The sequence below is a fragment of the Cyclobacterium xiamenense genome, assembly GCF_009467825.1.
Lineage (GTDB): Bacteria > Bacteroidota > Bacteroidia > Cytophagales > Cyclobacteriaceae > Cyclobacterium > Cyclobacterium xiamenense.
Genome location: NZ_WIOK01000016.1, coordinates 1 through 57,671, shown reverse-complemented (window position 1 = coordinate 57,671; position 57,671 = coordinate 1). Strand labels below are relative to the sequence as shown.

Sequence of the window (57,671 nt, the reverse complement as noted above, 5' to 3'; positions counted from 1 at the left end):
AATACGGTAGCGTGGGGCTGTACGCTCAAGCCGATTCCAGTCTGGTCTCCGGAACTGTCAGCGAACCCGACGGAAGCTTTGAACTTGCCGGCATTAAGCCCGGTACCTATTACCTGGCCATCCAATTTATGGGATATGAGCGGGTTAGCATTGGAGATATGGTACTCGTCCGAGGACAGGTACTGGACCTCGAAACGATCCAACTCAGCCCCAATGAACAATTATTGGATATGGTCGAAGTCTCCGGATCCCAGTTTACGACCATGCATCGGATCGACCGGCAGGTATTCGAAGCCTCCGAATTCTTATCGGGGCAGGGAGGAACCGCCATCGACTTGATGCGAAATCTCCCCTCGGTAAGCATCAATGCCGAAGGGGAACTATCGGTGAGAGGGGCTACCGGATTTGTAGTCATGCTTAACGGCAAACCGATACAATCCGACCCGGCCATACTACTCGGACAATTGCCGGCCAACGCCATCAAAAACATCGAAGTAGTGACCGCTCCCTCTGCACGATACGACCCGGAAGGTAAAGCAGGTATTATCAATATTACCACAGAAAAAGGTGCCACCGATGGGACATTTATCCAATTTAATACCCGAATAGGCGCCCCGAGCATACAGGATTACGCCAATAAGAAAAAGCCGCAACGGTATGGAGCCGATTTTACGCTGAACCACCGGCAAGGGGATTGGGATTTTTCCCTGGGGGCCAGCTATTTGAGAAATGATGTGAATGGCCGGAGAATAGGTGATGTGTACACAATGGATGGAGACACGACCACCCGCTTTCCGTCGGAGGGTGAGCGGGGTTTCGACGAGGAAGCCTACTCCGGACGCTTTACGGTAGCCTATACCCCCGACGCCAACAATGAATTCAGTCTGGGTTTTTACGGAGGAATACGCAGCAAGGACCGCACCGCGGATATTGTGTACTACGATAACCACGCGATCGTGGAAGGACAGCGCCTTTATACCTTGCAGTATTATAACGAAAACTTGCGGATCCGGAAAAGTGATTTTGCGATGGGAAGCATTGACTACGCCCACACATTTACCAACCAAGGCCGCCTCTCCAGTTCTTTCCTGTACGAATACACCATGCTGGGAGGTCCCACCACCAATCGCAACCTGGGTTTTCCGAATACCGATCTGATCTATCAGGACGAATACAATACCAATGACAATCCATTGCATGGGCTGCGCTGGCAGGTAGATTACCAATCCAAGCCGACTCCCTGGGGAATCGTAGAAACCGGCTATCAGTTTCGTAACCTGAATCATCAGGGGGATTTTGTTTACGAACGAAAAAATAACGAAACGGGCGCATTTGAATTGGTACCCGAGTTTTCCTCCAATGTGGAATTGACCCGGGTCATTCATTCCGGATACGGACAGCTAACCGGACAAAAAAACAACTGGGATTATGCGGTAGGTTTACGGATGGAGTACATGGATCGGGAGCTGCTGCTCCAGGACAAATCCAATACGGTAGACAGCCTCTATACCTATGATTTTTTTCTACCCTATCCTACTGCCAGCGTACAATACAAACTGGGAGAGCAGACATCGATAAAAGGGGCCTACAGCCGAAGGGTAGAACGAACCACCACGTTTAAAATGAATCCTTTTCCTGAACGCGAGCATTCCGAGACACTGGAACAAGGAGATCCCACCCTGCTCCCTGAATTTATAGACCTGGTGGAGACCGGGTTGATAAAAGACTTCGGAGAAAACAGCCTCTTTGCCACGGCCTATTACCGGCATGTAAAAAATCTGGTCAACCGGGTGAACACGGTGTATAACGATACCATACTGAATCGAATCTATTCCAACGTTGGAAACGGGAGGTCCATTGGAATGGAACTGGGGCTGGAACTTAATCCGGGCAGCAACTGGAAGGTATTTGCAGGTGGGAACCTGTACCGGTACCGGATCAGCGGAAGTTTTGATGAGCGCCCCATCAATAACGCCGCCTGGGTGTATTCGATCAATGCCAATACCAGTTTTGACTTCTCCCCTACTTTTACCGCCCAATGGTCGATCAACTACCTTTCAGACCGCATTACGGCACAGGGAGAAGATTCCCGGTTTTTATCCCCCAACCTGGTACTCCGAAAGACATTTATGAACGACCGGCTACAGGCCAGCCTGCAATGGCTCAACATGGACATGGGTCTTTTGCGTACCAATGAGCAACGGATCAGCACCTGGAGGGAAAACGAATTCTACACCGCGACGAATTACGTGCTGGAAGTGGATATGGTGCTGTTGAACCTTAGCTATACGCTTAATCCTTCCCGTGATAAATCCCGTTTTATCAAAAGTGAATTTGGAGAGAAAGAATTCTGAACAAAAAAGTCAACCTTTCAATAGCCTGCCCAGTACCATCAGCTGCTGTTCCAATTTTTCAGACCAGGGCAGGCCATAATTTAAACGCAGGCAGTGGTGAAATTGGCTTTGAAGGGTAAACATTCGGCCAGGTGCGAAACTTATTCCCTGTGAAAGGACCAGATCGAATAATTTCCCCGTGTCCAGCTGTTTGGCCAACTCCACCCATAATACGAATCCACCCTGTGGCCGGCTTACCTTTGTTTCGGCTGGAAAGTGATCGGCGATGGTCCGAATAAAACGGAGAGAATTGGCATGCAGGGTTTTTCGAAGTTGCCGCAAGTGCCGCTCGTAGCGATCATTTTCCAAAAACAAGCCAATGGCTTCCTGGGTGAGTGCTGTTCCCGACACCGAATGGAAAAGTTTTAACTTCAAGATGTCTTTCATGTATTTTCCCGGAGCCATCCATCCTACCCGGTATCCTGGAGCCAGGGTTTTGGAAACCGATCCGCACCACAACACCAAGCCTTCTTGATCAAAGGCCTTGCAGGGCTTGGGTCGGTTAGCCCCAAAGTACACGTCCCCATACAAATCGTCTTCGATCAGGGGAATGCCGTGCCTGGCCAGGATTTCAACCACCGCACGTTTGTTTTCTTCCGGCATGCAACTGCCCAATGGGTTGTTGAAATTGCTTACCAACAGGCAGATATCAATCTTTCCCACCACTGCTTTCAGGTCATCGGGACTCACGCCAAATACCGGATGCGTGGGTAATTCGACCACATGCAGCCCCATATTTTTCGCCAATTGGAGAATACCAAAATACACCGGACTTTCCACGGCAATGCGGGTCCCCGGTCGGGTCAATGCCATAAATGCCAACGAGATGGCATGCATGGCCCCCGAAGTACTGACCAAATCCTGAATTCCCAGATTACCCGACCAGGTAAAGGACCATTTGGCAATGTTTTTTCGTAAGCGCAGGTTGCCCTGAATATCGTCGTATCCGGTGCCTCCGGAGGAAAGCGTCTTGGTGGCTTGCTGCAGGCATTTGTTGAGTCGAGCCACGGGGAAAAAACGCTCGTCGGGTACACTGAGCGACAACTGGGTAATTTCTTTGTTGACAAAATTACGGAATACCTTCCCGATCAACCCGTCATCGGCTGAATTGGCCGGATGATTCTGAGGCATACTGGCGTCGGGCACAGGCAAACGTTGGTCGGCCTTTTCGCAAACAAAAAAACCCGCCTGTGGCCGGGATACAATGCAGGACCTGCTTTCCAAAACCAAATACGCCTGTATCACGGTATTTTTACTCACCCCGTACTCTTTGCTCACCGTTCGAATGGAGGGCATCTTATCTCCCACTTTCAAACTTCCCTTTTGTATAAGTTGCTCAAAATTGCGGGCTAGTTCCTGATACAAGGTCATCTACAAGGCGGTTTAACTGTACCCTTCAAAATTAAATAAATTGTATCTGTAACCAATACCAATTTTGTTGTTTATTTGCAGAAAGGAAGCGTATACCAAAATCCTGGTCGCCGGGTGCGGCCTTTTTTCTACAAGCCATGCAAAACGAACGCCTCATGTATCCCATTGGTCGATTCCAACAACCGAAATCGATCTCACTGGAAGCCCTCAGCAGCGCCATCCTGGGTATACAGCGTTTTCCGGAGGCAGTAGCGGATTTGCTTACCGATTTGCCTGAAGAGAGGCTCGATTCGAGGTACCGACCCGGGGGATGGACCATCCGCCAACTGGTGCACCACCTGGCAGATAGCCACATGAACGCGTACATGCGATTCAAGCTGGCCCTGACAGAGGAAACACCAGTCATCAAGCCGTACAAAGAAAATCATTGGGCAGCGCTTGCCGATTCAAAACTTGGGATCGACGTATCCGTTCAACTACTCGCTGGCATTCACGAGCGATGGTGTTTCCTGATGCAAAACATGGACGAATCCCAGTGGATCCGTCGCTTTTTCCATCCGGAACAAAAGCAATCCATCGCGTTAAATGTAAGTGCTTTGGCATACGATTGGCACGGGAGGCACCATTTGGCCCACATCCGGCTCGCTAAATAAGTAAATAAGTAATGTATTAGTCGTACAAACCTCATGAACCAAACCGAAACGCAACGACCCGATTTTGACTTTGAAAACTTCACCTTTGGCGTTCAATCCACCGATCGAATGCTGGTGGCCGCTTACCAAAAGGGGGAATGGTCTGCCTACCGCATTTCTCCGGTACAAGCCATTTCTTTATCGCCACTGGCCATGTGCTTTCATTACGGTCAGACGGTATTCGAGGGACTCAAAGCCTTTCGGATGGCCAATGGTAAAATCAATGTTTTCCGAATGGAAAGTCACTGGAAGCGAATGAACCGTTCCCTGGAGCGAATGGCCATGCCGCCTTTGCCGCAGGATCTTTTCATGGAGGGCATTGAGGAGCTATTAAAACAAGAATCGGATTGGGTGATCGACGATCCAGAGTACTCCCTGTACATCCGTCCCTTTGTGATCGCGACTGAAAAAAAATTGGGCGTAGATGCTTCCCAAGAATACCTGTTTATGGTCGTACTTTCTCCCATGCGGGCCTACTACAACAAGCCCCTGAAGGTAAAGGTGGAAACCGATTACATTCGCGCAGCTCGTGGGGGTGCCGGAGCAGCAAAAAACGGTGGGAACTATGGTGCATCCCTGCTCCCGCAAATTAATGCCAAAAAAGCAGGTTTCGACCAAATCATCTGGCTGGATGCCAAAGAGAAGCAATTCATTGAAGAGTCGGGAACCATGAACATCCTGTTTGTTTTGGATGGAAACAGGCTGGTCACTCCTGCGCTTAGCGATAGTATTTTGGATGGGATTACCCGTGATTCTCTATTGAAATTGGCCGAAGAGGAAGGTTTTTCGGTGGAAGAAAGACCCATAGCCATTGAAGAGATATGCCAACGCATTGAAAACGGAGAGCGGGTGGAAGCGTTTGGCGCAGGCACAGCCGCGGTGATCTCTCCCATCGAAACGATCAGTTACAACGGGAAATCGTACGGCACCTACCTGGCAGCAGATGCCGGCATGTACCGGCTGAAAAACCAGCTATCGTCCGTCAGAGTAGGCAAGCATCCGGACAAGTACGGGTGGAACCACCTCTTGGATACCTGATGAGAGGGGCCGCGTTGCGACCGTTAGTCGTATGAAACTATTTTCAAAATCTCGAAAATCCAAAATAGTTGGATGGTGCTACGCAAGATCCAGGAATAGCTGCGGCGCACCGCTCAGAAATCAATGAAAACCCTTTCAGGCCAATCCGGAAAAAATTTACTCGTAGATCCATTGATAGGCAGAAAAGCACGTAGTTGAACAAAAGCTTGGGTTATTGACCCAGAGTTAACTTATCTGACCTGCTACCAGTCTTTTCCTCGGTATTGTTTCTTTTCGGCTTGCATACGCTTAGTTTTTAGGCGTTTTTCAACGGCCCGTTTGCTGGGTCGCGTGGCCTTTCTTACCTTTTTTTTCTGAAACGCAGCTTCCAACATATGATAGAATTTTCGGAGGGCAATGGCTTTGTTTTGTAGCTGCGACCTACTTTCCTGGGATTGGATGATTAGATTGCCTTCGTTATCCAATTTGTTTGCCCACTTTTTCATCAAGAAATCCCTTTCCATTTCTTCCAAAATACGGGATTCGGGGATATTGAACTTCAACAGTATTTTTGAATTCACCTTGTTGACGTTTTGCCCTCCCGGCCCACTGCTTCTGCTGGCCTGAAAGGTTAACTCCTGGTTTAAAAACTGCGCATTTATTTTTTGAAAAATGGACATTTCACCCGATCGATTAGCTTTGTTGACGCTTGTTCAATTGATCTACCGCAAAAGAAGTTCCCTTCCCGGCCGCAAAACTTGAGGAAACACCGGTTCGTTCTATCTATAAGCAATTACCTGGGAGACAGCGTCTGCTTCGTGGGTCACCATGCCTTGCCCCGCCATCGTTTCTAGGATCAGCGTCTTGATGGAGAGGACGTCCTGCATGTGATCCGTTAATGGCGGTATTTACTCGAAATATACCGAACACCTCAGCTATCCTTCCATTCGGTATGAAACGATTCTCCGGAATCTGTGTCCGTCCGCTGGTAGGTATGGGCACCAAAATAATCGCGTTGGGCCTGAATCAGGTTGGCCGGTGAATTTGCTGTCACTGCCCCCAGGAAACAATTAATGGCGCTGGATAGTAACGGAACGGGGAATCCATGCTGCAGGGCCTGACCTACCACGTACGACAAGTCCGACTGGTAACTTTTTAAGGCAGCTACCGCTTCCGGGTTTAGCAGGATGCGGCTGCTTTCCTGAAAGAGGTCCACCAGTTCCTCCATAAGCCGGGAGCGGATGATGCATCCATTGGTCCATATGCGGGCGATCTCGGAAAAATTCAGGTTCCAGTTATTTTTTTCGGAAACCTCCAGCATCAACGAAAAACCGGTATCGTGATTGATAATCCGTGTTGCCTGGTAGGCTGCCTGGAGTTTTTGCAGAAAAGCCTCGCGGTCTTCGATGCCTGATATTTTCTCCGGATGGTACAGTCCCGAGGCAATCATACGAAAAGGCTTTCGCGCCGACAGGTTGCGGGCCATTACTGCCTCCGACAGGACGCCGTACGGAACGCCGAATTCCAGCGCGGTGGCCACCGACCAGCCGCCGGTCCCTTTCTGGGCTGCCTGATCCAAAATCTTATCCAGCAAGGGTTCGCCGTTTTCTTTTTTTCGAAGAATAGCCACTGTGATTTCCAGTAGGTAACTGGACAAATCGCTATCCATCCAGGATTGAAAGTAAGCTGCAATTTCGTCCACAGACAGTTGCAGGTAATGCCGCATCAGCGAATAGATCTCCGCAATGGCCTGCATTTCACCGTATTCGATGCTGTTGTGGACCATTTTGACGAAGTGTCCGGCCCCTTCCGGGCCAATATAGCTGACACAGGGCTTGCCGCGAAAATCCCTGGCTGCTATTTTTTCCAGATACGGTTTTACCGATACGAAACCTGCCTTTTCTCCTCCCGGCATCAGGGATGGACCGAAGCGGGCCCCTTCCTCCCCCCCAGATACCCCCATACCGACGTATACTACCTGCTTTTTCTGCAGGTAATGGGTTCTGGTACTGCTATCTTTGTAGAAGGAATTCCCCCCATCGATCAAAATATCTCCAGGGTTTAGGTACTCCAATAACTCCTCAATCTGCTGATCCACTGCCGCGCCAGCCGGGATCATCAACAATACCTTTTTCGGCGATTCCAGGCTTTCCATAAAGCCTTCCAGCTCGTCGTAGGCGCGGACCTGTTGCAAATCAGGGTTGTCTGCGAGCACTTTCTCTGCTATTTTTTCTTCCTTTCCGGGCACATGACGGTTGTAGATCGACAAAGTGGTTCCCTTTGCGGCCAGGTTTAAGGCGAGATTTTTGCCCATGACGCCCATTCCAATGATACCAATTTCGGATAGTTGCGCTACAGAATTCATTGAGTCCATAATTTCTTCTACTACTTCTTCTGGTGTTTTGTCCACTCCTACTTTCAGCCCATAATTGGGGATCTCCAGCGTGGCCAACTGAGAGTCTAACAGCGCTGGATTCATAAAGTGACCCACCCGACTTTTTAAACGGGATTTGATCAGCTCCTCGCTACCTTGCAGCAGCACCCAGTGTAGCTTGGGGACTACTTGAAGGAGTTTGCGGTATTTTTCATTCAATGCCGAGCAAGCCAGAACCGCTCCCCCATCCTTCTCCCATTCCGCCATCGACCTTGCGATTGCGTTCAGCCAGGGAATCCGATCCTCGTCTGTAAGCGGAATCCCGGCCCTCATTTTTTGCTTGTTGGCCGGTGGATGAAACTGATCTGCATCGTAAAAAGGCAATTGCAGTCGGGATGCCAACAGCCTGCCTACGGTCGATTTTCCGCAACCTGTAACGCCATAAAGGATGATAACCATCTGCGAAATTACTAAAATTCATCCGGATCGGATTAGTATATTCCCTAAATTTGCCAAGGGAACGATTGCCCTGGCACCAATTGTTGTCCATTAGGTTTTGGCCCGGAATAAAAAGGTTATGCAAGATAATAAAAAACGAGTGGTCGTAGGACTTTCCGGAGGGGTGGACAGTTCGGTAGCTGCCAGTCTGTTGGTGGATCAAGGATACGAGGTCATTGGCTTGTTTATGAAAAACTGGCACGATGAATCCGTCACCTTATCCAACGAATGCCCCTGGATGGAGGACAGCACCGATGCGATGTTGGTTGCTCAAAAACTTGGTATCCCGTTTCAGGCAATTGATTTGAGCGAGGATTACAAGGAACGCATTGTCGATTACATGTTTGCAGAATACAAGGCGGGTCGAACACCCAATCCGGATATCCTTTGCAACCGGGAAATCAAATTTGACATTTTCTTGAAAACCGCCCTGAAACTAAAGGCGGATTATGTAGCGACCGGTCATTACTGCCAGAAAGCATCGGTAGAAGTTGACGGAAAGCCAATGTACCGGCTTTTGGCAGGAGCAGATCCCAATAAAGACCAAAGCTATTTCTTATGCCAGCTAAACCAGGAACAATTGGCAAAGGCCCTGTTTCCCATCGGTCATCTGCAAAAGTCCGAGGTACGAACGATAGCCGCCGATTTGGACCTGGTAACGGCGGGCAAGAAAGATAGCCAGGGCCTTTGTTTTATTGGAAAGGTACGCCTTCCGGATTTTTTGCAGCAACAACTAAAACCCAAAAAAGGCAAAGTCATCGCCGTGCCCGAATCGGCCCCGCGGTACCAAAAAAACAGCATACCCGCGGGCATGGAAGCCGATGCCTACGATCAGGAACTGCTGGAAGATACCTGCCTTGTTCCACCGTATTCGGAAAACGAGGGAGAGGTGGTAGGTGAGCATAACGGGGCTCATTATTTTACGATCGGACAGCGGAAAGGATTGAACATCGGTGGCACCGGTAAGCCGCTTTTTGTCATTGCGACCGATACGCAGGAAAACATCATCTACACGGGTTTGGGGGAAGATCACCCGGGCCTGCTGCGCTATGGATTGTTTGTTCCTACCCCAGACATCCATTGGATCCGTCCGGATAAAGCGCTGCAGGTAGGTGAAACCGCCGAGTACCTGGCCCGGATTCGGTACCGGCAACCGTTAAGCAAGGCCCGGCTTTATCGTAAAGAAAGCGGTTTGTATGTACGATTTGACGAAGCCCAACGGGGAATCGCCGCCGGACAATTCGTGGCCTGGTACGAAGGGGATGAAGCCATTGGATCGGGAACCATTGCCTGAGATGCGCCCGCTGTCCCTGATTTACGAAGACGAAGCCTACCTGGCCATAAACAAGCCACCGGGGGTACTGGTGCACAAATCGGCCCTTGAAAAAGACTCCATGGCCGCCTACGCCGTGCACCTCTTGCGGGAGCAGTTGGGGTACAAGGTGTATCCCTTGCATCGGATCGACCGTCCTACTTCCGGCGTATTGCTGTTTGCCAAGAGCTCGGCGGCGGCCTCCCGGCTTCAGCCAAAATTTGCGGGTACCTCCATCAAAAAATGCTACCTGGCCCTGGTACGCGGGTACATGCCGCAGGATCACGCCCTGATTTCGCATCCATTGGCCAAAGACATGGAACACGAATTGCAGCAGGCCGTAACGGAGTACTGGACCCTAGCCCAGGCGGAAATTCCCTATGCTTCCTCCGACCGGTATCCCAGCAGCAGGTATTCCCTGGTCAAGATCTATCCACATACCGGAAGAATGCACCAAATACGCCGGCATTTTGCACACATTCGCCATTACATCATCGGAGATACTACACATGGGGATAACAAGCAAAACAGGTTTTTTGAAAGCCATTTCCAGATGCGAAACCTACTACTGCATGCCTGGACACTAAAATTCCAGCACCCTGAAAGTCAGGAAGAAATTCAGATCCAGGCGGAGGTTCCTGAACACTTTCACCGTATAATGGAACATATGGGCTGGGAACCCGAACTTGTTTACTCCTAAATTCTACGAAATAAATCCCTATATTTAAATCAAAAAGTAGTATGAATCGCAAACTAGTTTCCCTTGGCTTATTTTCGGTGCTGATGCTTTCCTTTTTTTCCTTGAGAGCGCAAAAAGAGGACATCGAAGCAATCATTAACAAAGCCGAAGCCGTTTCCCATTTTAAATTTCTGGCAGCCGACGAGTTGATGGGTAGGGATCCCGCCCGTCCTGAAATTGACGTGGCGGCGTTATACATTGCCAATCAATTCGAAAAATACGGTGCTCAGCCTTTGGAGCAAATCGGAAGCTATTACCAACCGGTGCCTTTTAGGTACTCAAGCCCCCCTTCAGTGGGAACCGTCTATTGGAACAACGATACGCTACAGCATGGCGAAGAGCTACTGGTACTTGCGGGAGACGATATAGCCGGAGATTTTGAGGCAGTCGTTCTTGGGTATGGATTGGAAGAAGATTACAAAAACGTCGAGGTAGCTGGAAAATGGGTAGTGGTTCGCGTCGGTGCCCCCGACAGGTTATCGCCTCCGCAGCTTTTTGCAGCCGGACGAGAAAAAATGGCGCTGGCCCGCTCAAAAGGTGCCGCCGGTCTGATCGAAATGTACAACGTACCCACGACTCCCTGGAGTCTGCTGGTGAACTACCTGAACAAGCCCCAATTGGGATTGGATACCGATCCGGATGCCGAGGAATCCATTCCTTATCTGTGGATGAAAGACCTTACCGGAGAGCGCATCCAAGCCATCCGCGACGAATCCTCCCAGCTGCAAATTGATATCCGGGGTAAGATCAACCGAAAAATACCTGGCAAAAACGTTGTGGCCTACATCGAAGGGACCGATGATACCATGCGGGATGAATACCTCATGCTTTCCGCCCATTACGACCACGTAGGCATCGGAGCGCCCAATGCAGAAGGCGATTCGATTTATAACGGAGCCCGGGACAATGCTGTGGGTACCGCGGCACTGATACAGGCGGCACAGTATTTTGGTGTGCACCCGCCAAAAAGATCCATTTTACTTTGTGCCTGGACGGCTGAGGAAAAAGGCCTGCTGGGCTCTTCCTATTTTGCAGACAATCCGCCGGTGGAATTATCCGATATCGTCTATAACCTAAACATTGACAATGCCGGGTACAACGATACGACTCTGGTAACGGTGATCGGACTGGGCCGCAGTTCTGCAGATCACCACATACAGGAGGCCGCCAGGGCCTTTGGTTTGGAAGCCATTGCCGATCCGGCTCCCGAGCAGGGGTTGTACGACCGCTCCGATAACGTGAATTTTGCCAAAAAAGGAATTCCCGCCCCCACCTTCAGTCTGGGATTTACGGCATTTGATGCAGAAATCGCCAAGCACTACCACCAAGCCTCCGACGAGGTGTCCAATTTCAATCTGGATTATGCGATAAAGTACTGGAAATCTTACATCTTATCGGCACAAACCATTGCCAATGACCCACAACAACCCCTTTGGATCGAAGGAGATAAGTACGAGGAAGCAGGTAAAAACCTATACGGAACCCATTCCAATGAGTAACATTATTGCCAGATAAAGCATTCAATACCATAAAGCAGCCTGTGCCAAACGGGTACGGAATTCTCTATTTTAGTGCAACACAATAAAAACGAATAGTCAATGAACGTTACGTCCGGTAATGTTTGCAAAAATACGTTTAGTGAAAAAGGTTACACTATTGATTTTTATCCGTTTATCGTGTCTTTATATGCCGTAGGTGCAGGTTGGTTTTTATACCCATGATTGATTATCTTGGTACGTTGAAAGACTAGCAATGAACAAATACATGATCCATCGTTTGACAGTTTTGCAATTTCTTTATCGAGTTATCCACATAGCTATTTCAAGGAAGAGATGGAATGAGGATCATTGTCTTTCAACATACAGCCTCCTATTCGTCTGTTTTCTCGCTATTGCCGGGCCTGCCTGTACAGAATCCGAACCAGTGGGTGCCGGTGCCGACTGGGCAACTTATTTGGGTCACCCTAGCAGCAATCAATACTCCAAGCTGGATCAAATAAACAAAGACAATGTGGCTCAATTGGAATTGGCCTGGACGTATCTAACCGGAGACTCGGCCAATTTTCAAACAAATAACCTTATTGTTGATGGTTGGCTGTATACGGCTACCCCGCGCAGTCGGGTTGTCGCTTTGGATGGGGCAACAGGCAAGGTACACTGGACATTTGATCCTTCCGAGATTCATGAATCACTTGCCGACGGGGACCAACGGGGGCTGATGTATTGGGATGATGGTGAAGTTGGACGCCTACTTACCATGAAAGGAAACAGGTTGTATGCATTGAATGCGAAAACCGGTGAACTCATCAACTCATTTGGGGAGCAAGGATCGATTCACCTGGGTGCTGAAATGGACGTTTTGGGCATGCCGAATGTAATGCTCAATACCCCTGGACAGATTTACAAGGATATGTTTATCATCGGGGCCAACGTGGGGGAAGATATTCCCGGTGCCGTGCGTGCATTTGATATGCGTACAGGAAAGCGAAGGTGGATTTTTCACACCTTGCCCCGACCCGGTGAATTTGGATCCGATACCTGGCCGGAAAACTACTTGGAAAAGTCCGGAGGCGCATCGGATTGGTCAGGGCTGGCTATTGATATACCGCGCGGCATTGTCTATGTATCAACGGAAACGGCCGGTCCGGATTTTTATGGGGGCGGTCGGTATGGAGAGAATTTATTTGCCAATTCGCTCATTGCATTGGATGCGAATACAGGAAAGCGCCTTTGGCACCACCAACTCGTGCATCACGATCTTTGGGATCTGGATATCCCCCAACCGCCAACTTTACTGACGGTAACGCAAGAGGGAAAAAAGGTTGACATTGTTGCTGTCGGTACCAAAATGGGGCTTTTGTTTGTGTTTGACAGGGTTACCGGAGAACCAATATGGTCGATTGAAGAACGTCCACAAGCTGCCTCTGAAATCGATGAAATCCAAACCTGGCCCACACAACCCTTTCCGACCAAGCCGCCTCCGTTGATGCGGCAAGCCTATACGGCGGAGGATTTTTCGACCATTTCTCCCAGAGCACGGCAAATGAGTAAAGAGGTATTCGGTCAATCGGGAAATTTTGGGGCCTACCCGCCCCCCAGTACCGACCAAACCATCATGTTTCCCGGATTCGATGGCGGCATGGAATGGGGTGGCGCTGCAGCAGATCCTGAGGGAATACTGTACGTGAATGTAAACGAGATCCCCTGGTTTTACCAGCTGGTTCCCACTAAAAAGGCCGATGGTTCCACATTGCCAAATGGCGAAAAGCACTACCTGATCCATTGCGCTTCCTGTCATGGCACGGATCGTAGAGGCAATCCTGCCGGTGGCTTTCCTTCCCTGGAAGATGTGTCCGGTCGATTAACCAAGGAAACGGTAATGCAGGTGATGAAAAAGGGAGGAGGACGTATGCCCGCCTTTGATCAGATCTCGCAGGTGCGTCTGGACGCCATCGTAACGTTCCTGTTTAATGAAGAAGAGGTAGTTAGCTCAAAAGGTAATCGGGATGATACCGCGCCACCTTACGTCTTCCGCGGTTTCCAACGCTGGCAGGACGATGAAGGATATCCTGCCATCAGGCCACCCTGGGGAACACTAAATGCGGTTGACCTGAATACGGGCACGATAAAATGGAAAGTACCACTGGGAGAATACGAGGAGTTGACGCAACGGGGCATTCCAATTACCGGCACGGAGAATTATGGTGGTCCGGTGGTAACAGCAGGAGGGCTCCTGTTTATTGCGGCTACGGCTGATTCTAAAATCCGGGCATTTGACAAAGACAACGGAAAAGTACTCTGGGAGTATGAGCTGCCGTGTGAGGGACATGCTACTCCTAGTGTATACGCCGTGAACGGCAAACAATACGTTGCCATCTCTGCAGGCGGCTCGAAACTAAAACCCCACCCTGAGGGGGCTGTTTTTGTATTTAGTCTTCCCGATTGATACACCATTGATTCTATGAAGTCAAGGAATGAATCCCCCCTTTGGCACAGCTAGTACTATACCTTCCAAATCGAATAAATTTCAACCTGATTTACCAACCAATACAATTTTTAAACCTCCATTTAGCCTACTTCAAACATCCAATAAAAAGCCAAAAAGCGCTGTTTTACCTAAACTTAGACCACTAATCGAATGACGAATAGAAGAGATTTTATAAAAAAAGGATGCATGGCTGCTTCCACTGCATTTTCCCTACCCCATTTTGCCAGACGATCAGAAAACGAACGGAATATTTGGAGGGCATTGCCTCAAATCGACGAGGAGGAATTGCTTTGGAATTGGGTGCGCAATGAGTATTCCGTTTCAGCTACGGTGGCCAATCTAAACAACGGAAGTGTAAGCCCGCAGCCCAGGGTGGTGCAGGAAGTGTTTCACCACTACACCAAAGAGTTTAATACCATTCCATCCATGTATATGTGGAGCGAGGAAGATGCTTCGAGGGCGGTTCGGGAGCAATTGGCGCTTTTGGCAGGCTGTAGTCCGGAAGAAATCGCTATAAACCGAAATACAACGGAAGCGGTCAATACGGTGATTTGGGGCCGGAACTACAGTAAAGGCGACGAAATCATCCTCACCGAACAAGATTACACCTCGGTGATGAATACCTGGGAAGAAGTTGAAGCCAGATATGGCGTGGTTCTTAAATGGCTTTCTCTGGCGCTGCCTGCTGAAAATGACGAAGAGATTGTAGATGCGTACACCCGTGCAATCACGGATAAAACCAAGGTAGTGATGATTACCCATGTGAATAATATCAATGGAAATATAGTACCGGTAAAGAAAATTACTGCTGCTGTAAAAAATATAAATCCAGCCATCAAAGTCCTCGTGGATGGCGCGCATGGTTTTGCGCACATCAATTTTAAGATTTCTGATCTTGGCTGCGATTATTACGCCACCAGTTTACACAAGTGGCTTTGCGCTCCTTTTGGAACGGGAATGCTTTACGTAAAAAAATCCGAGATCCAACAGCTTTGGCCTCTTTTCACCCATGAGAATCCACAGAGTGATCGGATCAGTAAATTTTCCACTTTTGGGACAAGAAATTTACCTGCCGAACTAGCCATTGCCAGAGCTATTGAATTTCACAACGCCATCGGTATCGAAAGAAAAGAAGCAAGGCTAAGGTATTTGAAAAACTATTGGATTACCAGCGTTGCTGACAATCCTAACGTAGAAATTAAGACATCCTTGAAACCTGAATATGCCTGTGCCTTGGGTTCTTTCTCCCTAAGGAACAGGAGTGACAGAGAAGTAGCCCAGAAGTTATTGAAAGACTATCATATTCATCTTGCTCAAAAAGGAGATAAAACGGGCAAGTTTCATGGTCTTCGGGTAACGCCTCATATTTATACCAAAACCGAAGAATTGGATCGATTTATACAAGGAGTTCAGGATCTATCAAAGACATAGCATCCAAAAAAAAATGTGTCTTCCTTATTTCTCGGTTTTTTCCGGCTAACCCGTTGAGGCTAGGAGGAAAAGGCGGAGGACAGATTGACATTCCCATGCGTTACGAACCGGCTTCGATGTTTTGTCCTGATTTTTTATCGGGAAGAACGGTACGGTCTACCCCATCCTTTCCCTAAACCCTCCAACCCTTCATTTAAAATTAGATTTAACCGCTTTGACCTTTTTGGTTCGATTTTGGGGAAGGCCAAAAATGAACCGGAGCAAGTCAATAGCAGTGGCCTTAAAATGGCTAAATTGCCTAATTTCTAACCTTAGAACACATCGAAGCTTTTACTCTATCAGATGGGATCGCCTTTTCTGGAGCTGTTCGCGTGGATGGATCTGACCCTACCCAAATCGGCAAAAGAAATTCACTTCTGTGGCAAATCATTTCAAAATCAAGCAATGATGTCCTTTACTACCTTTCCCGCCACATCGGTGAGCCGGAATCGTCTTCCCAGGTGTTTGTAAACCAATTTTTCGTGGTCCAATCCCAACTGATGCAGAACCGTGGCCTGAAAATCATGTACGTGCACGGGATCTTTTACGATATTGTATCCCAGTTCATCGGTTTCCCCATACACGATCCCTGGCTTAATACCACCACCCGCCATCCAGATGCTAAAACACCGGGGGTGGTGATCCCGACCAAAATTGTCCTTGGTCAACACTCCCTGACTGAAGTTGGTACGGCCAAATTCTCCCCCCCAAATCACCAGGGTTTCGTCCAGCAAGCCTCGTTGTTTGAGGTCGGTTACCAGGGCTGCAGAAGCCTGGTCCACGTCTTTGGCCTGCCCGGTAAATTCCTTCGGCAGGTTTGCGTGTTGATCCCAACCCTGGTGGTACAGCTGCACGAATCGCACCCCTTCTTCGGATAATTTTCGGGCGAGCAGGCAATTGGCGGCGAAAGTACCCGGAATCTTGCAATCTTCTCCATACAATTCCAGAATACTCTGGGGTTCCTTTGACAGGTCCAATACCTCCGGAACGGTAGTCTGCATCCGGTAAGCCATTTCGTATTGCTGAATTTTTGTATGAATTTCGGGATCCTGATTTTCCTCGTACGACCATTGGTTCAATTGGGCCAATTGATCAAGCATGTCCCGTCTATCACGCCGGTTCAATCCCTCCGGGTCCTTCAGGTACAACACCGGATCTTCCCCACTGCTAAACTGAACCCCCTGGTGAATGGAATCCAAAAAACCATTGGACCATAATTTGGAATAGACACCTTGGCTATTCCCTTTTCCACGAGAAATCAAAACCGTAAATGCGGGCAAATTTTGGTTTTCGCTTCCCAACCCATAACTCAGCCAGGATCCCATGCTGGGTCTGTTTCCCTGCTGCGCGCCCGTTTGAAAAAATGTCAACGCAGGATCGTGATTGATGGCTTCCGTGTGCATCGACTTGATGATGCAGATGTCATCCACGATGCTGGCGGTTTTCGGGAAAAGATCACTGATCCACGCCCTGGCCGCTCCATATTGCCGAAAATCGACAAAGGATCCTACCAGTGGAAGAGATGCCTGATTGGCCGTAAACCCCGTTAAACGCTGGCCTCCCCGGATGGACTCCGGCAAATCCTGCCCCTGCATCGCTCTCAATATTGGCTTGTAGTCAAACGACTCCAATTGGGACGGGGCGCCATTCTGAAAAAGGTAAATAACCCGTTTGGCCTTTGGCGCAAAATCCGGTAAACTGGGACGCCGGGCATAGGACTCCCGGCCACTCCTACCTGGGCTGAACAAGTCCGGTATCAAAAGGGATCCCAAGGCTACCGTTCCAAGCCCCAGGCTTAAGCGGGAGAGAAACCTCCTTCGGTTTCTATTCAATCCGTATTCCAACAGTTCCTTTTCCATCACTACGATTTCGTTATTGCTTCTTCTGTATTGTACAGCGTGGAGATCACCTGCATCAGCGCCGCTACACGCACCATTTCCGCTGGTTTTGGTTGGGGAAATTCGCCGATCGCTACCAGCGCCTGGGCGTTTTTTTCCGTCATTTCAGCCAGTTTTTTGTCGTAATAGGTTTCCAGTAAGTCCAATTCTTTCGCTTTTGGCTGCCGGCAAAGAATCAGTCGAAACGCCTTGCTGATTCTGTCTCTATCCGAAGACGCTTCCCGCAACAGGTTGGTTGCAAGAACGCGTGCCGCTTCGAGCACCGTTGGATCGTTCAGCATAACCAGCGCCTGTAAGGGGGTATTGGTGTTCGCACGCTCCGTTTCGCATTGATCCCGGTTGCTTGCATCAAATAACAGCATGGAAGGTGGGGGTACCGTTCGCTTGACGAAGGTATACAAGCCCCTTCGGTACAGGTCATTTCCGTGGTCTTGCACGTATTCCGCTAAGGTAGACCCCCCTGCCGTGGCAGCTTCCCACAATCCATCCGGCTGGTAGGGTTTCACGCTGCGCCCGCCAATGGTTGGTACCAAAAGCCCGCTGCTGGCCAATACCATATCGCGGATAAATTCCGCCTTCAAATGTGCGCGCGATGATCGTGTAAAATACACGTTGTCGGGATCCGCTGCCTTCATTTCCGCCCGAATCACGGCAGACTGCCGGTACGTGGCGGACATGACCAATTGCTTGACCAGTCGTTTGATATCCCATCCGTTTTCACGGAAATCCATCGCCAACCAGTCCAGCAGCTCGGGGTGGCTGGGTAGTTCCCCTTGCATGCCAAAATCCCCCGTTGTGTTTACGATCCCGCGGCCGAAAAACTCCTTCCATATCTGATTGACAAATACCCGGGCCGTAAGGGGATTTTTTTCAGAAAAAAGCCACATGGCCAAGCCAAGGCGATTTTTGGGATAACCTGGGTCAAAGGGAACGATCGATTCCGGTGTGGCCGGAAAGACTTCCGCTCCATACGCATTGAAAATACCCCGTTCCAGCACATAATTTTTTCGCAACGTATCCAGGTCTCCCATTACAGAAACAATCAGGCGACTGCTGTCCGCTTTGTTTACAAAAGAAAGCACTCCTTTCACGTCCTCATCCGTGATTTCCACAAAAGGCTTTTTGGCATAAGATGCGGGTGTGCCTACAGTAGGATCTATGGGTGCCGTGGAAGTCCGGAGCTCGTCTACGGAATTAAAGAAGGAAAAGAGTTCGTAATACTCCTGCTGGGAGATCGGATCGTATTTGTGATCGTGGCAGGCCGCACATTCAAAAGTCATCCCGATCAGGGCCTTTCCTACCGTATTGACCCGATCACTGACGTAGGTAACCCGGTATTCTTCTTCGTCCACCGCGCCTTCTTCGGTTATTTTATGGTTTCTGTTAAAACCCGTTGCCAGAATTTGTTCTTTCGAGGGGCTTTCCAGTAGATCTCCTGCCAGTTGCCAGGTGATAAAATCCTTGTAGGATAGGTTTTTATTGAACGCATGGATGACCCAGTCCCGCCAGGGCCATTGCGTTCGGAAGTTGTCCAACTGGTACCCGTACGAATCGGCATACCGGGAAACGTCCATCCAGTAAACGGCCATGCGCTCGCCAAAGGAAGGCTGTGCCAATAGGAAATCCACGATTTCTTCGTACGCGCTGGAACTGGTATCCGATGCAAATGCATCCATTAGGTCCATACTTGGTGGCAAGCCCGTCAGGTCGAAACTGATTCGCTTCAACAGCTTTTCCTTATCTGTCGGACCGTTCGGTTGATAACCCAGCTCCTCCTGTTTCTCCAAAACAAAATAGTCGATTTCGTTTTCTGGCCAATCGGTTTTGTTAACGTCCGGCACATCCGGGTAGCGGGGAACTTCAAAGGCCCAGTGTTTTTCGTACCGCGCACCATCTTCTATCCACCGTTTAATCAGTTCGATTTCCCGCTGCGATAGTGCCAAATTGGAATCAGGCGGAGGCATCTTTTCCCCTTCGTCCTTGCTGTTTATTCGGCGAAACACTTCTGATTCGTGCGGTTTACCGGGGACCAAAGCGAAAGCATCCGGGTTTTCTTTCAATGCATAAAAGGCTTCTTCCTCTAAATCCAACCGCAATCCTGCTTCTCGTTTATTGGCATCCGGACCGTGACAGGCAAAACAATTGTCCGAAAGAATGGGACGAATGTGGTAATTGTAGCTAACCTGATCGGGAATCCTTTTCTGGATTTTATTCTCTCCTTCCGATCCACTACAGGCAGCCTGCCCCAGGAGTATACTCCAGCGGAAAAGGAACAACAGATTTCGGACGGCTTTATCCATGATAGATTCGAATAAAGGAAACCAGATAACAATCAAACCCGGATCCAACAGAGTATGCAACCAGTCAATAACCAATTGATTGCTGCTCGCCGTTTCTCAGACCACCTGAGAACCGGCCTCCCATTCGCATTACTGACGCTTGTTCAGGTTTTTCGACTACTCGTCAAACCATTCAACCCTTAGTTTGGGATATATATTTATAGTATTGATAATCAGTCTTTTATATATAATTAATTTAAATCGACTTCGGCTCCTCAATGCATATTTCGCATCACAGGATTTGGTTAAGACAAGCAAACGGTACCCTACAATCCCTTTTTGATAAATGCCAGTAAATCAGCCATCTCATCGATGGTTAGCTGATTCTCCAACCCCTGCGCCATTCCTGAAACAGGTAGTGCTTCCATGCTGGAAATTTCTGCACGAGAAATGGTTCGTTGCAGCCCGCCTGCCTGTGCCAGCTCAATGGCACCTGGCGTCTCTTGCAGGACGATACCCTGAACAGTTTCCCCAGTGCCGAGTACGAGTTGCCATAAATCGTATCCATCTGCGATGGAAAGGTTCGGATCCAGGATATCGTTTAGTATGCTCGCGTACCGACGGTTGCGTAAGGAGGCCAAATCAGGTCCGTAATGGAAGCCCCTGTCTTCCGTCATTTGGTGGCACACCGCGCAGTTCTCCTCGTATACCCGCAATCCGTTTTCCGGAATACCTTCGATTTCCAGGGAAGCCTGATAGCGTTCGATTACTGCGTCCCTCCCACTTGCCGAAGGGACCAAAAGTTCCCGTGCCCTATTCCGAATAGAAGGATCCTTCTGATTCATCAAAAACACGGTGTTACCCCAGGGGATATGGCTGGGCATGACGGTCCCCGATTCAAGCCCTTCCAGCAAGGAATGAATGCGCTCCTTACTGGTCAATAGCGAAGCAACGGCGACATTTCTCAGCTCTGGACTCAACCCGGTCCAGCGGTCTAGTAGAAAGCGAACATAGTCCTCCTCCCCTGCTTTGCTTAAATAGCTTAGAACTTGCTGTTGCAAGCGAACCGATTCCTGAGGTCTAATTAAACGTTTTAGTTCATCGCCTCCTTTTTCCAGTTGAAACAGGCCCAACAAGCGTAACCCCAGCAATCGCTCCTCCTCGGGTGCCTCTGGGTTTAAGGTGACCTGAAAAGCCTTTTCCAGCGTCTCCTCCTGCACCGGAATATCGGACAGTTGTGTCACCGTTATCACATCTAGAAATGCGTTTTTTAGCGGAATTGAGGCTATCGAGGGTAGTTTCCGAACAATTGAGGATTGGAAGTGAATCCAGTCCTTTCCAGCAGGAGGGGATTTCCGCAAGCCGGCGGCAATGCCCTTGATCGCCGAAGCCTCCCATCCAGACTCGGGTCGATCAGCTTCCAGCAAGGGCAACAGTAGTTGTTTAACTCCATCAAACCCATCCCGTTGTGCCTGCATACGTGCTGTTTTTTCGATCATTGCTGCATATCCCGCAACTTCCGATTTAAAGCCGGAAACCAATTCTCCCAAAAGATCTTCTCTCGGTCCAATGGGCGCTGCCAATGCGGCCAGCTGTACCCATTCGTCCGCCATATCTTTCGCCAGAATAGCCATGCGCGTTGAAAAGGACCATTCCGAAGAAAGCGTACTCAAGCTATTAAATAACTGGTAGCGGACCTTGGGATCGGGATCGGATTGCATGGCGGTCAATTTCTGGCGCCATTGCGCCAGCGCTTCGGGAAAAAACTCGGCCAGCAACAAGGCATTTTTGCGTACTCCCGGCTCCGGATCGTCCAGGGCCTGGTTCACCAGTTCCGGGCTAAGTTTCCCCATCCCATGGAGCGTCCACAAGGCATGCAGCCTTCCTAAGGGGCGGTCGGAATCCCCGGCAAGTTCCAGCAAATCGGTAGGCACGGGGTCCGGGTTACGGTCCACCAAAATTCGTTGGGCATTGGATCGCCACCAATGATTTTCCAATGCCAGCATCTCAATCAGCTCCTCATCCGAAGCTGCCTGCAGATCAATTGTTTCTGAAAAGTTGGCTTTTTTGGACCCTTTCGGGGTAATGCGGTAGATTCTCCCCCGATCCGTACCATCGTAAAGAGCCCCGGATTGGTTTACCTCATCCGCCATCCATTCGGGGTGTTCAATGATTCTTCGGTGGTAGTCCAACAGATACAGGGCACCATCCGGCCCCAAATACATGTTGACCGGCCTGAACCAGGCATCCCGAGACCGCAGAAATTCGTTTCGTTCGTACAGTTCCGTGCCGGTAAAGGTAGCCCCTTTGTCCTGAACAAGATCCGCATGTACCAGGTTACTGACGGGCTCGGCTGTAAAAATGACCCGATCAAACGGTGCAGGAAAACTTCCTCCAAGGTATGGCGTGACCCCACAGGCTGAAGTCATCACCCCGATGTCTGTTAGCAGCTGGTGTTCCGGATTATCGGTGATGGGGTACACTTCGGCGGCGTTTCCATGGTCAGAAAAGGACTGCGTCACGTTACTGATCGGAAAAAAGGGGTTTCTATCCAGGTACCGGGCCGGCAAAACCTCGTGAATCAAGTGGTTGTTATTCGTTATCAGAAACCGTTCGCCCCAGGCATCGGACGCGTGACCAAACTGCGTACGGCTGGCCAACCGTTCCAGGCCTGTTCCATCCGGCTTGAACCGAACACTTCTTCCGCCGGCATTTACCGGTAATTTCAACCCTTTGGGATCGAATGGAAAGTGAATTTCGGCGCCCTTATCTCCCAATTCCTCGGCAAAAATCACCGTCGTTACCGCCGGTTCATGGCCCAGATAGATCCAGTTATCCAGTCCGTACCGGGGGCTATTGACGTTGTGCTGGGGGTTGGACCGGGCGAAACCGGTCAGGATTACCTCCCGCGTATCGGCTACTCCATCTCCATCGGTATCCTCCAAATACAATACATGGGGAGGGTCTGTTACCAGAATCCCGTTTTTCCAAGCCATTATGCCCGTTGGCAATACCAGGCTATCGGCAAAAACCGTAGACCGGTCCATACGCCCATCGCCATTGGTATCGGTCAGGACTTTCACCTTGCCCGTACCACTCAAATCCAGGGGATAGCCGTGCATTTCCACGACAAACATCCTACCCTGCCCGTCAATCAGCATATCGACCGGATCGGCCACTAGTGGTTCCGAGGCTATTAATTCCAATTGAAACCGCTCGTCGATTTCAAACCCATCCGGAACTACAGGGATATCATCTGCTTGTTGACAGCCGACAAAAGCCAGCAGAGACGCGCAGGTAAGGAACTGAAAGAAATAGGTATCGTAGATTTTTGTCATTTTTATACTGCTAGAATCCATTGTCATCACTCGCTTAACCAGCCCATAAGAAAGGCCTTCACGGCGGAAGTAAGGTCTTCACCGGCCCGGGGTGTAAAGGCATTTACCCGTTCCACTTCGTACCCGCCGTGCGCATAGGCCGCTGCGGTAGGCAGATAGCCCAACCAGCCATTGCTGTATCCATAATAGTAGGTGTAGGGAAAGGGAGACTCTTGGCGCACCTCGTTGGATACTTCGCAAAACAATTCCAGCGGTGCACTCCAAATGGCCAATGATTGATTGAATTTAAGAAAGCGTATGGGCAATAGAATCTGTGGCTTTCCTGCACCATCCAATTCGGAATAGGCAGCCAAATCATCCGGCCAGGGCAGCCCTTCCTTACGCGGGGTGCGGATGGTCAGGGCAGCCGTTTGCAGGTCCACCGCTCCGGTAATCGATTGAATGTTGGCATAGGCGCCCAGGATTTTATCCCCTAGCAATACCTTAAACTGACTGAGGTGTCCGGAACGCGGATCGGGGTAAACGCTGTATATAGGCGCCAGGTTACCGGCGGCACCATTGATAAACAGCATGGGTACGCCGATTTTTTCTTCCACGTATGCGGCCACCACCCCGGGCGCATCGCCGCTAATGGCGGTGTTTTCCTGTCCAAGTACGGTACCGTGTATGGGATAGTTGGCTACCAGTGTCAACGGATCTCCGTTCGCTTTATCGATGCGGATCAATCCGATTTTTCGGTCCACCGGGCCGTCCGGATTCAGGCCAAGGGACGCCTTTCCATGCTCATCGATTGCCCTCCGGTTGATGTTGGCTTTGGAAAACCCCCAGCCCCAGCCCATTTTTGCAGGCTCAAGGCTGACCAAGGCTTCACCAATGGATGCCAATAAGCGGTCTTCAACCAATCGGGTATAATCCCGGTCCCATTCATGCGTGTACCGTTCCCCCATAAAGGCCTCCGGTAGGCCTGGCGGTCCCACCTCCGGCGCCGCATGGGTGTGTGTTACGGTCCACCAAATATTCAGTACAGGAATCCCAAAGCGGTCCTGAATTTCCGCGGCTACCCGGTCGTACTCCGCCGGGGATACCAGACAGATATCGGAAGAAATCAAACAAAATGTCTCGCCTCCTTCGTTTAACAGGACCACCCGGTGAAAGATCCGATCGATAACGCCGGTTGATTTTCGCTCGCCGTAGCCCAACAACCATTGGCTGTCCTCCGGGGTAATATCCACCTTTGAGACCGAAGCCCTCAGCTGTTGCGCGGAAGCAACAGGGACAGAAAGAACGAACAGCAGGAGAAAAAGAGTGATTGGGTAAATTCGAAAGGATGGTAACATACAGACGATCAAGGGTGATGAATTATATTAAAACGGTTTTGTTGCCTATTTGAATGAATTCCCGTAATATTGCACAGAGAATTCAGGTCGTTAGCTCAGTTGGTTCAGAGCGCTGCCTTGACAGGGCAGAGGTCACCAGTTCGAGCCTGGTACGACCTACTATTCATACTCGGGGCTTTGGTGTCGCCGAAGTTTTCTACGAAGATTTCGAACTTCTTCTTCCAAATCGGTGATTTTTTCCTGCAGGTGCACGATCGCATGCAGCCCTTCCAGATTGATTTCCATTTCGTAATGAAGCCGCGCCAGCCGCTCCAATTGGGCTAAATGCTCCGGTACGATGTACGTGGATTCTTCCCGTACCACGAGTTCACAGAGCCCTTCTTTGGAAAGACTATGCACGAATGAAACCTCAATTCCGCAAGAAATGCAAAATTGATCCAGGGGTATCAGGCTTTCATCGGGATGATTCATGATTGTTTCAGGTTTGCCAACTGGGTAAATAATTTTTTCTCCGCTTCCGTAAGGTTTTTGGGTATCTTCACATGATAGGTTAGGTACAGATCCCCCAGAATATGCTCGTTTTTGTATAGCGGTAAACCTTTTCCTTTCAGTTTTACCCGGGCTCCGTTTTGCGTCCCGGGCGGAATCTTGAGTTTCACTTTCCCTGCAAGCGTTTCAACAATCGCCTCCCCTCCCAATACTGCCGTATACAAATCGATCTGTTCTGTTTTGTATAGATTGGTTCCCTCCCGGGTATACAGGGGATCGCCAGCCACATGAAAGGTGATGTACAAATCACCCCGGGGACCTCCCTGTAAGCCTTCTCCACCGTGGCCCTTGATTCGAATGGTTTGTCCATCTTCAACGCCCGCATGAATGGTTATTCGGATTTTTTGATCGTTGATGGCAATCGTTTTCTTGTGCGTGTGCATCAGGTCTCTGAGAGGCAATTCCAGGCTGGCGTGCAGGTCGGCGCCCTTGAACCTGATCTTGGATTCAGTTCGACCGCCAGCTTTTCCAAATAGCGACTCAAAAAAATCCGAAAAGCCACCCTGACCAAATGCTTGTTCAAAATCTTCAGATCGGTACGATTGCTCACGAAAACCACCGGCAGGTCCTCCGCCGGACTGACCCTGAAAGGCCTCTGCATGTTTCCAGTCTTTGCCGAATTGGTCGTATTTTTTCCGTTTCTCCGGGTCACTCAATACCTCGTTAGCTTCGTTGATGGCCTGAAACTTCTTTTGGGCCTCCTGATCGTTTGGATTGAGATCGGGATGGTATTTTCGTGCGAGCTTTCGGTACGCCTTTTTAATTTCTTCCTGACTGGCGTCCTTTCCAATTTCCAGAAGTTGATAATAATCAATAAAATCCATGGTATGTCCGCCTATCCTGGTTTTTGCTTATTCCATTCATTGCTCGTTTCAAAACTGCTCCAGCAGCTCAATCCGCTTATCGATGGGGGGATGCGTGGCAAATAGCCCCGTAATGGCAGATAAGAATCCGGAGGATTTGTCCGGTCTGTTTTCAATAAACAGTTCCGCCACGTCGTCACTTTTCACCGTCTGTACCCGGTAATTTCCTGAAATCTTACGCAAAGCGGCTGCCAATGCCCAGGGCTTTTTGGTCATCTCCGCTGCCCCGCTATCGGCCATGTACTCCCTTTTTCTGGAAATGGCAAAGCGAAACAACATGCTTAGCAAAAACGCCACAAAGGCAATAACCATGGCGATCAATAGGGCGCGGTTATCGCTCTTTCCTCGTCTTCTACCCCCTCCATAAATCATGCTTCGAAAGAGAATCTGCGCAACAAAGGAGAAAATGCCCACAAAAATGATGGAGACGATCAATAGTCGTACGTCTTTGTTCCGAATGTGCATCAACTCGTGCGCAATCACCCCCTCCAATTCCTCGTCATTCAGTTCATCGATGATGCCTCGGGTAAGGGTGACAGTGTATGTTTTTTCGTTGATCCCACTGGCAAAGGCATTCAACGCCGGATCCTCGATGATCTGTACCTTCGGCATTTTCATTCCCTTGCTGATGCAAAGGTTTTCTACCAAATTATACACCCGCATGTTTTCTTTTCGTTCCAGAGGCCTTGCTCCGGCAGCACTGCGAATCATCTTCGAATGAAAAAAGAACGCAATGACAAACCATACGGCAACCGCAATCAAAACTCCTGGCAGGGTCTGCAGAAACAACTCCATGACCCTGTCCGTTGGCTCTTCCGCAGGCAGGGTTAGATAAAAAAACGCATAAACCGCTGCCAACACCAACAAAGGAAATCCCAGCAACAACAAAACAGAACGCAGGTTATTTCGTCTGATTTGTATTTGAATTCCAATATATCCTGCCATTTACTCCTTAAAATTTAATTTCGGGCGCCTGATCCAGTCGCTCCCTTTCGGAGCTGCCCACATCAAACATTTGTTCGGTGTGGAAGCCAAACATCCCGGCAATCAGGTTGGAAGGAAAACTCTGGACTGCCACATTGAACTCTTTGGTTGCGGAATTGAAATACCTCCTGGCGGCGGCCAGCTTATTTTCCACATCGGAAATCTCGTTTTGCAGATGCAAGAAATTCGTGTTTGCTTTCAAATCGGGATAAGCTTCTACCTGAATTTGCAGCCCTTGCAAGGCGGAACCAAGTTCCTGTTCGGCCGCAATTTTCCCATCAATCGTGGAAGCATTCATGGCACGTGATCGCGCCTCGGTTACCCGGGTGAGGACGCCTGCCTCGTGTTCCATGTAACCCTTGACACTGCTCACCAACTGGGGAATCAGGTCGTGCCGTTGCTTCAATTGCACATCAATGTCAGCAAAGGCATTCTCGCGGTTGTTTTTAAAAGCAACTAACTTATTGTACAGCGATACAACAAAAATACCGATCAAAACGGCAACAATTAATACGATCCAAATGATACTCATAGTTTTTGGGTTTGTCCTTTCATCGGGGAATATACAAAAAATGGGAATTATTCTTATATTTAAGCGGCTTTAACTTCAATATAAAACCCATGAAAAAAATTATCGGACCGGTAGCTGTCGTACTGGTCGTTCTTTTAGCAGGCCTGTTTTGGTGGAGGTACTATTTTGTATTTTCCGAAGGAATAAAAGCAGGCAACCTCAATTATTTTGAGAAAAAAGGGTTTGTATTTAAAACCTGGGAGGGGCGACTGGTACAGGATGGGTTTCAAAGCCCGAACCCGGGAGCGCTACAAAGCAATGAGTTTCGCTTCAGTGCGTCGGGAGACTCGGTTGCCCTAATTCTGGAACGAGCCGGTGGTAAATTTGTCGAATTGCGGTACAAGGAATACCTCAACCCCATTCCATGGAGAGGCGCGAGTGAATACGTCGTGACAGATGTGGTAGAAGTAGACAATGCAAACCGCAGCGTGTTACCGATACAATAACCACGAAGCCAAAGGCTGAACACGTTGGACATGGTTCCGTCGTGGGTTTCCGTCTAGCAGCTCGTTGCCGATCGGTTTTTTTCGCAGGGCTGAATCCGTCAGCGAACAATCGCTACCTCGGATGCAAACGGGCAAACCCTGCCGCAAAAACGTCCGGATCGGTTCTGGGTAAAAGATCCACGTCAAGAAGCCCCGGTAGCAACCCTACGACGGAATACCGGACGGTTTTTTTGGTAAGCTACCACCTGCCTGCAGGAAAGTAAGGTCCCCACGGGGGATTTGTCAACTGCCACTATTGGCCCATGTCTGGCGATTGAGCCAAATTATTCGGTGTCCAGATCAAGTTTGATTGCATCTCGAGATTCAATCAACAATGAATTAAGTTTTGCCTCAGCCCTTCCCGCCCATTCTGCCTGGCAAACCCGGGCCCTGGCCGCTGATTGACCAGAGAAAGCCCCTTGCTCAAACACCAACTTATATAAGGTAGGGTCCCGTCGTATTGCTATTTGATCCGAGAATGCGGGCAAAAACAAGCAATTTTCCCATACTGCTAACGCGTCGCACCCACATTCCGTAATTTGGTACCCAAGGCGACCCGTTGCCCACGAAAAACCAACGTTGACATTCGGAAATCAACTATTTTATTTTCATTTTTAAATCTAATTTTGCAATTATTTTTTTATAAGAAAATTCTTTTATATTTTTAAAAAACGAAAAAACACATTCAATTATTTGTAAACACGTAATCCCAAATTTCAAAAAATAATGGATTTTTGGCATTTATTTAGTGATTTATTTATTAAGTGTTTCCTGTTAATTATTTTTGGGTAAAACAGCTGCAATGCTTTTAGTATAAAACTGATATAGCATAACTTACTTAATATAATTTTTGCAACCTAAAAAGCCTATATTTTATTTATTTATTACCAATTAATATGGTTTTTTACCCTCTATTTTAAGTAAAAAATCAGTTAATTAAAAGGTAAAGCGCATTTCTACAACCGCTTCCGTGTCTCGCAACCCGTATTGGGTAATCGGACATGGTTCGTTTGGCTAGCTGTTGAGGTAGCCAGCTGATCGCGTGAAGTACGTATGTTTCCCGCATTGATAAACCAAAAACCACATGCCTATGTGAAAAAAAAGACATTACCCGGTGAAGCGCCCTTGCAGCGACGTACCACCACCCTAAATTTTGCCTAAAAAATGTAGCGAGCGAATGGCTACAATTTCGTACCGGCAACTAACCATACATACCTTAAAAATTATGAAAAAACCACTACTCACAGGGGTTGTGTCACACAAAACGATGGTTTTGTTGGTGGCGATACAGCTTCTGACCACGTATTCGACGAAAAGTCATGCCCGTTCCGTAATCAGCGAAGCGTTCGGCATCCATGCATCCTACCTAATCGAGGCGGCACCCTTTCAACAACGAGCCGATGTAACGGTAACCGGTACCGTATCGGACCCAACTGGCGAACCCATTCCGGGAGCAACCATTTCCCTTCCCGGAACCACAATCGGTACGGCCACTGATTTGGACGGAAAGTACTCCCTGACCGTACCGGAGGGATCGGAGATCGTCGTTTCCTTTATTGGCTTTGAAAGTCAGCGCATCAGTATCGGGGATCGTTCCATCATCAACGTAACCCTAATCGAGGCTACGTCTTCGTTGGACGAAGTAGTAGTTATCGGATTTGGTACCCAAAAGCGGGCGAATGTCACCGGTGCGGTAAGTACCGTGGCAGGAGACGATATCGCCAGACGTCCCGTTCTTAACACAGCCGCAGCCCTTCAGGGCACCACGCCTGGCCTGAGCATTCAAAACAACGGTGGAGCGCCCGGTAATGAAAGCACGAGTATCAGAATCCGAGGCGTCGGTACCTTAAACAACGCCAATCCATTGGTGCTAATCGATGGGGTGGAACAATCCTTAAGCACGGTTGAACCCACCAATATCGAAACCATCACGGTGTTGAAAGATGCGGCATCATCTGCCATTTATGGCTCCAGAGCGGCCAATGGGGTGATTCTGGTAACCACCAAAAGAGGCGCAGCAAGTGGTGTTTCCATCAATTACAACAATTTCGTGGGTTGGCAAAATCCCAATTTCTTTCCCGAACCAACCGACCCTGTTACCTGGATGCGTTTGGAGAACGAGGCGCAAGCCAATGTGGGGGCCAATCCTACCTACAGCGAAACGTATATTGAAAACGTAGCCGCAGGTACCAATCCACTACAGTACCCGTTTGCGGACTACGAAGGGGGAATTTTCAACCCGAATGCTTTTCAACAGCGGCATTCGCTATCGCTTTCCAGCGGGAGCGATGCGGGGAGAATTTTTGCCTCGATCAACTACGCCGATACGGATGGCATTCTTCAAAATTTCAACAACAAGCAGGTTACCATGCGTATCAATTCGGATTTGTACGCCAGCGACAAGCTAACCATCAAAACCAACCTCATGTACCGAAATCGGGCCTTCAGTGGTCCGGGCTTTACCGGGCAGCGAATCACACAAGCGCTCCTTCATATCAATCGAAACATTGTTATGGAGTATCCCGATGGGACCTATGACCTGGTTTCCGGACAATGGAATGCCCGTGCCATGGTGCAGGAGGGTGAAACCAGCCGGATTAGTGACGACGTTTTTGGTCAGTTGGGTTTTGCCTACGAGATCAACGATGCTCTTTCCCTGGAAGGCAACGTGACCCTGAATACCACATCCACGGATGGTTTTATCTTCCAAAATGGATTATCAGGGATGAGGAATTACCTGACGGGCGAATTGGTGAATGTTGGGGGATGGTTTGCTACCTCAAAGCTTACCGAAAGCCAGGAAAACCTTCGGGAATTGAGCCAACGGCTGTACCTGAATTACGACCAAACCTTTGGCCTGCATAGCATACAGGGAACGGCTGGATACGAGGAAATCTATAACCAGTACAAAGAAATAGCTGCCTCCAGGGACAACTTCTTTAGCAATGACCTGCGCGACATCAACGCGGGGGACATTCAAAACCAAACCACCGGGGGGTATTCCGAGGAGTGGCGTTTGCGGTCCTTTTTTGGTAGAGCAAATTACAGCTATGATGACCGGTACATGTTTCAGGCCAATGTTCGCTACGACGGATCCTCCCGATTTGGAGAAGGCAATCGATGGGGTATTTTCCCTTCCTTTTCTGCCGGGTGGAGAATATCCGAGGAAAATTTCATGAGTACGGGAGACACCTTTAGCAATTTACGGCTGAGAGGGTCCTGGGGACAACTTGGAAACCAACGCATCGGGCTGTACCGGTACCTGAACACGTATAACTTAAACAATGGATACCAGTTTAATGATAATCTGGTACCAGGAACGGCCATCACCCGGGCGGGAAACCCGGACATTACCTGGGAGACCACCACGATGTCCAATATTGGCTTGGATATGGGTTTCTTGGATGACCGGATTGAAGTGATAGCCGAATATTTTTACAAATACACGGACGATATTCTTATCGAACTTCCCATCCCCCGTACAATCGGATACAGCCCGCCGGTACAAAATGCTGCTGCGGTATCGAATAGAGGCTGGGAAGTGGCCATCAACTACAACAGCATCCCAGCGCCGGATAATGGTTTTCAATATACGATTGGGCTAAACTTTTCGGATGTTGTCAATAGAATCGAAGACTTAAAGGGAACGGGGCCGTTTTTCCCGGACAAGTTCACGGTATGGACAGAAGGCGAATCCATCAATTCCCTGCGAGGCCTGCAATCCCCGGGTATCTACCGGACACAAGAAGACCTGGACAACTATCCGGCCACAATTTTTCCATCGGTCACGATCGGAGACATCATTTACGAGGACTTAAACGGAGACGGAGTCATCTCTCAGTCGCTTTACCCCGCAGGTGACCAGTACATCATGGGGAACGAAGATCCAAGGTATGAGTTCGGCGTGCGGTTTAGCGCCTCCTACAAGGGGTTTGACTTTTCCATGTTTTGGCAAGGCGTACTGCGCCAGCAACATTCCCTGGATGGCGCACTGATGGAAGGACCCAACTACACCAATTTCATCCCTACAACCATGGCAAGGGAGGCCTTTCATCCGGAAAGAAACCCAACTGGCTCCTGGCCCATGGTACGTTCCGGAAACTCTGCCAATCTGATGGAATCCGATTTTTGGTTGCAGAACACCAGCTACCTGCGCTTGAAAAATTTCCAACTCGGGTATACCATTCCGCAGAATGTTGTAGCCAACCTAAGGGTATATGTATCCGGCGAAAACATGCTGACATTTACAGAAACAGAATTGTTTGATCCGGAGACACCCCGGGGTAGAAGTCAGTTTTTTCCACACAGCAGGCTTTTTAGCGGTGGTGTAAGTGTTGGGTTTTAATCAAAAAAATAGAAATAAGATGAATAGTATAAAAGATACAACAAAATATATCGGCATGGCCTACCTGCTGTTGGCCATGGTTGGCTGCGATCAGGGTCTGGACCTGGTACCTCCCGGAGAGGTATCCGAACTCATTTACTGGCAGCAGGAAAAAGATGCACGCCTTGCCGTAAACGGGATATACGTAGAATTGGACGGTCAATTAATGGTAAAAGAATTGGATGCCGTCACCGATATCGGTTTTCGTGCACCTTCCGGGCCAGGTTCCTTACACGACGTATCCATGGGTTCTTTCGACCCGGTGAATGCGGCGATTGGTTCTCAATGGGACAGGTACTACCGCGGGGTACAGCGCGCCAATAACGTACTTACAAATATCGGAAGAATTGAGCAGGGAGATCCCGAGTTGCTGTCCCGGTACGAAGCAGAGGCGCGATTCCTGCGTGCTTTCTTTTACACGCAGTTGAGTAGCCTTTGGGGAGACGTACCGTTGATCGTCGAACCGTTGGATGTCACCGCTCAAGTGGGACGGACATCAAAAGAAGACGTGGTCGATTTCGTGATTGCCGAACTTGATCAAATCATTCAGGGAAACCAACTGCCGTTGAGCTATTCTCAGGACATTGGTCGGGCCACAATGGGTGCCGCATTGGCGTTAAAAGCACGGGTGGCCTATCGAAATGAACGGTATGCAGTGGCAAGAGATGCCGCCAAAGCCGTTATGGATTTGGGCATCTACGAACTCTATCCGAATTACGAGGAGTTGTTTCACTACGCGGGACAAAACTCATCGGAGGTGATTTTTGACCGGCAGTATACGGTCGGTGGCGATACCTACAATGCCTTTTCCTTTTCGGCGGCATCGATTGGCGGGGGATCTGTGGTAGAACCCATTCACAATTTGTTTTTAAAGTACGGGTACAAAGGACCGCAAAATCCAAACGATCCGTTTGAAAACATCGATCCCCGTTGGTCGTATACGTCTTACTACACCGATCAGCCGATTGGCTCAAGTACCTTCAACTCCCTACCCGATAGCCCGACACCGGATCGGGTAAGGTCGACGGAGTTTTCGACGGTACACGGCTACAATCTTAAGAAATGGGTAGACTACGAGGCGGATCGAAGCAATCCAAATACGGGGTCGATTAACATGATCCTGATCCGGTATGCAGATGTACTGTTGATGTACGCCGAGTCAAAAATCGAATTGAATGAAATCGACGAATCGGTTTATGAGGCCATCAACAGCGTGCGGCAACGACCCACGGTAGAAATGCCACCAATTACGGCAGGTAAAACACAAGAGGAACTTCGATCGATCATCCGGGACGAACGGGCAGTAGAACTGGCATTTGAAGGCCTACGGCTATTTGATATGAATCGGTGGAGAATTGGTGAGGATAAAATAGGTACGGTAGAAGGACTCTATTACCTGAACGAAACTACCGGACAGTGGGAAACCATCACCAGTGGCCTTAACCGTAACTTCCGATCTGACCGGGATTATCTATGGCCAATTCCACAGAACGAAATAGAAATCAACGATGAAATCACCCAAAACCCCAACTATTAGAAGGTAGTTATCATCGATAGATATAAAAAAAGCCACAAATTCAACATTTGTGGCTTTTTTTATCTGATACGAACGCTTCCGCTTCGGAAGTTTGTTCCACTTGCAAAAATACTGAGAGCGGACGAAAGCGAGCATACCTTTTCTCCCATTTCCTCCGCTCCTTTTCTATCAGGCAGGATCACCCAACCTGACGTTTTTCATCTCCTCCTGCTCCATAAAGGGCTGATTTCGAACCCGTTTGCCGGATGCCTTGTAAATGGCATTGGCAATCGCTCCACCCGTAGGCGGTAAAGCCGGTTCGCCCAATCCGGTAGGATCAATGCCATTGTCAATAAAATGGGTTTCGATCTCGGGAATTTCGTTCATCTTTATCAACCGGTAGGTATCGAAATTTTTCTGATCGGCAATGCCATCGGTAAAGGTCATGTTGGTGAACATGGCATGTCCCATGCCGTCTACCATTCCCCCACGCACCTGCTGATCGGCCCCGGTTGGGTTGACCACGATTCCACAATCCGTAACTGCGTAGATTTTGTCCAATTTCGGTTTGCCATCGACCATTCTGGCCTCCGCCACCTGTGCCACGTAGGAACGGTGTGAGAAATACACACTGAATCCCTGAGATACGCCAGGTTTTGTCCCCCAGCCCGACTTTTCCGCAGCAGTTTCCACCACAGTTCGCATGCGGTCTATATCGTAGTGAATTTCACCTACCGGGTTTTTCTTGGCACGGTCCAATAGTTCCAGTCTAAGCGCTACCGGGTCTTTTCCGGCCGCCTCGGCAACTTCGTCCAGGAACGATTGCTCGGCAAAGGCCAGGAAATTGGTAATCGGAGCCCGCCAGGCATTGGTGGTGATGGGGGATTTGTATTCGAGCGACTCGATCAACAAATTATCCACTGATCCTGAAGGAAAATTGTTTTCTCGGGTACAGTTGCCTGCATTGATGCCGACTCCTCTTAACTTGTAACCGATCAGGTTATTTTCATTATCAAGAGCGGCTTCAAAGCGGTATTTTACCGCAGGTCGGTAGGCGCCTCCCGTCAGGTCGTCCTCTCTGGACCAAGTCAATTTTACCGGTGCCTGTAGCATTTTGGAAAGCTCAACGGCCTCTTCTACAAAATCTGCACGCAACCTTCTTCCAAATCCTCCGCCCAAACGGGTCATTTCTACCGTTACTTTATCGGGCGATACGCCACAAATTTCCGCTGCAGCCTTTCTGGCGCGGTCGGGGGTTTGGGTGGGACCGATTAATTCCACCCCATCCGGTTTCACATGGGCGAAAAAATTCATCGGCTCCATCGGGCTGTGGGAAAGAAACGGACATTGGTACTCGCTTTTGATTACCCGGGCGGCGGAACGAAAGGCTGCATTCACGTCTCCGTCTTTCCTTTTAACATCTGCCTTTCCGGAGGCCAACATTTCGTCAAACACCTGGTTGTGGAATTCGGTGGATTCCAGCTTTCCGTCTATTGGCTCGTATTGAATCTTCAATAACTTCTTCGCTTTCATCAGTGGCCAGGTAGTCTCGCCGATTACGGCCACGTTGTTCTTAAACGTCACCACATCTTTCACTCCTTTTACTGCTTTGGCCGCTTCAGCATCTACAGATTTCAGTTTCATACCAAAGGGAGGACGCTGTATCATTGCCTGCACCATCCCTTCCCGGTAAAAGTCCAACCCGTACAGGGGCTTTCCGGTAAACATGGCCCGGTTGTCCACGTTTTTTATCGGCGTGCCGATTATTTTAAAATCTTTTATATTCTTTAAAGATACTTCTTCTGGTACGGGTACCAGCGCCGCTTCGTTTGCCAGTTCTCCGTAGGTCAGTTTTTTCGACCCATGGATCACCTGCCCATTTTCGGTGCGCAGGTCTGAAACCGACACACCCAATCGATTGGCTGCCGCCTGCACGAGCATCTGCCGTGCGGTGGCCCCTGCCTTTCGCAACCGCTCCCAGGAATGGGGCATGGCACCCGATCCACCGGTGACCTGCCGATCGTATTTTTCTGTATCTAAAAAGGCCTGCTTCACGCGAACCTTGGACCAATCTACGTCAAGTTCTTCTGCCACGATCATCGGGAAGGAGGTTTTGATATTCTGTCCCAATTCCGGATTGGGCGAATAGATCACCACGTGATCAGTGGGCGAGATGGACAAATAACTATTGAAATTCAATGCGCTGTCCATTATTTCTTTTTCGCTTACCACTTTCATTTTTGGAGAATCACAGCTGGACCAGTTAAAACCGATCAAAAGGCCTCCTCCTGCAGTGGCAGCAATTTTTAAGAAATCTCTTCGGTTTGTTTTCAATGCTTTTTCCATGATTACTTGGTTTTAGCGGATGCCAATTTTACTGCTTCCTTGATTCGGTGATAGGTGCCACATCGACAGATATTCGCGTTCATTCCTGCCACGATTTCTTCCTCACTGGGATTGGAGTTCTTCTTCAATAAAGCGGCCGCGGTCATGATTTGGCCTGCTTGACAATACCCACATTGCGCCACATCCACCTCTTCCCAGGCTTGTTGCACCGGGTGGTCTCCGTTTTCGGAAAGCCCCTCTATGGTGGTAATGGCATCGTTCTGTACAGAAGACACCGGTAACACACATGACCTGACGGCCTCGTCGTTGACATGCACGGTGCAGGCCCCACATTGGGCGACCCCACACGAATACTTTGTACCTACCAGGCCAAGGGTATCCCGAAGCACCCACAACAAAGGGGTATCCTCTTCCACATCTACCTCGTAGTTCCTGCCGTTGATTTGAAGTTTGTAGTTAGCCATTTTAGTACATCTATTGTTAGCGCTCGAAAATACAACTTTTTATTTCGTGTTTCAATGAATTTTCCTTCTACTGGTGAAACTATGTGACAACCGGAATTCGGTAAACGAATTCGCCAATCACTTTGTCTACCTCTACCTATCACCTTGATTCACAGATACTACGCTAATAAATTTACAGGTATGTTCACGAATAACCAGCGGTCAACGCCATAAAATGACCGAATCCTGGCCAATTCATAATTTTTCTAAATAAGTCACGAATCCGATTTTTTCCTCATTTGGAGTGGTTACCGGAAATTACTACCATCAAAGCGTAATTATTTTTTTGATCTTCCTATTTTAATAATTAAATTTTGATTTGAAATAAAACAACGCTACTTTCTACGAAAAATGTACCCCATCAAACGACAATGAAACGGTTTCTTGGACTACTTTTCATCGCGGCGGTCGTCCTGGTGCTGATCCTGCTGGTAACCAGGCCCGAGCTGCTTCAGTCGGTTTGGTTGTGGTTGGTCGGTTTTATTGGCTACATTATTTATTTTATCACCAGTGGTACAAAGAACCTGTTGGCTTTATTCAAAAAAGAACCGGCGGCACCCAGCTCTCAGGAACCGGCCAAAAACGCTCCAAAGGTACCGGACTCAGGAAAAAGCAAGGATCCCGAAAAAGGACAGCCGGCAACGTCGCTCCCTCTTGAACGGCTACCTGAAACGCATCCGGACGAATGGGAGGAACTAGGCGGGACGGCAGTTACGGTACTTCGGTACCTGGACGATGGAAATACGACCCTTGGACTCCTTTACGTGGGAAGCGCGTTCTTTTGCTATACCCTGGAAGATAGCCATCGGGATGAAAAAGTCGCCGGAATCACCCGAATTCCCGAAGGCCGGTACCCGCTTTCGCTAAACCCGAACCTCACCGAGTTAACACAACGATACCGAAAACGATTTCCCTGGTTTGACTACCACATCGAAATAAAGGATGTTCCGGATTTCGACCTCGTATACCTGCACATTGGAAACAGCCACCGCGATACCCGCGGCTGCCTACTCCTTGCAGACGGTGTAAATGCCGGGTCTTCAGAGAAACTGGTCACCCATTCTCAACGTGCCTTCGAACGATTCTACCGAACCGTCTACCCGACCCTAACCGCGCAAGTCCCGCAAGAAATAACCATACGAAACGAAAACTGGATGGAGCGTGCAGGAATCCGAACAAAACACTTAATCCCCGTCACACGCTGACAACCTTTAGAAAAGCCCCCAATGCATTATGGAAACTGAAAAAAATAACGAAGAGAAAACCGGAAAGCAGCAGCGAATGATTTCCGAACGAACCTATGTTTGGCTACATATCGGTTCCATTTTTTTTATCATGCTGGCCATCCTGATTTTGATTGTACCGGGCATGGAATCGTCCAATCAACTCTTGGCTTCGGGCCTGGTGGTGGTGATTGCGCTGGTTTTGATCTATGCGCTGCTGGCCAGGTATTTCAGCCCAAAAACAAAAGATCGAAATCCCAATTACAATCCCTATCACACCTTCTTTTTTAAAGGTACCGTTATTTTAGCCTCCCTTCTGGTCGCGTTTGGCATGCTTGGGGCATTTTTTGTGTATGTGGAGTACGACAACCTTTTTCAGTCCGTGGGATTGGCCACCGCTGTGATCTGGATTGCGTTATTTTTGATTTATTTCATGTGGTCGGTCTACCATTACAACATCAATTACGGACTGACGGACCAGGATTGGCAACGTATTTACGATGCCAAAGACCGGTACAGTCAGGGATTTCCGGTAAAGGCCTCAGAAATGGCTACCCCGGAATACAATCCCTACCGAAGCCAAACCTTCGGGTTACCGCCGGGTACGGTTCGGGGGATGATCGCATTTACCTTGCTGATGGGCGGCATGTCGCTTTTGATCGTTAGTTTTGGCACCCAGTATTCAGGGGCGGATGCAGCCTTGCTCAGCCAGCAATTTGAGTTTTTTGAAACCGCTTTCCTGATGATGATTGCCTTCTATTTTGGCGATAAATCCCTGAAATACCTGCAGAACCGCTGGACACCAAAGAAAGGCGGTGAAAATAAGGAATCGGGAAGCAGTGCAACCACGTCAACTTCCGACAATTGGTCCCTGTCACAGCCAAAAAGCTCGCTGGATTTCGATGAAAACGCCTTTTCTTTGGAAGACAGTGCATTTGATGCCAGCAATCGCCATCCGGAAGATGCGGGCCCGTTGGAAGAGCAGCGGGTCGCGTTGTCTACTTCCTTCGATCAGGTACCGGAGGCGTTCCAGGTAAACGAAGAATACGTGCAAATCAAAGACAATTCCACCAGTAGGGTACTCAGCGATATGGATATTCGTCAGGCATTGGACGAATTGGAACAACGGGAAAATATAAAAATAAGCCTGCCCGTGATCAAAGCGATCATCGCCGTGGAGTCTGCCGGAAGGGGGCATTTGCACGATGGCAGGGCTAAAATATTGTTTGAAGGACATAAGTTCTGGCATTGGTTGGAAAAATTCGGCAAGGACCCCAAATCACTCCAGGCAGGAAAAGAACACATTATCTACGAGAAATGGACCAGAGAACATTACCGGGTGGGTGCCAAGGAATACGAACGACTGGATTTGGCCAAAAGTATTGATCCCAAGGCAGCGGTCTACGCCACTTCCTGGGGGCTTTTTCAAATTCTGGGCGAAAATTTGGAGCACACGATCAAAGGGAGAAAGTACAAAAGCTTTACCGAATTTGAAGCGCAACAGCACGAATCGGAATACGTTCATTTTCTCGATTTCCTTGAATTCATAAAAGCGAAGAAAACGCGGGGAAAAGCACTGCTGGAATACATTTCAGAGGACAATCAGGGAAATTACGACTGGGAGTCATTTGCCTATGGATACAACGGAAGCGGCTATAAGGTCAATCAATACCATGTCAAAATGAAAGCCCAGTACGAACGGTTTAAAAACGAGGACACATGGATGGCATAAAGAACGTCTTTCTAAAGGGTTTGCTGGGAATCGGTTTGTGTTGGGCATGCCTGGCCTGTCAGCGGGATCAGCGCGGCCTGGTAATCGGCAAAATTCAACAAGCCAGCGACCTGGTAGTATCCGAATTTGTGGTAGACAAAGTAGTATTTGGGAAAAAAAGGAAGAACATCCTGTTTATACCGATCAACGAAGCATCCTTCATGGCCTATTCCAGGGCTACCATAAAAACCGGAATTGATTTAAATCAAATCAAAGAAGAAGACATACGGATAGAAGGCAACAAAATAAGTTTGGACCTCCCCTCCATCGAAGTGATCAATTTTTCCTACCCACCCGAAGCCTTTGTTGCGGATACACTCGTATCCAATCCAAAGCGATTTCTAAACAGTATTTCCCTGGAAGACCAGGAAACATTTTTCCGGATGGCCGAAATGGATATTCGCGACCATTTACCCTACATGGGGCTGGTCGAAACCAGCCAGGATCATGCCCGTAAACTCATCCATACGGTGCTAAAAGGGCTTTCATTCGAGGAGATCTACATTCAGTTTGACAGCGATTCCCTGCTGATTCGCCAGGTTAACAGTCCCGATAATCTCATGAACCCATGATTCGTCAGGTCCTGAATAGCGCCCGGTTTGTTTTGGAGATCCTGCTGGTGGTGGGACTGGTAGCTTTGGTCTATTGGTGGAATCCCCTGAATGTTTTCGGTGGGAAACCAGGGATACAATCTACTGCGAATATTGTTTCGGAAATACGGGAAATGGGGCAGCTTATCAGTGCGGAATACTACGGAGAAGTCGTCGCTTCCATTGACGAAGCGCAGATGAATCTGCTGGAAGAACCGGAGATACGGGCACAAGCCGAAATCACCTACGAAGAAATTCAACTTGAATTGGAAAACCTCCGGAATTTCCACGCGCTTTCCTCCGAAAACCGCCTGGCGTTAAGTTCCGGGACCGAAAACCTCAGCCGACGCGAGCGCAAAAAAATGCTTATCGACGGGGTGGGGTACAAAAATGTGTTGGAAAAGCTGTACTTTCTGGGAGACTGGGATCAAACCAGCCAACGGGTATTGTTTGATGAAGTGATGGCCTTTGCGCACCTGCATTTTCGGGAAGGAAATGAATCCACTGTAGACCGCCTTAGCGAACGGCAGCTTCGCCAAACCCTGGTATCCTGGTACAACGACCTCGACGTCGACTGGTGGGATGCAAATCAATTTTCCACGGACTATTTCGCAAACAAACTGAGTTCCCTATCCCGTAGCGAAGCCCGAAAAAAACTAGCGATGATCGGAAGGGGAACCGTCAAAGCAGGTTTTGACTTCAAGGGGCTAAACGAAAGCATGTACCATTACGACGAGGAAATGGGCGAGCTACACTTTTTTGGTTTTGCGCCGCAGATCTTAAACGCCGACATCAACCCCTGGTTTATTCCGGAAAAAGGAATTCCGGGCTTTGATATTTTGACCTATAATGGAAGGGTAGACTTCAACGATAGCAAAAAAGTAAAACGCTACGCCGTTCAAAAACTAACCGTCAACGCACGAAATGCGGGCATTATCCAACAAGCCGAGCAGCACGGTGGCGAGACCCTGAGAAGATTGTTTTCACTGCTCACCGGCAAAGAAATCAAAAAGGTTATCTTTCACCACGACCAAATCATTCAACTAACCCAGGATATTACCCGGGATTACTACATCAGTTACGAAGAGGCCGTCCATTTTGAAACGGCGATTCAAAACGAGTTGCAGACCATCGACTCATTGAAAAACGCCTCGGAGGATCGCTACAATAACCGACGACTAGCGGAAAATAAAGAAAATACGCTGCAACAAATGATCCGTACTGCCCAGCGGTACGAGTTTGAGACGGAAGCCCTTCCCTATCATTATTATTCCACATTCTGGTACCGGATTGCCAGCGATTCCCTGGTCGATCGTGCCGAATGGCTGGAGATAAAGTCCCAGTCCTCCTCCTCCTTTGCACCGGAATCCAGGACGGTAGCTTTATGGGCAAGCGAAGATAGTCTGCTGCTCCCCTCACAGTTTGGCGCCGGTGTGGTGCAGCTTTATCGAAAAGACATTCCCATGGGAAATTTTTCTGCCAGTAAACTTTCCGTTCAAGCCTGGCAGCAGCTGGAAAAAGAGGCGCGGCACTTTCGAAACATTTCCTTTCAGGGGGATTCGGTTGCTTTCGAATCCTTCCTGGTTGATGAAACATTGCAGGATAGCCTCCTTCGCGTACCCGCCCCCTTTAAGTATTCCCCGGAAACCTGGGAATCATGGGTCAGGGAGGACGAACGGATACAAGTCATTCAACGGGCCGATACCCTCCAACAATTACCCGAAAATCCCAACATGTTTTGGCTGGTAGATTCCAGCGAGCCTGGCACCGTGCTTCAGTTTTCCATTCCCTTTACCGAAATTACCCACCCCGAACTCTTTCGAGCCGATTCCCTCTTTGCCGATCAACAGCTCGTATTAGAGGATTGGATAGTCTTTCGATCTGCTGCGAATTTTCAGGAGGAGCTGACACTTCCCCAGCCGGAGCAGCTCCTATCCAGTCGGCAGGTAGATCAGCTGCAATCCTTTCTCGAACAGCTGTATCAGGCACATCGGGACTATCACAGTCGGGATTTTCTCACACAAACCGGCGACTGGTTTTCGCAAAAATGGAAAAATAAGTCGGGGATTTTGGAGAAATTTCAATAGCAGCGCATTCAACAGGACCGCTTACTTTATGCGGAAATAGGTATCGTACACATTTCCGGCGAAGAACTTTCCAAAACTGGCGATCGCCCTCAGCCCATCTTCGGTGGATTGGGGATGAATGGCCTTTACCGTTCTCAATTGCCGCAACAAATCGGCTACCTTGATTACCAGTTTCCCTTTTCCTAGAAGTTTTCCACCGGCGTGGTTCCCTTCGTACAGGGCAATAAACAGCGTAGTGGTGTCCCGCCAGGCATCTACCACCCGATCGTTTTCGATTTCTTTAAACCCTTCAAAGTAGTATTGATTCCCATCCGGATGCAGTAGACCTGCCGTATACTTCATTTTTTTCTGCCTGCTGCTCCCATTCTCGGTAACAAACAGGTTAAACTGCCCACCGTATGCCGTCAAGGCTTTATCTCCGAGGGCTGTAGTTTCCATACTGCCCAGCATGCTTCCCGGATGCTCCTCATTGGCTATAAATTCGTCGATATCCTCCGTTTGGATGGTAAGGGTAAATTCAAACGGTGTATTTTGCTTTTTGCCCCTGGCAAAGCCGGCCTCGAAATCCTCCGTTTCACCCCAACCAATAAATCCTTTCATCGTCTCGGTAAACTGCACGCCGGTGCCCGTCGGCGTGGAAGTACCTGAGCCCTGCTTTTGAGTTTCTGTGAAATCATGGGTTAGTGCGTAGTTTTTTTCTTCGGCAATCAATTGGCAGCTTCGCTCTGCCAATGCACTGATTGTCAGCAGGGGGTTGGTGCCCACAGGCCTTGGAATAACCGCTCCGTCCATCACGTACAAGCCTTCGTGGAGTTGTTCCCCTTCTTCGCCGGCAAATACCTGCCCCTTGTGGTCCACCACACCGAGTGCGGCATTGTCTCCCATGGCACATCCTCCCAGAGGATGCACCGTCACCAGGTCGTAATTCATCAACTGATTCCAGGTAGGATTCGGGATCTTGGTTCCGCCAAGGGCTTCCGTTGCCTGGTACATCTCCCCATTTACCTTCTTAAATATTTCCTGTTTCCCGACACCCTGCCAATTGATTGCCAGCTTGCCTTGTTCGTCCATTTTAAGTGATCCATTACCGTCGTCATGGGTCATCACCAGGTATACCTGGGTGCGGGCCAGTGCTCCGTGAAAGGGTCCAAGAAAGAGGCTCCGGATTTCCCGCCACTTCTCTTTGAAATAGTCCTTGAACCCCCTGTCCGTATCCCTTCCCACCAGCCGTGAAAAACCGATGAGGGCCTTTGGCATGATGCCCCGGATTGGTCCGGGAATGGTTCCTTCTTCCAGCGTCATGCCGTCCTCCAACGATTCTCTTTCCCGCAAGTCGATGATACTGGTTATGCAAGGACCCACCTCGGCAACTGCTTCCGTCCCTTTTTTGCCGAGTCCGATGCCGTTGATGCGCACGTCGTTGTTGTAACCAAAACCCAGTACATCGCCGTTTCCGGTAAATCGCTGCCCCAGACGTTTGGATAGCCTAAGACCCATGGCAGCAGAACGTAGGAGAATTTCGGTAGAACCCAATGCACCTGCACCCAGAATCACGTTCTTTGCCTGAAGAAATAGCAAGGGCGCATCGAAAAGATCCCTTCCGATGCCGATGGGGTGAAAATACACCTGCCAATAAGCGCCTACTTTCTTGACATAGCGCACGTTGATTTCGGTAAATATCTCTGCTCCATGGAAGCAGGCATCGGGCAGGTAATTCATGGCCGTAGTATTTTTTGCGCCGATATTGCAGCCCGTCACGCAGTCGCCGCAGTTGGTGCATTTTGGCTGATGCACCCCTACCTGATTGATCTGGTCCTCAAAATTCACATTGATATCCAATAACCGGAAGGGGGCAGCCATGTGCGCCGCTGACTTGCGCATGGCTTCCGTTTTTTTCAATATGGGGTATCCGTTTTTGTTTTCCGGATAGGGACTGGGCCGCAGCATGGACCAGGCCCGGGCCACGCCAGTATCAAAGGATTCCAGATCTTCCCGCAAGGCCCTGGGCCAGGCCTCGTCCTGCATCACCCGTGACTCAGGTCGGATGGACACGTTCGCATTGACCAGAGAAGTACCTCCCAAGCCGCATCCTTTGAACACATTGATTCCGCTGCCCATGGTAAACTCGTACAGCCCGTTTTTTTCCAGGTCGACCGACTTTCCACCAACAAAGTTCATTTCACCCGAGGCCTTGATCAGGGTATCGGGAAATTCTCCCGGGAGGAATTCTTTTCCCTTTTCCAGCAGGCAGACCGTCTGACCACTTCGTGCCATGCGGGATGCCGCGATGCTTCCTCCGTATCCCGATCCTACCACAACGTAGTCGTAGGATGGCTTGATGCTGGTTACTGGTTTAGCGAGTCGTTTCATGGTGTATCGTTATAGGATCTTCTATCAATTCATAATTTATGGGTCCACCTTCAAATCGGGGGTTTTCTTCGGTACCGGTATTTTTCCAGTTACGCACCACCTGCTTGACACCAATGGGATAAATGGTTAGCCCGTCCGCTGTGACCGCTATTCGAAGGAAATTTTTATACCCTTCCCATCGGTAGGAAGAAGAGGCTTCGGTAATGTGGTTCTTTAAAACCACCACACTAAACGTAAGGTATAGCCCAAACAAAACACCACTGATGATCCCTCCTACCAGCACCATTTCCCCAATGAAAAGCAGGATTTGTTCGACCGAGTTTACATCCAAACCCAACGATTGGAGGTTGGTGTACGAGAAGAGCCAAAGAAGAAAATAGAAGTTAAGCAGGTGAAGCAAGGCATGGACTGCTCCGGCAATATAGTTCAGGTTTTTCTTTCCGGATTTGGTATCGGTGAATAGTACCAGACCGATGACCAGCAAGATGTTAAGAAAAAGGGCACCGGGATGATGGCTGATTCCACTCCCGATTGTTTGAAGCACCTCGCCCAAGCCTCCGTCAAAAAGGTTCGCAGCAGCGAGTCGTTCCATCAACGACGTTTCGCCTTCCACCTTGGTCTGTAAAATCCAGGAGGTAAATACATGGTAAATGCCGAAGAAAAAAAGCATGGTTAGGCTAAAATAGGGAAAAAGCAGATTCAGAAAGCTCAGTCTTATCGATTCTTGCTTCGATGGAAAAACCTTTTTCAAATGGGATGTTTCGCCACCAAGGCTTTCGATTTCGGGTTTCAAGGTATGGGTCGGATGCATGAAGGCGCCTCCCCCCCCCGCAGTAATCAGCTGGCAGGACGCTTCCTGCTGCTTGCCGGTTTCGTACCGGGCGTAGTGGTGCAAGTCACCCGTTAGTATGGACTTGATTTGTATGGACTTGTTCTTGGTCTCGTAGTCTTTTTCTCCCTTCCCAAAAAGAACCTTGTCGATAAAAAATTGCAACCGATCAAAGGATTCGTTTTTATCGTCAAAAGACTTATAGACCCAGGACGGTTCGGATGTGCAAAGAATGATTTTACTTGCTTCGTTAAAATGGGTTTTGGCAATTTCCCGGAAATAGCAAATTTGGGGGTAATCGATGTCGGCATTGAGCTGTACGTCGATGGCGATCAACCAGTAATCGTGGGGTAATTTCAAGGCAAAATAACTCCGGCTCTGCTGGGTGCGCCAGTTACCTAGCGATCGTTTTTGGGTAAACAAGCGGAGGAAGTTGGTAAGGCCGTCGTACCAATCATGGTTTCCGGGAATTGCAAACACGTCCGGCCGATTCTCATCTGCCTCGTTTTTGGGAAAAGCCGCCTGATAGGGTCCCCGCAGGCGGTTGGTGTACTCGATGATTTCTGGGGTAGGATATACTTCGTCGCCACCCATAACCAGCACATCGCCCCGCTTCAGGGATTTCCCCCGGAGCGTGAGGGACTCCCGGGCCAACAGTTCAGCAAGCGTGTAGGTGGGATTAAATCCATCGCCTAAATCTGAAATAAAATCAAACCAAAATTCCTTTTTCTCGGAGTAATCGTGGATTTGAATTTCCTGATCCAAGGCTGCAAGCATTTCCCTGCGGTCAGCAAAATTCCCGAAAACCGAGGAAAGCACGGTTTTTACACCGGTAAAAGCCAATTGACGGGGATCGTACCAATTGACCATGGGTTTCTTTTCAAACTTCATTGTACATCATTTTTTTTATCTGTTTCAGTTTAAATCCAATTCCTCCCCTACTTCCTTCATTTGTTATCGCCAGTGCCTTCCGAAAACTTCTAAGGCGTGCGCCAAAGGATTGGTACAGGCTTCCTTCCATTACGATTTCGGGATCGGCTTCCATTTTGGGATACAGCACCAACTCCAATGCCTTGAATTCCATACCGGCCAACCAGTGCCAGGGGCTCTTGACTTCAAATCTCGCCAACAGGTGATACGTACGGCCGTCAATAAGGAAATTGGAAGCGATTTCTGCTACGATTCCCTGGCTGTCTTTGATCGAAAAGTGACCCGCTGTCCCTGGGAATTCCTGATCTAAATGCCCCAGGTAAAGACTGGAATAAACTTCCGTGTTCCCTTTCCCTTCCCATTCGGTATACCGGAGAAAAACCCGGTACCTGACCTGGGAAATTTCGTCCTTCCAGGGCAATTCCCCGGAATAGTACAGGCTAATCGCCAGGCAATCACCCAAATTGCGGGTAGCGGTGCTGCGTTCATTTAACGGCGTGCCCGATTCGGGAATGGCAGACAGGTACTCGGTAGCATCGCTATATCCCATGGCCATCAAATCTCTGGTGGTAATCCGGTTAAAAAACAAATCGGGATCGAGGGGAAGCGGTAGTTGCGGGCGAATGACAAAAACCTGGATGGGTTTTCGCTGTCCAAATTCGGATTCCCCACGTAAAATCCCTTTGTTGATCCATTTGATCTGTTCAAATTCCTCCCACAAGCCGCCGTTTGCACTCATTTCAATGGAATGAACGTACTGACGCAGCGCTCCGGGAAGGTAGGCAGGGTAGTTTCCAATGCCCCATACCACCCAAATCTCCTCAGCGCCTCGCCGGACGGCCTCCATCAGGTTCGCATCCTTGATCCAAACGGCGTCGATAAACCAATCCTCTCCTACCTGCAACGCCGGCATGACGATGGGTAAGGAAACCCCCGCCAGCAGATGGTTTTCGTGCACGTCTTTCGCTGGAATGGCCTGAACCGATTTTTTGGGAAAATTGCAAAGGGAGAAGGTAATGGGAAGCTTTTTCCGGCGAATACTTGCTATATCTACTCCGAAATGCGGGAATACCTTGCTGCGAATCGCATCCGCATCGCCCATCCCTTTCATTCGCCAGGGTCGTAGGTAGTCGGTGACGCGGGCTGGCGATACAAAATGTGCCATTTTCAAATCGGCCCAGCGATCCATCAGCGCCTGTACCTCCATTCCGGACGCCAGCATGGCCGCATTAAATATGCCTCCCGACGTTCCATCCACGTGATCAAATTGCAAGCCCGCCTCTTCCATGGCCTTCAACACCCCCACCTGATAGGCAACGCGTATTCCGCCGCCGGCCAATACCAGTGACTTCCTGCTTTTGGAGTCGTTCGGATGGGATGTAATCAGCATGTCATGGAAAGTGCTACGGGTGGCAATGGATAGATCGTTTTTGTGAATCGTTGCAGCGCAAGACAACGCGTCAGCGCAAAGTCCTCAGGTAAAGCAGAAAAACAATGCCGGAAAACAAATCGAAAATAGCGACGCTCAGTGCAAGAATGGAAAACAGGCCCTTGAAAACGCCTACCGTTACCGCAACAAAAGCCCCAAACTTTTGAAAGGATGACCAGAGGATGATTTGCGTGTTGCTCACCGAGCCATAGACTGCATGCAAGACCATTCCGCCGAAAAGCGCCATAAACATGCCGACAATGGCAAACAAATGGGCCGATTCCGGAGTCGCCGCTGCTTTCCCCACAAAATTCAGGACAAAAGACGGATGAATCAATTGAACCAATCCGGATAAAAGCGTGATAAATGCGATCAACACGACCAGCAACTCAATGTAGCGGGTAGATATTCCGAATACCTTATCTTGATTCATGACCTTGGTGGTTTGGTTTTGCTTTGGCAATAAAGAAGTACATGGTGATTCCCCACATCACCGTGAGGATAACCCAACGAATGTCGTTGAGCCACATCCATTCCTGCAAGAGTACTTGCAACCTGGCTTCATCGGCCACTCCTGCTTTAAATTCATTGTTGATCTCTTCAATAAAGGCCTGCTGCACCACTACCGGTGCCAAAAGTCCCGGTATCCAGGCGATCGGTACCCAGCGCAGACCGGTTTTCCATTCCGTGATTAACATAATTACCAAGGCTATCGCCATAATCGGAATGGTGATAAAGAAAAACCGTGTGGCCAAATCCGTTTGCGGAATAATGGCATCGTAATAATTATCGAGCGTCAGGGTATTGGGGTAATTCGGAAACCAAAAGAAATGCAGGGACCAAAACATGCCCAGGTATATAGAGGCACAAAAGAAAATGTAGGCATTGTTTAGGTCAAGGAGGGTTTTTTTGATCGGGTTCATGACAGTGCTTGACTAGGGGTTTATATTCGAAATTTCTCGTAATCGGTAATCGACGGCGGCGGCAGCCAGTCCTCGCTATACCCCAGTGGGTAGACCGACTCCAATCCTTCCGGCATTTCTTTGGGAGGATCCGGATAAGTCATGAACCAACACTGGAAATGGTCGTCCAAAATACCGTTGGTTGCTGGCATAAAGGTGGTAAAAAAGGGATCGGGTGAAAGATCAATTCCTCTCAGGGCTGCTACGTTGGGATGATCTCCGATATACAGGTTTCCTTTTGCCTTGCCAAATAGGTTGATCCCAGCCCGGGTTTCAAAATAGATATAAGAAGCCATCAGCATGTTCCGAAACCTGCAGTAATTGGTGGCGCCTACTTTCAATTTGATCGAGGGTGAGCGGGGTTTTTCGATTTCGATGCGGAACACAAATTGTCCGTTTTTTTCGTATTGGCTGCTAACCCCTTCCGGGGATTCCACAAAATCCAGGTTTGCCTGGTGCTTTGGCATGCCCCAAATCCCTTTTCCTCCCTTCACCGAGATTTCGCTGCTTACCGGCAAATCCAGGATATATTGCCCGGTCCCGTAATGCCCCAAAAAGAGTGCATTGGCAATACGTGGAGCCGGACGGGCACCCCGGGTGCAGGCAATGGCGATGCTGTACTCGATGTACTTCCCGATACTGGTATCGAGGTAATCGATCACGGTGATTAACAGCGCGGCCCTACCGTTGGGAAGTTTCAGGGCGTGAATTTCGTTTCCCGGAAGCAATTCGTTCGCTTTTTGCCAATCACAGGAAAAACCGGCCATCAGAGCTGGGGAACGCGAAGAGCGAACCGGCATCTGATAAGGTATTCCATCTACCAGCGCGTACCTACCGGCATATCGTTTGATTCGTTTAGGAGGCATACCGTTTTCTAACCATTGTTTAATTCATTGATCATTTTTGGAAACACATCTACGTGCGCATTCTTCCCGAAAAATACATCCAGGTGACTATACGCATCCAACAGGTACAGTTTATGAAAGCCTGGCCTTGCGCGTTCCAGGTAGGCAAATGTTCTTTCCTGGCTTTCTGCCAGAAAACACTTGTTCTTTTTCCCTCCAAACAGGACCATGCGTGCATCCGTGCGAGGAGCTTCGGACACGTAATCGGGACTACCGTCCGCTACCGGCACCAGCGCTCCGTTTTTCACACATTTCTGCATGTGTTTGAAAAAAGAGAGCGGTACATGGGCAAACTCGTATTGAATCCAATCCATTGTTTTTTTATCCAGATTTTCCAATTCCCACAAGGCCGGAAAACCGGAACCATAGGTGAAACTTACCATCTTTCCTACCGTGGTATCCTTTTCCCAATGGGTGGCTTTTACGAAGTTGAGCAACAGTTTGGATTTGAAATCAGGTGGAGAAAGCCCCCATTGGGGGTCGATGTAATCAAAAAACCGGCTGACCAGGGGAACCAGCGCCTTCAGCTTAAACCTGGAAAACGCCGGTACTACCGGATGCAGGGAAACGGCATTGCTGATAATCAATGTTACTTCCGGCAATAAGCCCATCACCGCCGACATCATAAAGCTGGTACTACCCTGACAGTGGATGATTGCCTTGATTTCTTTCGCTCCAGTCAGTTCCACCACTTTCTTCACTGCCGCGGGATGGTCGTACCGGGCCACCTCATCCAGGTTCCATTCATTCGGCTCCAATACAATGGAACCCCTCCAATTTTCCAACCAGACATCGTAGCCTTCTTCGGCCAATTTGAAAATAATGTTGTTTGGGGTAGGTGGATTAAAAATCATGCTGCTTACGCCTGCCCCATGCACCAGCAAGACTGGCCCCTTGGAAACATTATTCGACTTGAAATGCTTCAACTCGCAGGGAAACCCATCCAAGGCTTCAAATTCTATGCTCTCAAACTCAGCATTCATAGAAATTATTTTTCATTCGCATAATTTACCAAAATAAAATGAATTCGACATGCATTTTTCAAGTAATTTTCAGAAGCAAAGCGGCAATACGCATTCGTAATCCAACGGATCGTTTGGTTATTGGCTCCTTTCGTTGACAGCCCCGATCTTCTGAGCTCTTTGCTCCCGCAGTAAAACGCCGGGCCCTCCCCTTCCACCCATGGCCATTCGTCGGTGGATTAACGGCGGATACCTGAAGCAGGTCCGAAATAAAAATTTTATCTTTGACCGCAAACTAAATCGTCGTTTTCCATGAAATTCATCGCAACTTTCCTTTTCAGCAGTCTGGTACTGCTTCTCGCAAGCAGCTGTAGTCAAAACCCGCAGCCGGGGGAAGCGGCGGACCTGGCAGCCATCAAGGCCATGAGTCAGGCAAGGGCCGATGCCTTCAACGAGGGTGATGCCGGCAGTATCGCCGCCTATTTTACCGAAGACGCAGTACTGATGGCACCCAATAGTCCAAAAAAGATCGGACCCGCAGCAGTTGCCGCTTACTACCAAGAAATTTTTGACAGCTACCACACCGAGCTGGAAAGTGGGTACGAACACGTAACCGTAGACGGGGATTTGGCATTTGGAAGAGGCTTTGCCAAGGTTACCCTGTTTTCCAAAAGTACCGGTGACACCCTGTACTCCACCTCCAAATACCTAAACATCCTGGAAAGACAGACGGATGGCAGCTGGAAAACCACGCACGATATCTGGAATGCCAACGAATAACTAAAACGAGACGGGGATTGCCCGGTATTAAAACGGATCCACGTCTACCAAAAACCGAACCGGGCGAAATTTCTTATCTCCCTGAAGCGTGCGTATGGCTTCCATCAGTTGCACCTTAAACTGCTCCTGCACCGAAACCGATTTTTCCAGCTTGATCCATAGTTCAAAAAGGTAGAGGTTTTTGATCTTTCCTATCAGGGATTTTTCCGGACCCAGCAAAATCTTTTTGGCCTCGATGGAAGCCAGCAGATTTTTCAGATGCAGCGCCGCCTGCTCGGCGGTTTTGAAGTCTTTGTGCTTGGTAGTGATCTTGATGTTTTTGACAAAGGGAGGGTAAAAAAACTGCTTCCGCTCCCGCAGCTCCTGCTGGTAAAAACCCCTGTAATCACCGGACATTATCTGTCTGAAAATCAGTTGGTCCGGGCGCCTGGTTTGAATGACTACATCACCTGTTTTTTCCCGCCTCCCGGCCCTACCCGCCACCTGGGTAATTTGTTGAAATGCCCGCTCACCAGATCTGAAATCCGGAAAATAAAGGATCCGGTCAGCGTCCACAACTCCCACTAGCGAAACCTTATCAAAATCGAGTCCTTTGGTGATCATTTGGGTACCCACCAGTATATCCACATTGCCGGCGCCGAAGTCTTCCAGGATACGCTGGTACCCGTATTTGCTGCGCGTGGTATCCAGATCCATTCGGGCAATTCGGGCTTCGGGAAACAGCAGGGAAAGGTTTTCCTCAATTCGCTCCGTCCCTACCCCTACGGTAGTGATTTTATGGCTTCCGCAGGCGGGGCAGGCCTTTGGAAGTTTTTCTTTAAATCCGCAATAATGGCACCGGAGTTCCTCCTGGTATTGGTGGTAGGTCAGGCTCACGTCGCAATGCTCGCATTCGGGAATCCAGCCGCATTCCTCGCAGGAAAGATACGGTGCATATCCCCGCCGATTTTGAAATATCAGGACCTGCTCCTGTTTGTTTAACGCCTCCTGTATCTTTTCCCGCAATATCCGGGTAAAGTCCAGTTTGAGGAGGTTCTTTTTCTTATCGGCGAGGATATCGGCCAGATGAAAGTAAGGAAGTTCGGCATTTCCATAGCGTTTCTCAAGGCTAACGTAGCCATATTTCCCCGTTTGGGCATTGTAGAAGGATTCAAATGCCGGGGTGGCCGAACCCAAGAGCGTCTTCGCCTGATGCATCCAGGCCAGCATGATGGCGGCATCCCGGGCCTGAAATCGGGGTGCCGGATCAAATTGCTTGTAGGACGGCTCGTGCTCCTCGTCTACGATTACCAACCCCAGACTATCAAAGGGCAAAAACAAGGACGAACGTACGCCAATTATAAAATTAAACCTCCCACTGAGCACGCCTTGCCAGACTTCCACCCGTTCGTTATCGGAGTACTTGGAGTGAAACACGCCCATTTTGCTTCCAAATACTTTCTTTAACCGAAACACCAAATGGGTGGTCAGGGCAATCTCTGGGAGCAGCAAAAGTACCTGGGAGCCACTTTCCAGTACTTCTTTTATCAATTGGATGTAGATTTCCGTTTTCCCGGAACCCGTAATTCCCTGCAGCAACAAGGTTTGCTTTTCCTGAAACTGCCGCTGTATTTCTTCAAGGGTCTGCTGCTGAAGGGGCGATAATTCCACCTGATCCTGGCCGGTTTCCAGCTCATCAAACCGGCTAATCGTCACCTTGAAGGCCTCCAGTATCCCTTTCTTCACCAGGGTATCGATGGAACTTGGCGAGCAGCCATGATCGATCAAAACCGATTTTACAATTCCCCCGGTATTTTGCTCCGGTTTTTGAAATACCGGCAGCACCTGTAGGTACTTCAGCAGGACTTCTTCCTGCTTTTGCTTGCCTTTTAATTGAGCAAACAACTCCTGCAGCAATCCTTTCTCAGCAAGGTATTGTTGCGCCAGGCGAATCCGCTGCTCCGTCTTGGGGCTGTATTTTTCCCGTACGGATTCGTAAAGCAAAACGGCACCCTTTGTCAGCAGGCTCTTGATGATTTTATGGCTGATTTTCCCTGGCAAAAGCTGTTCAAACTGCTCCACCTTCATTTCGTCGTGTTTGGCAAGGGTTTCCAACACCAGCAATTCCCGCTCATCCATCGGAAATCCCGGTGCTTCGGGATCGAAGTCCGGATGTACCTGTACCCGGCTTTCCGTGGAAAGTTTCAGTCCGCTGGGAAGTGCCGCATGCATGACTTCTCCGATGTGACAGCAATAATAGCTGGCCATCCAGTTCCAAAATTTGATTTGCAAGGCGTTGACCACCGGAAAATCGTCCAGTACATCCAACAGGGGTTTGGCCAGGTAGGCTTCGGGAGCTTTTTGATGCACCCTTGCCACGATGCCGGTGAGAATCTTCGTATTTCCAAAACGGACCATCACGCGGTAGCCGATACCAATTCGGTCCTGAAATTCCCGTTCCACCTTATAGGTAAACCATTTCGGAATAGGCACCGGTAAGATCACGTCCGCAAACAGCGTCTTGGCGCTGGTTCCGGGGTAGCTATGCGCAAAAAGGTCTTCCAAAATCAGCTCGTTTGGGGTAGGTTTGGTAACTGATCCAGCGCTTCTTGCAAACGCGCAACGGGTTGCTTGCAGGTCTTGTTGAAACAAACAAAAAATCGGTTGGCATCCAGGGGCTTGTCTTGTAGCAACGGCAAGTCCGCGGGCGTTGACGCTGCGGCCAATACCGTATTCGGACGGTACCCCTTCTGCCAAATCAGGCCATTTTCAGCAGCATCTGGCCCAAGAATGGCGATTTCGGCCGTGGGAATGGATTTTTCCAGGTAAAACGAAGCCCAATAAGCCAGAAAGGAGGGCTCCTGCAGGAGGATACCCTGTACCAACTGCAACATCTTTTCGGCCTGATCTACGTACCGTTGCCGGTAATAATAGATCCCCATTCGATGTAAATTCCGCGCCATAACGGCATTGGAAGAGGGAATTACGTTATCAAAAATCTCCTTTTTATCGGCGATTAACTTTTCCTGGGCCGGGTCATTCAGAAAGAATAAGCCATCGGAATCATCAAAAAATCGTTCCATGGCCCGTTCAAGCAACCGCTCGGAGCGGTCGAGCCATTTCTGGTCAAAAGAAAGCGTATACAGGGAAAGAAAGGCCTGAATAACCGCTGCATAGTCTTCCAAAAAGCCGGATGTATACGCCTTTCCATTTTTATAATTGCGAAACAACTCGTCGCCCGCTACCATCTTGCTCCAGATAAACTCCCCGCTAGCAAGGGCCTGGTCCCGATAGGATGCCTCACCGAGTGCATGATACGCCTGGCAAATACCCTGAATGACCCAGCCGTTCCAGCCGCTGATGATTTTATCATCCAGTCCGGGCCGTTCCCGCTTGTTTCTGTGTGCAAACAGCTTTGCTTTGATCTCATTGAGCCGTTTGACAAATTCCCTTTCACCCAGACCCAAGGAATCGGCAATCGCCGCATAGGATTCTTTTTGGAAAAGGATATTTTCACCGGATTCCCAGTTGCCCTCGCTTTTGATGCCATACAGCCGGCCAAACCAACCGCGGTCCCCGCCCAGTACCTCCTTGATTTCCTCAGCCGTCCACACGTAATACTTCCCCTCCTTCCCTTCGCTATCGGCATCCAGAGCCGCATAAAACCCATTCTCCGGACTCTTCATTTCCCGCGTCAGCCAATCGATTGTCTCACGCACTTTCTCGCTAAAAAAAAGATCTCCGCTGTACTGATACGCTTTCGCATACAGGGAGAGCAGCTGACCATTGTCGTACAGCATTTTCTCAAAATGCGGTGCAAACCATTCTCCATCCACGCTGTAGCGGCAAAACCCACCTCCCAGGTGATCGTAGATTCCCCCCATGCCGATTTTTTTTAGCGTGTAACACACCTTTTCGCCCAGGTCATGCTGCTGATCCAAAATGGCCAAATCCAGCAAAAATGCCCAAATAGCCGGCATGGGAAATTTCGGTACGCGCTTCAAGCCACCCCAAACCGGATCATAGCCTTCCATAATTTTAGCCCCAATTTCCCGAACCTTTCCTGGATCAAAGGGAGAAGCATCGAGCGACAAACCGTATTTTTCTACCAGGGACGTGCTCAGACTCTTTCCAAATCCGGCTGCACTTCGGGCCAGCTCCTCGTATTGTTGGGCAAAAGCTGTTGAAATGCCGGAAAGCACCTTTACCCATTGATTTTTCGGAAAATAAGTGCCGCCATAAAAGGGGTGTTGGTCCGGCATCAGAAACACATTCAGCGGCCAACCGCCTTGCAGACCCATTAATTGAACGGCTTCCATGTAGAGGTTATCCAAATCCGGACGCTCTTCGCGATCTATCTTTATGGCCACAAAGTGCTCGTTCATGAGCTCCGCCACTTCCTGATCTTCAAAGCTTTCCTTTTCCATCACGTGGCACCAGTGACAGGCCGAATAGCCAATACTTACCAGGATAGGTTTGTTTTCCGTCCGTGCTTTTTGAAGTGCCTCTTCTCCCCAGGGGTACCAGTCTACCGGATTGGAGGCATGCTGCTTTAGGTAAAGGCTTTGGCTGTGGATAAGTCTATTGGTTTTCATTTGCGCGATTTGATGGGGTACTACTAATATTCAATTTGATTTAGCTGATCGGTAATGGCCGCCAGTTCGGAGCTAAAATCCAGCCTTTGTGGTAATTGTTGGATCTGATGAGCCAATTTCCTCAGAAATACGCCATGTTGCTGCGAAAGCGGCTCAAACGGCCTGTGGCTCAAGCTGCGCTGGATTTGCTCGATTTCTTTGACCAGATTCTGTGTAGATCGGTCAAAAAAGCAATCCTGGAACTTCTCCCAAATATACGCTTCTGCCATGGAATTTGGGTGGATGAGGTCATCTTTATAAAACCGATAATCCCGCAAGTCATCCATCATGATTTCGTATGCCGGAAAATAAAAAACATTGGAATAATCACGGGCAAGTTGCTCGCAAAGTAGGCGAAGCAAACTTTTGCTTACCTGATTTGCTGAAATCCCGTCCCGGATATGCCGGACAGGACTTACCGTAAATACCAGTTGCACTTTTGGACAAACCTGCCGGAGGATCTTGTAAAAGCGGTCAAACGCCACCCGCATTTGCTCCAGTGTTAATAGCTCCTTTTTAAACTGCTTCTGCGGCACCTTGTGGCAATTGGCTACCAGCGCATTGCTCGGAACGTGTCGAAAAACAAATGCCGTTCCGAAGGTAATAAACAGGTGACTGCTGGCCTGTAAGTGCCGAAGGGTGTCCTGTTGCGCTTTTTCCAGAAGTACTTGTAGGTCCTCCCTTGAGGTGCCACTTAGCCGGGAATGGGCTTGAAAATGGTAAAACCTGGCGTGCGATTGCAGGTAGTGTTCCTCCGCCAGAGGCGTTTCACGAAGTGAACACTCCAGCAGCTCAAGGATGGATATGGGGTTGTAGATCACGCCGAAGGGATTGGCAAGCACGTCAAATTTGCTTTGCAGCAATTTTTCGCCTATCGCCTCTGAAAAACAGGAGCCGATCGTTAGCAGGCTGCCGGAATGCCCTACCTTTTCCGGGCAGGGGTCAATCGTAAACTCGGTTCTGAAACTTCTCATGATCGTTCGTTCGAACAGCAAAATAACCAATGCCTGGGAGGAACAAAAGCGGTAATGCAATTATCCCTAAAGGCCTTCGCTGTAGGATTCAGGTTCAAGCATTTCCCAGGAAAAAAACCTACGGGATACCGGAAAACGAACCGATCCTAACTCATATTCCTCAAAACAGCAATGTAGTTGCTATGAATCGGGCTTTATTGGACTTTGAACGGGCAACCCTTTTTATATTTTTCATCTCACGTTAAATAAAATGGGGTGAAAAACTGTTTTCGTCGCAACTATAATGGCCCTATCTGCTCAATAGCGCACGTTTTGCGGAACTTGAGTAAAAAGTCCCACC

The 57,671-nt window shown here is 49.1% G+C and carries 39 protein-coding genes and 1 tRNA gene (1 of these 40 running past the window's edge); 17 read left to right on the top strand and 23 right to left on the bottom strand.

The window, feature by feature from the left end:
- A protein-coding gene (locus GCU44_RS13325) for an outer membrane beta-barrel family protein (protein ID WP_154856840.1) crosses the window boundary here: on the top strand, positions 1 to 2,354 show its 3' portion. Its footprint begins 109 nt before the window's first position; only the last 2,354 of its 2,463 coding nucleotides appear in the window; its start codon lies beyond the left edge, outside the window; the stop codon is at positions 2,352 to 2,354.
- 9 nt (positions 2,355 to 2,363) lie between these two features.
- Here the strand turns inward: GCU44_RS13325 and GCU44_RS13320 are convergent, their stop codons facing one another.
- Positions 2,364 to 3,764 (bottom strand): aminotransferase-like domain-containing protein, encoded by a 1,401-nt coding sequence (locus tag GCU44_RS13320; RefSeq protein WP_154856839.1) that lies wholly within the window; start codon positions 3,762 to 3,764, stop codon positions 2,364 to 2,366.
- Between the two features lie 137 nt (positions 3,765 to 3,901).
- Here GCU44_RS13320 and GCU44_RS13315 point away from each other — a divergent pair, with 137 nt between their 5' ends.
- Both GCU44_RS13315 and GCU44_RS13310 read left to right on the top strand, forming a co-directional pair.
- Positions 3,902 to 4,417 carry a YfiT family bacillithiol transferase gene (locus tag GCU44_RS13315; RefSeq protein WP_154856838.1) on the top strand — a complete coding sequence of 172 codons (516 nt, stop codon included), beginning with the start codon at positions 3,902 to 3,904 and terminating at the stop codon, positions 4,415 to 4,417.
- A 33-nt stretch (positions 4,418 to 4,450) separates the two neighbouring features.
- The gene (locus GCU44_RS13310) at positions 4,451 to 5,494 is read left to right on the top strand and encodes a branched-chain amino acid aminotransferase (protein ID WP_154856837.1); all 1,044 of its coding nucleotides are present in this window, start codon (positions 4,451 to 4,453) and stop codon (positions 5,492 to 5,494) included.
- Positions 5,495 to 5,736: 242 nt separating this feature from the next.
- Here GCU44_RS13310 and arfB read toward each other — a convergent pair whose 3' ends face one another.
- Together arfB and gndA are read right to left on the bottom strand one after the other, a co-directional pair.
- A complete protein-coding gene (arfB, locus tag GCU44_RS13305) occupies positions 5,737 to 6,153 on the bottom strand; it encodes an alternative ribosome rescue aminoacyl-tRNA hydrolase ArfB (RefSeq protein ID WP_154856836.1) in 417 nt (138 codons plus the stop codon).
- A gap of 251 nt (positions 6,154 to 6,404) precedes the next feature.
- A complete protein-coding gene (gene gndA, locus GCU44_RS13300) occupies positions 6,405 to 8,306 on the bottom strand; it encodes an NADP-dependent phosphogluconate dehydrogenase (protein ID WP_154856835.1) in 1,902 nt (633 codons plus the stop codon).
- Positions 8,307 to 8,424: 118 nt separating this feature from the next.
- Between gndA and mnmA the strand changes: the two genes are divergently transcribed.
- The 5 genes from mnmA (at position 8,425) to GCU44_RS13275 (ending at position 15,814) form a co-directional block, all read left to right on the top strand.
- Complete coding sequence (gene mnmA / locus GCU44_RS13295) at positions 8,425 to 9,639, top strand: tRNA 2-thiouridine(34) synthase MnmA (RefSeq protein ID WP_154856834.1); 1,215 nt, start codon at positions 8,425 to 8,427, stop codon at positions 9,637 to 9,639.
- 1 nt (position 9,640) lies between these two features.
- On the top strand, positions 9,641 to 10,357 hold the full coding sequence (locus GCU44_RS13290; RefSeq protein WP_154856896.1) for a pseudouridine synthase: 717 nt from the start codon (positions 9,641 to 9,643) through the stop codon (positions 10,355 to 10,357).
- A gap of 41 nt (positions 10,358 to 10,398) precedes the next feature.
- Positions 10,399 to 11,895 carry a M28 family peptidase gene (locus GCU44_RS13285; RefSeq protein WP_154856833.1) on the top strand — a complete coding sequence of 499 codons (1,497 nt, stop codon included), beginning with the start codon at positions 10,399 to 10,401 and terminating at the stop codon, positions 11,893 to 11,895.
- A gap of 424 nt (positions 11,896 to 12,319) precedes the next feature.
- Complete coding sequence (locus GCU44_RS13280; protein ID WP_206670838.1) at positions 12,320 to 14,341, top strand: outer membrane protein assembly factor BamB family protein; 2,022 nt, start codon at positions 12,320 to 12,322, stop codon at positions 14,339 to 14,341.
- 192 nt (positions 14,342 to 14,533) lie between these two features.
- On the top strand, positions 14,534 to 15,814 hold the full coding sequence (locus GCU44_RS13275; protein WP_154856832.1) for an aminotransferase class V-fold PLP-dependent enzyme: 1,281 nt from the start codon (positions 14,534 to 14,536) through the stop codon (positions 15,812 to 15,814).
- Between the two features lie 437 nt (positions 15,815 to 16,251).
- Here the strand turns inward: GCU44_RS13275 and GCU44_RS13270 are convergent, their stop codons facing one another.
- The 4 genes from GCU44_RS13270 to GCU44_RS13255 form a co-directional block, all read right to left on the bottom strand.
- Positions 16,252 to 17,712: a DUF1501 domain-containing protein gene (locus GCU44_RS13270; RefSeq protein ID WP_154856831.1), complete on the bottom strand. Its 1,461-nt coding sequence runs from the start codon at positions 17,710 to 17,712 to the stop codon at positions 16,252 to 16,254.
- 2 nt (positions 17,713 to 17,714) lie between these two features.
- Complete coding sequence (locus GCU44_RS13265) at positions 17,715 to 20,051, bottom strand: PSD1 and planctomycete cytochrome C domain-containing protein (protein WP_154856830.1); 2,337 nt, start codon at positions 20,049 to 20,051, stop codon at positions 17,715 to 17,717.
- A gap of 305 nt (positions 20,052 to 20,356) precedes the next feature.
- Positions 20,357 to 23,368 (bottom strand): PVC-type heme-binding CxxCH protein, encoded by a 3,012-nt coding sequence (locus tag GCU44_RS13260; protein WP_161993938.1) that lies wholly within the window; start codon positions 23,366 to 23,368, stop codon positions 20,357 to 20,359.
- A gap of 26 nt (positions 23,369 to 23,394) precedes the next feature.
- Complete coding sequence (locus GCU44_RS13255) at positions 23,395 to 24,705, bottom strand: neutral/alkaline non-lysosomal ceramidase N-terminal domain-containing protein (RefSeq protein WP_154856828.1); 1,311 nt, start codon at positions 24,703 to 24,705, stop codon at positions 23,395 to 23,397.
- A gap of 84 nt (positions 24,706 to 24,789) precedes the next feature.
- On the opposite strand from GCU44_RS13255, the gene GCU44_RS13250 reads away from it, so the two are divergent.
- Positions 24,790 to 24,864 (top strand) — tRNA-Val (locus GCU44_RS13250).
- Here GCU44_RS13250 and GCU44_RS13245 read toward each other — a convergent pair.
- Genes GCU44_RS13245 through GCU44_RS13230 form a run of 4 tightly spaced genes read right to left on the bottom strand, consistent with a single transcriptional unit; the run spans position 24,865 to position 27,633 of the window.
- Positions 24,865 to 25,176 carry a chaperone modulator CbpM gene (locus GCU44_RS13245; protein ID WP_092169255.1) on the bottom strand — a complete coding sequence of 104 codons (312 nt, stop codon included), beginning with the start codon at positions 25,174 to 25,176 and terminating at the stop codon, positions 24,865 to 24,867.
- Positions 25,173 to 26,078, bottom strand: coding sequence for a DnaJ C-terminal domain-containing protein (locus GCU44_RS13240; RefSeq protein ID WP_154856827.1), 906 nt, complete (start codon positions 26,076 to 26,078; stop codon positions 25,173 to 25,175). The genes GCU44_RS13245 and GCU44_RS13240 overlap by 4 nt, the downstream gene beginning before the upstream one ends.
- A gap of 48 nt (positions 26,079 to 26,126) precedes the next feature.
- Positions 26,127 to 27,062 (bottom strand): M48 family metallopeptidase, encoded by a 936-nt coding sequence (locus GCU44_RS13235; protein WP_154856826.1) that lies wholly within the window; start codon positions 27,060 to 27,062, stop codon positions 26,127 to 26,129.
- 7 nt (positions 27,063 to 27,069) lie between these two features.
- Positions 27,070 to 27,633 carry a LemA family protein gene (locus GCU44_RS13230; protein WP_092169246.1) on the bottom strand — a complete coding sequence of 188 codons (564 nt, stop codon included), beginning with the start codon at positions 27,631 to 27,633 and terminating at the stop codon, positions 27,070 to 27,072.
- A gap of 89 nt (positions 27,634 to 27,722) precedes the next feature.
- Here GCU44_RS13230 and GCU44_RS13225 point away from each other — a divergent pair, with 89 nt between their 5' ends.
- The 3 genes from GCU44_RS13225 (at position 27,723) to GCU44_RS13215 (ending at position 34,078) form a co-directional block, all read left to right on the top strand.
- On the top strand, positions 27,723 to 28,118 hold the full coding sequence (locus GCU44_RS13225; RefSeq protein WP_154856825.1) for a hypothetical protein: 396 nt from the start codon (positions 27,723 to 27,725) through the stop codon (positions 28,116 to 28,118).
- Between the two features lie 1,264 nt (positions 28,119 to 29,382).
- On the top strand, positions 29,383 to 32,502 hold the full coding sequence (locus GCU44_RS13220; RefSeq protein ID WP_154856824.1) for a SusC/RagA family TonB-linked outer membrane protein: 3,120 nt from the start codon (positions 29,383 to 29,385) through the stop codon (positions 32,500 to 32,502).
- A gap of 19 nt (positions 32,503 to 32,521) precedes the next feature.
- Positions 32,522 to 34,078 carry a RagB/SusD family nutrient uptake outer membrane protein gene (locus GCU44_RS13215; protein WP_154856823.1) on the top strand — a complete coding sequence of 519 codons (1,557 nt, stop codon included), beginning with the start codon at positions 32,522 to 32,524 and terminating at the stop codon, positions 34,076 to 34,078.
- 168 nt (positions 34,079 to 34,246) lie between these two features.
- On the opposite strand, the gene GCU44_RS13210 is transcribed toward GCU44_RS13215, so the two are convergent.
- Entirely contained in the window at positions 34,247 to 36,403 is a 2,157-nt protein-coding gene (locus GCU44_RS13210; protein WP_154856822.1) for a xanthine dehydrogenase family protein molybdopterin-binding subunit, read from the bottom strand.
- A 2-nt stretch (positions 36,404 to 36,405) separates the two neighbouring features.
- A complete protein-coding gene (locus tag GCU44_RS13205; RefSeq protein ID WP_154856821.1) occupies positions 36,406 to 36,867 on the bottom strand; it encodes a (2Fe-2S)-binding protein in 462 nt (153 codons plus the stop codon).
- Between the two features lie 410 nt (positions 36,868 to 37,277).
- Here GCU44_RS13205 and GCU44_RS13200 point away from each other — a divergent pair, with 410 nt between their 5' ends.
- From GCU44_RS13200 to GCU44_RS13185, 4 genes are read left to right on the top strand one after another with little or no spacing between them, the layout of a single operon-like run.
- Positions 37,278 to 38,111, top strand: a complete 834-nt coding sequence (locus GCU44_RS13200) for a DUF5675 family protein (RefSeq protein WP_154856820.1) — start codon at positions 37,278 to 37,280, stop codon at positions 38,109 to 38,111.
- A 28-nt stretch (positions 38,112 to 38,139) separates the two neighbouring features.
- On the top strand, positions 38,140 to 39,861 hold the full coding sequence (locus GCU44_RS13195; protein WP_154856819.1) for an N-acetylmuramidase domain-containing protein: 1,722 nt from the start codon (positions 38,140 to 38,142) through the stop codon (positions 39,859 to 39,861).
- On the top strand, positions 39,849 to 40,472 hold the full coding sequence (locus tag GCU44_RS13190; protein WP_154856818.1) for a DUF4230 domain-containing protein: 624 nt from the start codon (positions 39,849 to 39,851) through the stop codon (positions 40,470 to 40,472). The genes GCU44_RS13195 and GCU44_RS13190 overlap by 13 nt, the downstream gene beginning before the upstream one ends.
- On the top strand, positions 40,469 to 42,577 hold the full coding sequence (locus GCU44_RS13185; RefSeq protein WP_154856817.1) for a DUF4230 domain-containing protein: 2,109 nt from the start codon (positions 40,469 to 40,471) through the stop codon (positions 42,575 to 42,577). The genes GCU44_RS13190 and GCU44_RS13185 overlap by 4 nt, the downstream gene beginning before the upstream one ends.
- Positions 42,578 to 42,598: 21 nt before the next feature.
- On the opposite strand, the gene GCU44_RS13180 is transcribed toward GCU44_RS13185, so the two are convergent.
- The 7 genes from GCU44_RS13180 to GCU44_RS13150 all read right to left on the bottom strand — a co-directional run bounded on the left by GCU44_RS13180 (position 42,599) and on the right by GCU44_RS13150 (position 50,985).
- Positions 42,599 to 44,947, bottom strand: a complete 2,349-nt coding sequence (locus GCU44_RS13180) for a GMC family oxidoreductase N-terminal domain-containing protein (RefSeq protein ID WP_154856816.1) — start codon at positions 44,945 to 44,947, stop codon at positions 42,599 to 42,601.
- Positions 44,931 to 46,667 (bottom strand): metallophosphoesterase, encoded by a 1,737-nt coding sequence (locus tag GCU44_RS13175; RefSeq protein ID WP_154856815.1) that lies wholly within the window; start codon positions 46,665 to 46,667, stop codon positions 44,931 to 44,933. Before GCU44_RS13175 ends, GCU44_RS13180 begins: the two co-directional genes overlap by 17 nt.
- A complete protein-coding gene (locus GCU44_RS13170; RefSeq protein WP_154856814.1) occupies positions 46,657 to 48,096 on the bottom strand; it encodes a patatin-like phospholipase family protein in 1,440 nt (479 codons plus the stop codon). Before GCU44_RS13170 ends, GCU44_RS13175 begins: the two co-directional genes overlap by 11 nt.
- Before the next feature lie 70 nt (positions 48,097 to 48,166).
- Entirely contained in the window at positions 48,167 to 48,568 is a 402-nt protein-coding gene (locus GCU44_RS13165) for a patatin (RefSeq protein WP_092169214.1), read from the bottom strand.
- Positions 48,555 to 49,058 carry a hypothetical protein gene (locus tag GCU44_RS13160; protein WP_092169211.1) on the bottom strand — a complete coding sequence of 168 codons (504 nt, stop codon included), beginning with the start codon at positions 49,056 to 49,058 and terminating at the stop codon, positions 48,555 to 48,557. Before GCU44_RS13160 ends, GCU44_RS13165 begins: the two co-directional genes overlap by 14 nt.
- 20 nt (positions 49,059 to 49,078) lie before the next feature.
- Positions 49,079 to 49,963, bottom strand: a complete 885-nt coding sequence (locus GCU44_RS13155) for an acetoacetate decarboxylase family protein (RefSeq protein ID WP_154856813.1) — start codon at positions 49,961 to 49,963, stop codon at positions 49,079 to 49,081.
- Between the two features lie 8 nt (positions 49,964 to 49,971).
- A complete protein-coding gene (locus GCU44_RS13150; RefSeq protein WP_154856812.1) occupies positions 49,972 to 50,985 on the bottom strand; it encodes a lipase family protein in 1,014 nt (337 codons plus the stop codon).
- A 291-nt stretch (positions 50,986 to 51,276) separates the two neighbouring features.
- On the opposite strand from GCU44_RS13150, the gene GCU44_RS13145 reads away from it, so the two are divergent.
- Positions 51,277 to 51,744, top strand: a complete 468-nt coding sequence (locus tag GCU44_RS13145; protein ID WP_154856811.1) for a YybH family protein — start codon at positions 51,277 to 51,279, stop codon at positions 51,742 to 51,744.
- A 27-nt stretch (positions 51,745 to 51,771) separates the two neighbouring features.
- On the opposite strand, the gene priA is transcribed toward GCU44_RS13145, so the two are convergent.
- Genes priA through GCU44_RS13130 form a run of 3 tightly spaced genes read right to left on the bottom strand, consistent with a single transcriptional unit; the run spans position 51,772 to position 57,331 of the window.
- Positions 51,772 to 54,288, bottom strand: coding sequence for a replication restart helicase PriA (priA, locus tag GCU44_RS13140; protein WP_154856810.1), 2,517 nt, complete (start codon positions 54,286 to 54,288; stop codon positions 51,772 to 51,774).
- 2 nt (positions 54,289 to 54,290) lie between these two features.
- On the bottom strand, positions 54,291 to 56,318 hold the full coding sequence (locus GCU44_RS13135) for a thioredoxin domain-containing protein (RefSeq protein ID WP_154856809.1): 2,028 nt from the start codon (positions 56,316 to 56,318) through the stop codon (positions 54,291 to 54,293).
- A gap of 23 nt (positions 56,319 to 56,341) precedes the next feature.
- Positions 56,342 to 57,331 carry a GSCFA domain-containing protein gene (locus GCU44_RS13130; protein WP_154856808.1) on the bottom strand — a complete coding sequence of 330 codons (990 nt, stop codon included), beginning with the start codon at positions 57,329 to 57,331 and terminating at the stop codon, positions 56,342 to 56,344.
- Positions 57,332 to 57,671 lie beyond the last annotated feature (340 nt).

Excerpts from the sequence above, each read along its gene's own strand:
- gndA (WP_154856835.1), bottom strand. The coding sequence starts at position 8,306 with ATGGTTATCATCCTTTATGGCGTTACAGGTTGCGGAAAATCGACCGTA.
- GCU44_RS13315 (WP_154856838.1), top strand. The coding sequence starts at position 3,902 with ATGCAAAACGAACGCCTCATGTATCCCATTGGTCGATTCCAACAACCG.
- GCU44_RS13265 (WP_154856830.1), bottom strand. The coding sequence starts at position 20,051 with ATGGATAAAGCCGTCCGAAATCTGTTGTTCCTTTTCCGCTGGAGTATA.
- GCU44_RS13145 (WP_154856811.1), top strand. The coding sequence starts at position 51,277 with ATGAAATTCATCGCAACTTTCCTTTTCAGCAGTCTGGTACTGCTTCTC.
- GCU44_RS13205 (WP_154856821.1), bottom strand. The coding sequence starts at position 36,867 with ATGGCTAACTACAAACTTCAAATCAACGGCAGGAACTACGAGGTAGAT.
- mnmA (WP_154856834.1), top strand. The coding sequence starts at position 8,425 with ATGCAAGATAATAAAAAACGAGTGGTCGTAGGACTTTCCGGAGGGGTG.
- GCU44_RS13255 (WP_154856828.1), bottom strand. The coding sequence starts at position 24,705 with ATGTTACCATCCTTTCGAATTTACCCAATCACTCTTTTTCTCCTGCTG.
- GCU44_RS13170 (WP_154856814.1), bottom strand. The coding sequence starts at position 48,096 with ATGCTGATTACATCCCATCCGAACGACTCCAAAAGCAGGAAGTCACTG.
- GCU44_RS13185 (WP_154856817.1), top strand. The coding sequence starts at position 40,469 with ATGATTCGTCAGGTCCTGAATAGCGCCCGGTTTGTTTTGGAGATCCTG.
- GCU44_RS13290 (WP_154856896.1), top strand. The coding sequence starts at position 9,641 with ATGCGCCCGCTGTCCCTGATTTACGAAGACGAAGCCTACCTGGCCATA.
- GCU44_RS13190 (WP_154856818.1), top strand. The coding sequence starts at position 39,849 with ATGGATGGCATAAAGAACGTCTTTCTAAAGGGTTTGCTGGGAATCGGT.
- GCU44_RS13130 (WP_154856808.1), bottom strand. The coding sequence starts at position 57,331 with ATGAGAAGTTTCAGAACCGAGTTTACGATTGACCCCTGCCCGGAAAAG.
- GCU44_RS13270 (WP_154856831.1), bottom strand. The coding sequence starts at position 17,712 with ATGGAAAAGGAACTGTTGGAATACGGATTGAATAGAAACCGAAGGAGG.
- GCU44_RS13150 (WP_154856812.1), bottom strand. The coding sequence starts at position 50,985 with ATGAATGCTGAGTTTGAGAGCATAGAATTTGAAGCCTTGGATGGGTTT.
- GCU44_RS13180 (WP_154856816.1), bottom strand. The coding sequence starts at position 44,947 with ATGAAACGACTCGCTAAACCAGTAACCAGCATCAAGCCATCCTACGAC.
- GCU44_RS13230 (WP_092169246.1), bottom strand. The coding sequence starts at position 27,633 with ATGAGTATCATTTGGATCGTATTAATTGTTGCCGTTTTGATCGGTATT.
- GCU44_RS13155 (WP_154856813.1), bottom strand. The coding sequence starts at position 49,963 with ATGCCTCCTAAACGAATCAAACGATATGCCGGTAGGTACGCGCTGGTA.
- GCU44_RS13245 (WP_092169255.1), bottom strand. The coding sequence starts at position 25,176 with ATGAATCATCCCGATGAAAGCCTGATACCCCTGGATCAATTTTGCATT.
- GCU44_RS13260 (WP_161993938.1), bottom strand. The coding sequence starts at position 23,368 with ATGACAAAAATCTACGATACCTATTTCTTTCAGTTCCTTACCTGCGCG.
- GCU44_RS13200 (WP_154856820.1), top strand. The coding sequence starts at position 37,278 with ATGAAACGGTTTCTTGGACTACTTTTCATCGCGGCGGTCGTCCTGGTG.
- GCU44_RS13175 (WP_154856815.1), bottom strand. The coding sequence starts at position 46,667 with ATGAAGTTTGAAAAGAAACCCATGGTCAATTGGTACGATCCCCGTCAA.
- GCU44_RS13225 (WP_154856825.1), top strand. The coding sequence starts at position 27,723 with ATGAAAAAAATTATCGGACCGGTAGCTGTCGTACTGGTCGTTCTTTTA.
- GCU44_RS13165 (WP_092169214.1), bottom strand. The coding sequence starts at position 48,568 with ATGAATCAAGATAAGGTATTCGGAATATCTACCCGCTACATTGAGTTG.
- GCU44_RS13195 (WP_154856819.1), top strand. The coding sequence starts at position 38,140 with ATGGAAACTGAAAAAAATAACGAAGAGAAAACCGGAAAGCAGCAGCGA.
- GCU44_RS13275 (WP_154856832.1), top strand. The coding sequence starts at position 14,534 with ATGACGAATAGAAGAGATTTTATAAAAAAAGGATGCATGGCTGCTTCC.
- GCU44_RS13320 (WP_154856839.1), bottom strand. The coding sequence starts at position 3,764 with ATGACCTTGTATCAGGAACTAGCCCGCAATTTTGAGCAACTTATACAA.
- arfB (WP_154856836.1), bottom strand. The coding sequence starts at position 6,153 with ATGTCCATTTTTCAAAAAATAAATGCGCAGTTTTTAAACCAGGAGTTA.
- GCU44_RS13235 (WP_154856826.1), bottom strand. The coding sequence starts at position 27,062 with ATGGCAGGATATATTGGAATTCAAATACAAATCAGACGAAATAACCTG.
- GCU44_RS13160 (WP_092169211.1), bottom strand. The coding sequence starts at position 49,058 with ATGAACCCGATCAAAAAAACCCTCCTTGACCTAAACAATGCCTACATT.
- GCU44_RS13210 (WP_154856822.1), bottom strand. The coding sequence starts at position 36,403 with ATGGAAAAAGCATTGAAAACAAACCGAAGAGATTTCTTAAAAATTGCT.
- GCU44_RS13220 (WP_154856824.1), top strand. The coding sequence starts at position 29,383 with ATGAAAAAACCACTACTCACAGGGGTTGTGTCACACAAAACGATGGTT.
- GCU44_RS13215 (WP_154856823.1), top strand. The coding sequence starts at position 32,522 with ATGAATAGTATAAAAGATACAACAAAATATATCGGCATGGCCTACCTG.
- GCU44_RS13285 (WP_154856833.1), top strand. The coding sequence starts at position 10,399 with ATGAATCGCAAACTAGTTTCCCTTGGCTTATTTTCGGTGCTGATGCTT.
- GCU44_RS13135 (WP_154856809.1), bottom strand. The coding sequence starts at position 56,318 with ATGAAAACCAATAGACTTATCCACAGCCAAAGCCTTTACCTAAAGCAG.
- GCU44_RS13310 (WP_154856837.1), top strand. The coding sequence starts at position 4,451 with ATGAACCAAACCGAAACGCAACGACCCGATTTTGACTTTGAAAACTTC.
- GCU44_RS13240 (WP_154856827.1), bottom strand. The coding sequence starts at position 26,078 with ATGGATTTTATTGATTATTATCAACTTCTGGAAATTGGAAAGGACGCC.